Annotated in this window: 59 protein-coding genes (1 of these 59 running past the window's edge); 35 read left to right on the forward strand and 24 right to left on the reverse strand. The window is 62.8% G+C overall.

The window, feature by feature from the left end; genetic code table 11:
- Positions 1-201 precede the first annotated feature (201 nt).
- From PXK07_RS12290 to PXK07_RS12305, 4 genes are all read left to right on the forward strand, one after another.
- On the forward strand, positions 202-813 hold the full coding sequence (locus tag PXK07_RS12290; protein WP_274848613.1) for a calcium-binding protein: 612 nt from the start codon (positions 202-204) through the stop codon (positions 811-813).
- Between the two features lie 163 nt (positions 814-976).
- Positions 977-2,068, forward strand: a complete 1,092-nt coding sequence (hisC, locus tag PXK07_RS12295) for a histidinol-phosphate transaminase (protein ID WP_274848614.1) — start codon at positions 977-979, stop codon at positions 2,066-2,068.
- Positions 2,065-2,985, forward strand: coding sequence for a prephenate/arogenate dehydrogenase family protein (locus tag PXK07_RS12300; RefSeq protein ID WP_274848615.1), 921 nt, complete (start codon positions 2,065-2,067; stop codon positions 2,983-2,985). The genes hisC and PXK07_RS12300 overlap by 4 nt, the downstream gene beginning before the upstream one ends.
- Entirely contained in the window at positions 2,982-3,797 is an 816-nt protein-coding gene (locus PXK07_RS12305; protein ID WP_274848616.1) for an extensin-like domain-containing protein, read from the forward strand. Before PXK07_RS12300 ends, PXK07_RS12305 begins: the two co-directional genes overlap by 4 nt.
- Positions 3,798-4,163: 366 nt before the next feature.
- Here the strand turns inward: PXK07_RS12305 and PXK07_RS12310 are convergent, their stop codons facing one another.
- Positions 4,164-5,162: a DUF2125 domain-containing protein gene (locus tag PXK07_RS12310; RefSeq protein WP_274848617.1), complete on the reverse strand. Its 999-nt coding sequence runs from the start codon at positions 5,160-5,162 to the stop codon at positions 4,164-4,166.
- 69 nt (positions 5,163-5,231) lie between these two features.
- Between PXK07_RS12310 and PXK07_RS12315 the strand changes: the two genes are divergently transcribed.
- From PXK07_RS12315 to PXK07_RS12325, 3 genes are all read left to right on the forward strand, one after another.
- A complete protein-coding gene (locus tag PXK07_RS12315) occupies positions 5,232-5,762 on the forward strand; it encodes a gamma-glutamylcyclotransferase (RefSeq protein ID WP_274848618.1) in 531 nt (176 codons plus the stop codon).
- A gap of 78 nt (positions 5,763-5,840) precedes the next feature.
- Positions 5,841-7,025 (forward strand): biopolymer transporter ExbB, encoded by a 1,185-nt coding sequence (locus PXK07_RS12320; RefSeq protein ID WP_274848619.1) that lies wholly within the window; start codon positions 5,841-5,843, stop codon positions 7,023-7,025.
- Positions 7,026-7,028: 3 nt separating this feature from the next.
- Positions 7,029-9,404, forward strand: a complete 2,376-nt coding sequence (locus PXK07_RS12325; RefSeq protein WP_274848620.1) for a peptidoglycan -binding protein — start codon at positions 7,029-7,031, stop codon at positions 9,402-9,404.
- Between the two features lie 27 nt (positions 9,405-9,431).
- Here the strand turns inward: PXK07_RS12325 and PXK07_RS12330 are convergent, their stop codons facing one another.
- The 3 genes from PXK07_RS12330 to gloB form a co-directional block, all read right to left on the reverse strand.
- Positions 9,432-10,178: a M23 family metallopeptidase gene (locus tag PXK07_RS12330; protein WP_342455874.1), complete on the reverse strand. Its 747-nt coding sequence runs from the start codon at positions 10,176-10,178 to the stop codon at positions 9,432-9,434.
- Positions 10,179-10,398: 220 nt separating this feature from the next.
- Positions 10,399-12,726: an ATP-dependent Clp protease ATP-binding subunit ClpA gene (gene clpA, locus PXK07_RS12335; RefSeq protein ID WP_274848621.1), complete on the reverse strand. Its 2,328-nt coding sequence runs from the start codon at positions 12,724-12,726 to the stop codon at positions 10,399-10,401.
- Positions 12,727-12,905: 179 nt separating this feature from the next.
- A complete protein-coding gene (gene gloB / locus PXK07_RS12340; RefSeq protein WP_274848622.1) occupies positions 12,906-13,679 on the reverse strand; it encodes a hydroxyacylglutathione hydrolase in 774 nt (257 codons plus the stop codon).
- Between the two features lie 55 nt (positions 13,680-13,734).
- On the opposite strand from gloB, the gene PXK07_RS12345 reads away from it, so the two are divergent.
- The 7 genes from PXK07_RS12345 to PXK07_RS12375 all read left to right on the forward strand — a co-directional run bounded on the left by PXK07_RS12345 (position 13,735) and on the right by PXK07_RS12375 (position 20,272).
- On the forward strand, positions 13,735-14,481 hold the full coding sequence (locus PXK07_RS12345) for a class I SAM-dependent methyltransferase (protein WP_274848623.1): 747 nt from the start codon (positions 13,735-13,737) through the stop codon (positions 14,479-14,481).
- Between the two features lie 439 nt (positions 14,482-14,920).
- Positions 14,921-15,481, forward strand: a complete 561-nt coding sequence (locus tag PXK07_RS12350; protein ID WP_274848624.1) for a F0F1 ATP synthase subunit delta — start codon at positions 14,921-14,923, stop codon at positions 15,479-15,481.
- Complete coding sequence (atpA, locus tag PXK07_RS12355) at positions 15,482-17,020, forward strand: F0F1 ATP synthase subunit alpha (RefSeq protein WP_274848625.1); 1,539 nt, start codon at positions 15,482-15,484, stop codon at positions 17,018-17,020.
- A gap of 14 nt (positions 17,021-17,034) precedes the next feature.
- Complete coding sequence (locus tag PXK07_RS12360) at positions 17,035-17,910, forward strand: F0F1 ATP synthase subunit gamma (RefSeq protein ID WP_274848626.1); 876 nt, start codon at positions 17,035-17,037, stop codon at positions 17,908-17,910.
- 22 nt (positions 17,911-17,932) lie between these two features.
- A complete protein-coding gene (gene atpD / locus PXK07_RS12365; RefSeq protein ID WP_274848627.1) occupies positions 17,933-19,357 on the forward strand; it encodes a F0F1 ATP synthase subunit beta in 1,425 nt (474 codons plus the stop codon).
- An 11-nt stretch (positions 19,358-19,368) separates the two neighbouring features.
- Positions 19,369-19,782, forward strand: coding sequence for a F0F1 ATP synthase subunit epsilon (locus tag PXK07_RS12370; protein WP_274848628.1), 414 nt, complete (start codon positions 19,369-19,371; stop codon positions 19,780-19,782).
- A 139-nt stretch (positions 19,783-19,921) separates the two neighbouring features.
- A complete protein-coding gene (locus tag PXK07_RS12375; protein ID WP_274848629.1) occupies positions 19,922-20,272 on the forward strand; it encodes an H-type lectin domain-containing protein in 351 nt (116 codons plus the stop codon).
- A 68-nt stretch (positions 20,273-20,340) separates the two neighbouring features.
- Here PXK07_RS12375 and PXK07_RS12380 read toward each other — a convergent pair whose 3' ends face one another.
- Positions 20,341-21,360, reverse strand: a complete 1,020-nt coding sequence (locus tag PXK07_RS12380; RefSeq protein ID WP_274848630.1) for a ribose-phosphate pyrophosphokinase — start codon at positions 21,358-21,360, stop codon at positions 20,341-20,343.
- Between the two features lie 106 nt (positions 21,361-21,466).
- Between PXK07_RS12380 and PXK07_RS12385 the strand changes: the two genes are divergently transcribed.
- Together PXK07_RS12385 and PXK07_RS12390 are read left to right on the forward strand one after the other, a co-directional pair.
- Positions 21,467-22,063 (forward strand): 2-hydroxychromene-2-carboxylate isomerase, encoded by a 597-nt coding sequence (locus tag PXK07_RS12385; RefSeq protein ID WP_274848631.1) that lies wholly within the window; start codon positions 21,467-21,469, stop codon positions 22,061-22,063.
- Between the two features lie 5 nt (positions 22,064-22,068).
- Positions 22,069-22,881: an alpha/beta fold hydrolase gene (locus PXK07_RS12390; RefSeq protein ID WP_274848632.1), complete on the forward strand. Its 813-nt coding sequence runs from the start codon at positions 22,069-22,071 to the stop codon at positions 22,879-22,881.
- A 52-nt stretch (positions 22,882-22,933) separates the two neighbouring features.
- On the opposite strand, the gene PXK07_RS12395 is transcribed toward PXK07_RS12390, so the two are convergent.
- On the reverse strand, positions 22,934-23,341 hold the full coding sequence (locus tag PXK07_RS12395) for a hypothetical protein (RefSeq protein WP_274848633.1): 408 nt from the start codon (positions 23,339-23,341) through the stop codon (positions 22,934-22,936).
- A 105-nt stretch (positions 23,342-23,446) separates the two neighbouring features.
- Between PXK07_RS12395 and PXK07_RS12400 the strand changes: the two genes are divergently transcribed.
- The gene (locus tag PXK07_RS12400) at positions 23,447-24,265 is read left to right on the forward strand and encodes a LysR family transcriptional regulator (protein WP_274848634.1); all 819 of its coding nucleotides are present in this window, start codon (positions 23,447-23,449) and stop codon (positions 24,263-24,265) included.
- Between the two features lie 35 nt (positions 24,266-24,300).
- Here PXK07_RS12400 and PXK07_RS12405 read toward each other — a convergent pair whose 3' ends face one another.
- The 6 genes from PXK07_RS12405 to PXK07_RS12430 form a co-directional block, all read right to left on the reverse strand.
- The gene (locus PXK07_RS12405) at positions 24,301-25,335 is read right to left on the reverse strand and encodes a threonine aldolase family protein (protein ID WP_274848635.1); all 1,035 of its coding nucleotides are present in this window, start codon (positions 25,333-25,335) and stop codon (positions 24,301-24,303) included.
- Positions 25,335-25,787, reverse strand: coding sequence for a YcgN family cysteine cluster protein (locus PXK07_RS12410; protein WP_274848636.1), 453 nt, complete (start codon positions 25,785-25,787; stop codon positions 25,335-25,337). Before PXK07_RS12410 ends, PXK07_RS12405 begins: the two co-directional genes overlap by 1 nt.
- Positions 25,784-26,716: a bifunctional riboflavin kinase/FAD synthetase gene (locus tag PXK07_RS12415; RefSeq protein WP_274848637.1), complete on the reverse strand. Its 933-nt coding sequence runs from the start codon at positions 26,714-26,716 to the stop codon at positions 25,784-25,786. The genes PXK07_RS12410 and PXK07_RS12415 overlap by 4 nt, the downstream gene beginning before the upstream one ends.
- A gap of 83 nt (positions 26,717-26,799) precedes the next feature.
- Positions 26,800-27,243 carry a MaoC family dehydratase gene (locus PXK07_RS12420; protein WP_192964012.1) on the reverse strand — a complete coding sequence of 148 codons (444 nt, stop codon included), beginning with the start codon at positions 27,241-27,243 and terminating at the stop codon, positions 26,800-26,802.
- Between the two features lie 127 nt (positions 27,244-27,370).
- Positions 27,371-28,246 (reverse strand): TIGR01459 family HAD-type hydrolase, encoded by an 876-nt coding sequence (locus PXK07_RS12425; RefSeq protein WP_274848638.1) that lies wholly within the window; start codon positions 28,244-28,246, stop codon positions 27,371-27,373.
- A 142-nt stretch (positions 28,247-28,388) separates the two neighbouring features.
- Positions 28,389-29,309 carry a manganese-dependent inorganic pyrophosphatase gene (locus tag PXK07_RS12430; RefSeq protein ID WP_274848639.1) on the reverse strand — a complete coding sequence of 307 codons (921 nt, stop codon included), beginning with the start codon at positions 29,307-29,309 and terminating at the stop codon, positions 28,389-28,391.
- A 185-nt stretch (positions 29,310-29,494) separates the two neighbouring features.
- On the opposite strand from PXK07_RS12430, the gene PXK07_RS12435 reads away from it, so the two are divergent.
- From PXK07_RS12435 to PXK07_RS12465, 7 genes are all read left to right on the forward strand, one after another.
- A complete protein-coding gene (locus tag PXK07_RS12435; protein WP_274848640.1) occupies positions 29,495-30,160 on the forward strand; it encodes a DUF2161 domain-containing phosphodiesterase in 666 nt (221 codons plus the stop codon).
- 215 nt (positions 30,161-30,375) lie between these two features.
- Complete coding sequence (locus PXK07_RS12440) at positions 30,376-30,663, forward strand: co-chaperone GroES (protein ID WP_192963993.1); 288 nt, start codon at positions 30,376-30,378, stop codon at positions 30,661-30,663.
- Between the two features lie 67 nt (positions 30,664-30,730).
- Positions 30,731-32,380 carry a chaperonin GroEL gene (groL, locus tag PXK07_RS12445; protein WP_274848641.1) on the forward strand — a complete coding sequence of 550 codons (1,650 nt, stop codon included), beginning with the start codon at positions 30,731-30,733 and terminating at the stop codon, positions 32,378-32,380.
- A gap of 214 nt (positions 32,381-32,594) precedes the next feature.
- Positions 32,595-32,957, forward strand: a complete 363-nt coding sequence (locus PXK07_RS12450; protein WP_274848642.1) for a hypothetical protein — start codon at positions 32,595-32,597, stop codon at positions 32,955-32,957.
- A 34-nt stretch (positions 32,958-32,991) separates the two neighbouring features.
- Positions 32,992-33,873 carry a DMT family transporter gene (locus tag PXK07_RS12455; protein WP_274848643.1) on the forward strand — a complete coding sequence of 294 codons (882 nt, stop codon included), beginning with the start codon at positions 32,992-32,994 and terminating at the stop codon, positions 33,871-33,873.
- Positions 33,874-33,912: 39 nt separating this feature from the next.
- Positions 33,913-34,710, forward strand: coding sequence for an esterase/lipase family protein (locus tag PXK07_RS12460; protein WP_274848644.1), 798 nt, complete (start codon positions 33,913-33,915; stop codon positions 34,708-34,710).
- On the forward strand, positions 34,697-35,848 hold the full coding sequence (locus tag PXK07_RS12465) for an alpha-D-ribose 1-methylphosphonate 5-triphosphate diphosphatase (RefSeq protein ID WP_274848645.1): 1,152 nt from the start codon (positions 34,697-34,699) through the stop codon (positions 35,846-35,848). The genes PXK07_RS12460 and PXK07_RS12465 overlap by 14 nt, the downstream gene beginning before the upstream one ends.
- 121 nt (positions 35,849-35,969) lie before the next feature.
- Here PXK07_RS12465 and PXK07_RS12470 read toward each other — a convergent pair whose 3' ends face one another.
- The 4 genes from PXK07_RS12470 to PXK07_RS12485 form a co-directional block, all read right to left on the reverse strand.
- A complete protein-coding gene (locus PXK07_RS12470; RefSeq protein ID WP_274848646.1) occupies positions 35,970-37,046 on the reverse strand; it encodes a 5-(carboxyamino)imidazole ribonucleotide synthase in 1,077 nt (358 codons plus the stop codon).
- A complete protein-coding gene (gene purE, locus PXK07_RS12475; protein ID WP_274848647.1) occupies positions 37,039-37,539 on the reverse strand; it encodes a 5-(carboxyamino)imidazole ribonucleotide mutase in 501 nt (166 codons plus the stop codon). The genes PXK07_RS12470 and purE overlap by 8 nt, the downstream gene beginning before the upstream one ends.
- Before the next feature lie 332 nt (positions 37,540-37,871).
- Positions 37,872-38,639 (reverse strand): hypothetical protein, encoded by a 768-nt coding sequence (locus PXK07_RS12480; RefSeq protein WP_274848648.1) that lies wholly within the window; start codon positions 38,637-38,639, stop codon positions 37,872-37,874.
- An 87-nt stretch (positions 38,640-38,726) separates the two neighbouring features.
- Positions 38,727-38,951, reverse strand: a complete 225-nt coding sequence (locus PXK07_RS12485; protein WP_274848649.1) for a YdcH family protein — start codon at positions 38,949-38,951, stop codon at positions 38,727-38,729.
- Between the two features lie 178 nt (positions 38,952-39,129).
- Between PXK07_RS12485 and PXK07_RS12490 the strand changes: the two genes are divergently transcribed.
- From PXK07_RS12490 to PXK07_RS12505, 4 genes are all read left to right on the forward strand, one after another.
- Complete coding sequence (locus PXK07_RS12490; protein WP_274848650.1) at positions 39,130-39,543, forward strand: Hsp20 family protein; 414 nt, start codon at positions 39,130-39,132, stop codon at positions 39,541-39,543.
- Between the two features lie 16 nt (positions 39,544-39,559).
- On the forward strand, positions 39,560-39,784 hold the full coding sequence (locus tag PXK07_RS12495) for a DUF1150 family protein (protein WP_274848651.1): 225 nt from the start codon (positions 39,560-39,562) through the stop codon (positions 39,782-39,784).
- 107 nt (positions 39,785-39,891) lie between these two features.
- Positions 39,892-40,776 carry a PhzF family phenazine biosynthesis protein gene (locus tag PXK07_RS12500; protein ID WP_274848652.1) on the forward strand — a complete coding sequence of 295 codons (885 nt, stop codon included), beginning with the start codon at positions 39,892-39,894 and terminating at the stop codon, positions 40,774-40,776.
- A gap of 53 nt (positions 40,777-40,829) precedes the next feature.
- Positions 40,830-41,690 carry a hypothetical protein gene (locus PXK07_RS12505; RefSeq protein WP_274848653.1) on the forward strand — a complete coding sequence of 287 codons (861 nt, stop codon included), beginning with the start codon at positions 40,830-40,832 and terminating at the stop codon, positions 41,688-41,690.
- Between the two features lie 132 nt (positions 41,691-41,822).
- On the opposite strand, the gene PXK07_RS12510 is transcribed toward PXK07_RS12505, so the two are convergent.
- Positions 41,823-43,901, reverse strand: a complete 2,079-nt coding sequence (locus PXK07_RS12510) for a bifunctional sulfate adenylyltransferase/adenylylsulfate kinase (RefSeq protein ID WP_274848654.1) — start codon at positions 43,899-43,901, stop codon at positions 41,823-41,825.
- A gap of 290 nt (positions 43,902-44,191) precedes the next feature.
- A complete protein-coding gene (gene trxB / locus PXK07_RS12515) occupies positions 44,192-45,136 on the reverse strand; it encodes a thioredoxin-disulfide reductase (protein WP_274848655.1) in 945 nt (314 codons plus the stop codon).
- Between the two features lie 223 nt (positions 45,137-45,359).
- Between trxB and PXK07_RS12520 the strand changes: the two genes are divergently transcribed.
- On the forward strand, positions 45,360-45,860 hold the full coding sequence (locus tag PXK07_RS12520) for an Lrp/AsnC family transcriptional regulator (protein ID WP_274848656.1): 501 nt from the start codon (positions 45,360-45,362) through the stop codon (positions 45,858-45,860).
- A 73-nt stretch (positions 45,861-45,933) separates the two neighbouring features.
- Here the strand turns inward: PXK07_RS12520 and PXK07_RS12525 are convergent, their stop codons facing one another.
- The 4 genes from PXK07_RS12525 to lgt all read right to left on the reverse strand — a co-directional run bounded on the left by PXK07_RS12525 (position 45,934) and on the right by lgt (position 49,982).
- Positions 45,934-46,692: a Hint domain-containing protein gene (locus PXK07_RS12525; protein WP_274848657.1), complete on the reverse strand. Its 759-nt coding sequence runs from the start codon at positions 46,690-46,692 to the stop codon at positions 45,934-45,936.
- 574 nt (positions 46,693-47,266) lie between these two features.
- A complete protein-coding gene (pgeF, locus tag PXK07_RS12530) occupies positions 47,267-48,022 on the reverse strand; it encodes a peptidoglycan editing factor PgeF (protein WP_274848658.1) in 756 nt (251 codons plus the stop codon).
- Entirely contained in the window at positions 48,019-49,086 is a 1,068-nt protein-coding gene (locus tag PXK07_RS12535) for a class I SAM-dependent methyltransferase (protein ID WP_274848659.1), read from the reverse strand. Before PXK07_RS12535 ends, pgeF begins: the two co-directional genes overlap by 4 nt.
- Positions 49,083-49,982, reverse strand: a complete 900-nt coding sequence (lgt, locus tag PXK07_RS12540; RefSeq protein WP_274848660.1) for a prolipoprotein diacylglyceryl transferase — start codon at positions 49,980-49,982, stop codon at positions 49,083-49,085. Before lgt ends, PXK07_RS12535 begins: the two co-directional genes overlap by 4 nt.
- A gap of 111 nt (positions 49,983-50,093) precedes the next feature.
- Here lgt and PXK07_RS12545 point away from each other — a divergent pair, with 111 nt between their 5' ends.
- From PXK07_RS12545 to PXK07_RS12565, 5 genes are all read left to right on the forward strand, one after another.
- On the forward strand, positions 50,094-50,342 hold the full coding sequence (locus tag PXK07_RS12545) for an accessory factor UbiK family protein (RefSeq protein ID WP_274848661.1): 249 nt from the start codon (positions 50,094-50,096) through the stop codon (positions 50,340-50,342).
- Between the two features lie 341 nt (positions 50,343-50,683).
- Positions 50,684-51,184 carry a YbjN domain-containing protein gene (locus tag PXK07_RS12550; protein WP_274848662.1) on the forward strand — a complete coding sequence of 167 codons (501 nt, stop codon included), beginning with the start codon at positions 50,684-50,686 and terminating at the stop codon, positions 51,182-51,184.
- Positions 51,185-51,225: 41 nt separating this feature from the next.
- Positions 51,226-52,041 (forward strand): pyrroline-5-carboxylate reductase, encoded by an 816-nt coding sequence (gene proC, locus PXK07_RS12555; RefSeq protein WP_274848663.1) that lies wholly within the window; start codon positions 51,226-51,228, stop codon positions 52,039-52,041.
- Positions 52,034-52,372 carry a tRNA-binding protein gene (locus tag PXK07_RS12560; protein WP_274848664.1) on the forward strand — a complete coding sequence of 113 codons (339 nt, stop codon included), beginning with the start codon at positions 52,034-52,036 and terminating at the stop codon, positions 52,370-52,372. The genes proC and PXK07_RS12560 overlap by 8 nt, the downstream gene beginning before the upstream one ends.
- A 2-nt stretch (positions 52,373-52,374) precedes the next feature.
- Entirely contained in the window at positions 52,375-53,325 is a 951-nt protein-coding gene (locus PXK07_RS12565; protein ID WP_274848665.1) for a 2-hydroxyacid dehydrogenase, read from the forward strand.
- A 34-nt stretch (positions 53,326-53,359) separates the two neighbouring features.
- Here PXK07_RS12565 and PXK07_RS12570 read toward each other — a convergent pair whose 3' ends face one another.
- Positions 53,360-53,950 (reverse strand): thymidine kinase, encoded by a 591-nt coding sequence (locus PXK07_RS12570; protein WP_274848666.1) that lies wholly within the window; start codon positions 53,948-53,950, stop codon positions 53,360-53,362.
- Between the two features lie 465 nt (positions 53,951-54,415).
- Here PXK07_RS12570 and PXK07_RS12575 point away from each other — a divergent pair, with 465 nt between their 5' ends.
- A complete protein-coding gene (locus tag PXK07_RS12575) occupies positions 54,416-54,883 on the forward strand; it encodes a hypothetical protein (protein ID WP_274848667.1) in 468 nt (155 codons plus the stop codon).
- Positions 54,884-54,941: 58 nt separating this feature from the next.
- Here PXK07_RS12575 and PXK07_RS12580 read toward each other — a convergent pair whose 3' ends face one another.
- Positions 54,942-54,998: the 3' end of a beta-ketoacyl-ACP synthase III gene (locus tag PXK07_RS12580; protein ID WP_274848668.1), read on the reverse strand. It continues 1,068 nt past the right edge of the window; 57 of the gene's 1,125 nt are visible here — the last part of the coding sequence; the start codon falls outside the window, past its right edge; it ends in the stop codon at positions 54,942-54,944.

The following is a 54,998-nucleotide window of genomic DNA, read 5'->3' on the forward strand; positions in this document are numbered from 1 at the left end:
TAGATCAGACATGTTACCGCTCGATTTTCGAACCGTGAATCACGCCGCTGGACGGAAATCAATGGGTCCTGACCCTATGCCTATACGGTCGAAGACATATCCGTCAGTGCCATCCAGATCTTCAGCGCTGCATCGACGTCTTCTAGAGCGGATGATTTTGCACTGATCGCCAGGGCCCTGTCGGGGAGCGACTCGATTACAATGTCGTCCGGCTCGGACTATATGCGCGGCTATGGCGGATCGGATGTCCTGCGCGGACTGGGAGGGAACGATAGTCTGATCGGCGATGGGGGCGATGACGTGGTGCTGGGCGGCTCTGGTGCAGACACTCTTGTTGGTAATTCCGGAAATGATCGCCTACTGGGGCAGGCCGGCAATGACGCTCTATTCGGTGGCAGCGGGCATGACGATATGGATGGAGGCACGGCTCGTGATCGGGTCAGCGGTGGCGGAGGACGTGATACCCTCAAGGGTGGCGGCGAGGAGGACCTTCTCTATGGTCAGGGCGGCGGTGACAGGATCCTTGGGCAAGCAGGTCGCGATACCCTTTTCGGAGGCAGGGGAAATGACATTCTCTCTGGTGGAGGCGGGGTGGATGAGTTCGCGTTCTATCGCCGGGATGGGCAAGACACGATCACCGATTTTGATGCGGCCCGAGAGCATATTCTGATTTACAATGGTGCAAGTCGTTTTGGTCAGCTTGATATTCAGCAAACTGGCAACAACGTTGAGATTGGTTTTGCGAATACTACGATTACCGTTCTCGACGCTGAGGTGTCAGATTTTACGGGTGACGTCTTCGATTTCGTGTAACCAGAGCGGAGACAAGGCAGCCGAACGACCGTGAGCCTGCACGGATTGAGGTGGCTGGGAACTGTGGGTGGCAAGGTACTCGAGATGCGTAACAATGCATCTTGCGGCTTTTCGATTGCGGCGCACAGGGTTAAGAACGGGGCGGAACCAAGGAGTCCGTCATATGACCCAGATCACACCGCAGCCCGGTATCATGGACATCGCTCTCTATCAGGGCGGGGCTGCCCATGTGGAGGGGGTGAGCAATACGATCAAGCTCTCCTCCAATGAGAACCCGTTCGGCCCCAGCCCGCGCGCCATCGAGGCAATGCGCGACGCCGCTGCCAAGATGCATCGCTATCCCAGTTCGGATCATGCCGAACTGCGTGCTGCGATCGGAGAGGTTCACGGGCTCAATCCTGCGCAGATCATCTGCGGCGCAGGCAGTGACGAGATCATCGCCTTCCTCTGCCAGGCCTATGTGGGGCCGGGGGACGAGGTGCTTTATACCGAGCACGGCTTTGCCATGTACCGCATCAGCGCGCAGGCAGCGGGGGCAACGCCGGTGGAGGTGCGCGAGCGCGAACGCGTCACCGATGTGGACGCGCTGCTGGCGGGCTGCACGGACCGCACCAAGCTGGTCTTCATCGCCAATCCCAACAACCCCACGGGCACGATGATTGGCGCCGCCGAAGTGGCGCGCCTTGCCGATGGCATCCCGGACGGGGCGCTTTTGGTGCTGGATGGCGCCTATGCCGAATATGTCGAAGGGTTCGATGCAGGCGCCGAGCTGGTAGCAGAGCGAAAAAATGTCTTCATGACCCGCACCTTCTCCAAGATCTACGGGCTGGGTGGGGCGCGCATCGGCTGGGGCTATGGCCCGCAGGAGATCATCGACGTGCTGAACCGGCTGCGCGGCCCCTTCAACGTGTCCTCTACCGCGCTGGCGGGGGCGGAGGCCTCGGTGCGCGATAGCGATTATGTCGCCCATTGCCGGGCCGAGAACGCGAAATGGCGCGGCTGGCTGGCCGATGCACTGGCGGAACTGGGGGTGCCGTCGGATACCTCCTGTACCAATTTCATCCTGGCCCGTTTCGCCAGCCAGGCAGAGGCGGAAGCCTGTGATGATTACCTCAAGGCACGAGGCCTGATCGTGCGTCGGGTGGCGGGCTACAACCTGCCCAATGCCCTGCGCATCACCATCGGGGACGAGGCCGCCTGCCGCGCCGTGGCCGCCGCCGTCAAGGCCTTTAAGGCCGGGGAGGGTGCAGCATGAGCGCACCCGTCTACAACCGCGTTGCGCTGATCGGTCTGGGCCTGATTGCCTCGTCGATGTTCTGGGCGATGAAACGCGCCGGGTTGGCCGGTGAGGTTACCGGCTATGCCCGCAGTTCCGAGACCCGCGAGACCGCGCGCCGGATCGGGCTGTGTGACCGCGTCTGTGACAGTGCCGTCGAGGCGGTCGAGGGCGCCGACCTCGTGGTGCTTTGCGTGCCGGTGGGCGCCATGGGTGCCGTGATGGAAGAGATCTCCGCCGCGCTGATGCCCGGTGCCACGGTTTCGGACGTGGGGTCTGTCAAGCGCCATGTGATCGAGGCGGTGTCACCCCATATCCCCGAAGGCGTGCATTTCGTCCCGGCCCACCCCCTGGCCGGGACCGAGCATTCCGGCCCCGAGGCGGGCTTTGCCGAACTGTTTGACAACCGCTGGAGCCTGTTGGTGCCGGTGGAAGGCACGGATCCCGATGCCGTTGCACGTCTGCGGGCGCTGTGGGAGGGCATGGGCGCCAATGTGGATGAAATGGACGCCGATCACCACGATCTGGTTCTGGCCGTCACCAGCCATGCGCCGCACCTTATCGCCTATACGATGGTGGGTGTTGCGGATGATCTGCGCCGAGTGACCGACAGCGAGGTGATCAAGTATTCGGCTGCCGGTTTCCGCGATTTCACCCGTATCGCGGCCTCGGACCCCACCATGTGGCGCGATGTCTTCCTGACCAACAAGGACGCGACGCTGGAGATCCTGGGCCGGTTCACCGAGGAGCTTTTTGCGCTTCAACGGGCGATCCGCACCGGTGATGGTGAGCATCTGCACCAGTATTTCACCCGCACCCGCGCCATCCGTCGCGGCATCATCCAGGCGGGCCAGGATACGGATGCGCCGGATTTCGGCCGGGCCAAGAAACCATGATCGCGCGGCTGGCAGCCCTTCTCGGCCTCTTGGCTGCCACCTCGGTGGCCGCCCTTGCGCCGGAAACCTCGCTGCGGCCTTCCTTGCGCCCGGTTGCGGAGCAGGGCGTTGCGACGCTTGATACAGAGCCGTTTCGCCCGCAGGGGCGGCCGCTGTCGGATCAGAGGCTTGCCCTGGCCACGATGGGGGAGGCTGCTTTGCAGCCCTCGGCTCTGGGCCAATCGCTGCGCCCGCTGCTGCGTCCAGATGCGGTGCTCGAACAGGCGCTGTTCAAGCGGCGCAAGCTGCGCAAAGGCTCGGTCTGCGGCGATATCGATATTCAAGGAGAACCGGTCGGAGCCGTTTCCGGCACCTTGCCGGGATGCGGCACGCAGTCTGCGGTCCGTGTGCGCTCGATCTCTGGTGTGCGTCTCAGCACACCTTCGGTGATGCATTGTGACCTGGCCAAGGCTCTCAATCGCTGGGTCAGCCGCGACGTGGAAAAGGCCTTTGGTCGCCGCAACAAGGTGGTATCGCTGAGGGTGGCGGCCCATTATGCCTGCCGGACCCGCAACAACCGCCCCGGGGCGCGGATCTCGGAACACGGCAAGGCACGAGCGATCGATATCTCGGGGTTCACGCTTGAGGACGGGCAGACCGTGACCGTGCTGAAGGGCTGGCAAAGCCGCAAGACGAAGAAAAAGCTGAGCAAGATCTGGAAAGCCGCCTGCGGACCTTTCGGCACTGTCTTGGGGCCAGAGGCGGACCGGTATCACAAGGATCACTTCCATCTCGATGTGGCGCGTCACCGCGGCGGGGCCTATTGCCGCTAGCATCTGGGTTTTTCAGAGCGTCTAGAGCTGTCACGCCGGGTCTGTTTTTTCTCAAGTCGTTGCTTTGTAATTCTATTTTTTGGCCTATCTCATGCCCAAACCGCAGTTGCGTCACGTCGGTGGTGCCGTGTGGATGGGTCCTGAATCTAAGGGGGGCGGCGGATCGACGGTGGGGCTCCCGCCACTGAAAGCGCCCCAGCCTTTTGGCTGTGACGATATCCAGTGTTGGGCCGGGCAGCCCGCGATGCGGGCTGCTGCGCCGCGCATCCGCGCGGCGCAGCAGCCCAACGGGCGAGGGATAGTCTTTGACTGTCCCCGAGCCGGGCGGGAGGCTTTGAAACATCTCCAGTCAGCGCGCCCTGATGGTCATGGAAGAAGGAGACGGGGTGCCTTCCCGAGCGGCAGGGGCCCGAGATACATCTGCCCGCGCGTCATCGAAAGGGTTGCCCGCAGATCCTGACCCTCTCCGTTGATGTCAGCCAACAGGCCGAGGATGCGTTCGCTCATGGCTTTGCTGCTTGGCGGTAGCAGTCCCGCCTGCTCGGCCAGCCGCAGCAGTTCGGACCAGTTCCGTGCCGTGAGCGCCACTTGGCCGCTTGGGAGGCCGCTCTCATCCAGCTCGATTGTCCCCGTGGCGTCAAACGCTGCCGCGCCCCATCGGACCTGGGCCAGCGTCAACTCTATCTGGCGTGGTTGCGGGCGACGCAGCTCGATTGCGCGCCGGTCCCATGCGGCGTCAAAGAGAACATCGGCCTCCAACACAAGGTCGATTGGCCTGTTCTCAGTGGATTCGGGTGTCGTCAACGACCGCCCTGCTCGCCCTTGCAATTGCAGCGCCGATGCCGTCCCTGTGACGTGGTAGCGTCTGGCGACATCGCCCTCCAGCAGCTTCAGGATCAGGGAGTGTCCCGTCACGCCCCCCTGATCGGTGTCGGACAGGTGCCATGGCCCGGACTGCAAGGTCAGGTCCGTGACCGACAATGCAGCCCCTGGAATGAGGTCAAGATTGACGGTCATGTCACTGGCCAGCAGGGAGAGGGTTTTGTCGAAGCGAGACAGGCGTTGCGAGCTGGGCGGGAAGGTGATTGCCACTGTTCCCGGAACGAGTGCCGGGCGTTGCAGGCGGATCCAGGCGCCGCTCCAGGCAATGCCGGTTCCCGGATCTGCAAGCACCGGGGTCAACACCCGCGCACCATGATCCAGCGGGAAGCCAAAGCTTTCCATCCCGCCATGTTCTGCCAGCCAGCCCTGCCGGGCCTGCTCTGCAAACCAGGCGCCAATGTCATGCCGCAAGCCCCAGGTGCCCACCGCCCAGTAGAGGGTCCAGATCAGCCCTGCGGTCAGCAGGAATTTCGCCATTCGCATGCCAAAGAGCCTCTTTTGTCTCGGGCGGAATTGCTGTTTACAGACAGGGATCAGAAAGGACCAGTTGCCATGACCATGTGGGTGTTCGGATATGGGTCGTTGTTGTGGAATCCGGGGTTTCCCGTGGCGCGGCGCGAGGTGGCGACGCTGCACGGCTATGCGCGTTCCTTCTGCATGAGCTCGATCCACCATCGCGGCACCGAGGAAAAGCCCGGTCTGGTCCTGGCTCTGGATCAGCTGGACAATACCCGCTGCACCGGATTGGCTCTGGCGGTCGAACGCGGCGCGGAGCAGGATACGCTCGCCTACCTGCGGGAGCGGGAGCTGGTCTCATCGGCCTATCTGGAGCGCACTCTTGAGGTGGAATTGCACAGCGGCGATCTGGTCACCGCGGTGACCTATGTGATCGATCCCGATCATGTGCAGTATTGCGGCGGGATGAGCCTGGAAGACCAGGCGCGTATCATTGCCCATGCCGTGGGCGGGCGCGGCCCGAACACCGAATATCTCTATAATACCGCCAGCCATCTGGCAGAGATCGGCCTCAATGATGAAGATCTGGACTGGCTGGCCGCCCGCGTGCGCCAGATTACAGCATAAAGCCTTGGCCTTGCAGTCTCTTTCCCTATAGGCTGCAGGCGCGAGACGAGCACGACCAAGCGGCAGGAGCCCCTAAAGATGGCGCAGCCAGACGGCAAGATCAGGCCCCAGTTTTCCCAGCCGGTGCGGCAGGTCATATTGATGTTGATCGCGCTGGGGCTTGCGGGCTTTGGCGCCTTCGTGGCCTTGCCGCGGGTGCTGCCGGTATTTCAGGCAAACCCGTGGCTCAACGGCTTTATCCTGGTGGTGTTCATCATCGGGGTTCTGGCCTGTTTCTGGCAGGTGGTGCAGCTGATCGGCTCGGTCCGCTGGATCGAGAGCTTTGCCGCAGGTGGCACCCGGGGCGAAGGGCGTGCGCCCTCGATGCTGGCGCCGCTGGCCTCGCTTCTGCGTTCGCGCGGGGCGCGGATGCAGCTTGGCTCCTCCTCCACCCGCTCGATCCTGGATTCTGTAGCGACGCGGATCGACGAAGATCGTGAGATCACGCGATACATCGTCAACCTGCTGATTTTCCTTGGACTTCTTGGGACGTTCTACGGTCTTGCCACCACCGTGCCTGCGGTGGTCGACACCATTCGCAGCCTGGCCCCGCGCGAGGGGGAGGAAAGCCTTGATATCTTCAACCGCCTGATGACGGGCCTTGAGGCGCAGCTCGGAGGCATGGGCGTGGCCTTTGCGTCCTCCCTTCTGGGTTTGGCTGGATCGCTGATCGTGGGGTTGCTGGAGCTGTTCGCGGGCCATGGACAGAACCGGTTCTATCGCGAGCTGGAGGAATGGCTTTCGACCTTTACCCGTGTCAGCTTTTCTTCTGGCGAAGAAGGGCACGGCGACAGCGGCGTGGTCTCCGAGGTGCTCGACACCATGGCCGAACAGATGGATGCGCTGCAGGGCATGTTCGCCGCCACCGCCCAGGGGCGGGTTGCGGTCGAGGAAAAACTCTCGCAGCTGGTCGATAGTATCAACGACATGAACCGCCGCCAGGAACAGTCCGAGGCGCTCAGTGCCGCCCTGGAACGGGTGGCCGTGGGGCAGGAGACCCTGACCGAGATCATGCGTGCCCATGGCGATGTGGGGCTTGATGCCGAAAGCCGGATGCGCCTGCGCTCGATCGATGTGCAGATGCTGCGGATCCTTGAAGAGATTTCCGCCGGACGCCAGGAGAGCCTGGCCGAGCTGCGCAAGGATATCGACCTGATGGTCAAGGCCTTTGCGCCGCCACGCGGCACGCATCGCACCGTCCCGCCCTCCGGGGACGAGGGCTGATCCATGGCCCTGTCCCGGCGCACAGGACAGCGGTTTCAGGCCTCGATCTGGCCGGGTTTCGTGGATGCGATGACCGGGCTATTGCTGGTGCTGATGTTCGTGCTGACGATCTTCATGATCGTGCAATTCGTCCTGCGCGAAACCATCACCGGTCAGGAAAGCGAACTGGATGAGCTGTCCGCCGAAGTGCAGGCCCTGGCCAATGCGCTGGGGCTGGAAGAGCGGTCAAACAACCTTCTGACCGCCCGCTTGGGGGCGTTGAACGCGACCCTGAACACCACCCAGTCCGATTTGCAGCAGGCGCAGGCACAGCTGACCGAACAGCGGACGCTCATTGCAGCCCTCACAACCGAACGGGACGCGCAGGCCGCGGATCTGGCGGCGGCGCAAAGCCGGATCACCGCATTCGAGGCGCAGGTGGCCGCGATGATCGCCGATCGTGACGCGGCCGCGGCGCGGATTGCCGGGCTCACCGCCGAACGCACCGCTCTGGAAGAGGGCCGCAGCAGGCTCCTGAGCGAACAGGAGGCCTTGAACCTGGCGCTGGCCCAGGCCCGCGATGAGATCGACGCCGGGGTCGAGGCCGCCCGCCTGGCCGCCGCCCGGCGCGAGGCGCTGGAGGCGATGATCGCGCAGCTTGAAAGCGAAGGTGCGGCGCAGGCCGATGCGCTGGCGGATCTGAAGGAGCGCCTCAGCGACGAGGAAACCGCCCGCCTGGCCGAGGCTGCCGCGGCTGAGGCTTTGCGCAAGAAGCTGGAAGATGCCGATGCGGAGCTGACCGCTATGACCCTGTCGCTGGAGGCGCAGCGCAAAAACGCCGAGGAGACGTTGACCCTACTGGCGGCAGCCGATGCAGCCAAGGCCGCACTTGATGCCAAGCTGGAAGAGGCGCTGTCGGCGCTGGAGGCCGCCCGCGCTCAGTCGCAGGAGCGGGACGAGCTGGCCGAGCGCCTGACACGGGTGCTGGCGCAGCTGGAAGTCAGCCAGTCCGAAGCCGAGGCGCGGGTCAGTGCGCTTGAGGCGGAACTCGGCCGGGTGCGCGCCGATGCCGATGCCACCCGCAGCAGGTTGACTGCCGATCTGCAGGCCGCCCGGCAGGAGGCCGCGGGCACACGGGACGAGCTGGAGGCGGAGCTGGCACGTCAGCAGGCGGCCTCGGTGCAGACGCAATCCCAATACAAGGATGAACTGGCCCGGCTGCAGGCGGAACACGCAAGCGCCCGCGCCGCCCTCGAAGAGCAACTGGAACGCATCAGCGCCGCAGCCGAAGAGACGCGCCGCGCCCTGGAGGCGGATCTGGCCCAGCTGCGAACCGATGCGGCCAGCCTGCAGGCGGGGCTTGAGGCGCAGCTGGATCAGGCGCGCGCGGATCTTGCGGCGGCCCGCAGTGCCACCAGTTCAACGGAAGAGGACCGCGCGGCCATCGAACGACGTCTCCTGGCGGCGCTGGAGGCTTTGGAGAACGCGCAGGCCGCAGCCAGCGACAAGGATCTGCTGCAGCAGCGTCTGCTGGCCGCGCTCAATGCCCAAAGGGATGCGGAGACCAGCGCGCAGGAGCAGCTGACCCTGGCCGAGGAACGCGCGGCTTTGCTGGCCCAGGCACGTGCGGCCCTGGCAGAACAGAAGCAACTGTCGACCAAGGCGCAAGCCGAGGCGGCGCTGCTCAACCAGCAGATCGCGGCGCTGCGGGAACAGTTGGGCAGCCTGCAGGCTATTCTGGACGATTATCAGGAACGGGATGCAGCCCAGCAGGTGCAGCTGCAGAACCTGGGTCAGGATCTGAACGCGGCGCTGGCCCGGGCCGCCTCCGAGGAACGCAGGCGCCGGATCCTGGAAGAACAGGAACGCAAGCGGCTGGAGGCCGAAGCCGCTGCCCTGGCCAACAGGGCGCAGGATCTGGAGAACAAGGCGCAGGATCTGGAGCGCTACCGGTCAGAATTCTTTGGCCGTCTGCGCGATGTGCTGGGCAGCCAGGCCGGGGTGCGGATCGAGGGGGACCGGTTCGTCTTTGCCTCCGAGGTTCTGTTTGCACCGGCCAGCGCCGAACTCTCCGAAGCGGGTAAGGCCGAGATCGCCAAGGTGGCGCGGATCCTGCAAAGCGTGGCTGCCGCGATCCCGCCAGAACTCAACTGGATCATCCGGGTTGATGGGCATACCGACAGTACCAAGCTGCTGGGACACCCCAAGTTCAAGGACAATTGGGAGCTGAGCCAGGGCCGTGCCCTGTCGGTGGTGCGCTACATGATCGAGGCGCTTGGCATTCCGCCGGATCGGCTGGCGGCGAATGGATTTGGCGAATACCAGCCGGTGAACCCCGCCAATACCCCCGAGGCGCATTCGCAGAACCGGCGGATCGAGTTGAAGTTCACCGAACGCTAAGAGCGAAGGGAGCAGGGGTGGATTGCCTCAGAACCGAACGGGACGGATGATCCGGTCGATCTCCTTTCCGTCGCGCATCAGCCGCGCGATGCCGGTATAAAGACCCGCAGGCCAGGAGGGCGCGCGCAGCCGCTTTCCCGCTGCCCGGAAGAACTGCGCCTGGTCCTTCTTCAAGTTCACCTTCTGATCGATCACGGCGCCATTCGGCCCCTCGATCATCAGGGAAACGATATCTCCCTCTCGGCCGCCAAAGGCATATATCCAGAATACCAGGGCAGGAGCCTGTGCCGTGACAGCGCCGTGAGCTGCGGTCGCGGCACCGGATTTCACCTCTGCGTAATCGGGAACGTCGGTGCTGAAGCCTGCGCCAATGAAACCGGCGGCGGAATAGGCGACGGGCTGTTTCCACAGCATGGGCGCGTCAGTGGCGCCGCAGGTTGCGTTTGAAACGGGCAGGAAAGGGTCGATGACCTCTCCGTCCTTGCGCACGGACAGGTGCAGGTGGGGGAACTGTGTCTGCCCTGACAGGCCGACCTGGCCCAGGGTGGTGCCCGCAGTAACCTTGTCGCCCTTCTTGACCCGAAGCGAGCCCTTTTTCATGTGGCAATACTGGGTTTCCCAGCCATTCGCATGACGCAGCAGAACACCATTGCCGCATTCGACCCCCTTCAGTTCGGGGGCGTCTTCCTTGCTGGCATATTGGTCAGCCATACCATCCCGCGTGCCTGCAACCACGCCGTCCGCCGCTGCGCGCACGCGCACGCCACGATGCATGTCGCTGAGATAGGGCAGGGCGATGTCGGTGCCCTTATGGCCGTCATAGCTGAGGTCGTTGCACGTGAAGTCCTGCGCGCCGGGGCCCGGGTCGCGATCGACATATTGCTGGATATGGCAGGTCTCGCCGAGGGTGCAGTCGATGGCCAGGAGAGAACGAAATCGCCCGCCGCAACAGGTGCGGCGAGCGACGAAAACAGCGCAAGGAGCGTGCGATACATCAGTCTGCGGTCAAGAGCGGCGGCTTGTCACCCGAGATACGGGGCTTGCCGGGACCTTCGAGGCGCAGATCGATCTCGCCATCCTTGATGCCGACCTTGACGAGACCGCCCTTGGTGAGCTTGCCAAAGAGCAGTTCCTCGGCGAGGGGTTTCTTGATGTGCTCCTGAATGACCCGGCCCAGGGGACGGGCGCCCATCTTGTCGTCATAGCCCTTGTCGGCCAGCCATTCGGCGGCCTTGCGGGTCAGCTCGATGGTGACATTGCGGTCCATCAGCTGGGCCTCAAGCTGCAGCACGAATTTCTCGACCACCTGCAGGATGACCTCTTTCGGCAGCGGTGCGAAGGAGATCACCGCATCCAGACGGTTGCGGAATTCGGGTGTGAAGGTGCGCTCGATGGCGGCGGTGTCCTCGCCCTCGCGGCGGTCGCGGCCAAAGCCGATGGCGGCCTTTGCCATATCCGATGCGCCTGCGTTGGAGGTCATGATCAGGACCACGTTGCGGAAGTTCACGGTGCGACCGTTGTGATCGGTGAGCTGCCCGTTGTCCATCACCTGAAGCAGGATGTTGAAGACATCGGGGTGGGCCTTTTCGATCTCGTCCAGCAGCAGCACGCAGTGGGGGTGCTGGTCGACGCCATCGGTCAGAAGACCGCCCTGATCAAAGCCGACATAGCCCGGAGGCGCACCGATCAGACGCGAGACCGCGTGTTTCTCCATATATTCCGACATGTCGAAACGCAGAAGTTCCACGCCCAGGGTATCGGCCAGCTGTTTGGCGACCTCGGTCTTGCCCACCCCGGTGGGGCCGGCGAAGAGATAGTTGCCGATGGGTTTTTCCGGCTCGCGCAGGCCGGCCCGCGCCAGTTTGATGGCGCTGGACAGGGCATCGATGGCATCGTCCTGACCGAAGACCACCCGTTTGAGCGATTTCTCCAGATCCTTCAGCACCTCTGCATCGTCCTTGGAGACGCTTTTGGGCGGGATGCGGGCGATCTTGGCGACGACCGCCTCGACCTCCTTGACGCCGATGGTCTTGCGGCGCTTGCTTTCCGGCACCAGATGCTGCGCGGCGCCGGCTTCATCGATCACGTCGATGGCCTTGTCCGGCAGCTTGCGGTCGTTGATGTAGCGCGCCGACAGTTCTACCGCCGATTTCACCGCATCGGTGGTGAATTTCACGCTGTGATGCTCTTCGAAATAGGGTTTCAGCCCTTTCAGGATGGCAATTGCATCCTCGACGGTGGGTTCGTTCACGTCGATCTTCTGGAACCGGCGCGACAGGGCACGGTCCTTTTCGAAATGCTGACGGAATTCCTTGTAGGTGGTCGACCCCATGGTGCGCAGCTTGCCGCCCTGAAGCGCAGGCTTCAGAAGGTTGGAGGCATCCATGGCGCCGCCGGATGTGGCGCCGGCGCCGATCACCGTGTGGATCTCGTCGATGAACAGGACCGCGTCGGGGTGCGCTTCGAGCTCGGTCACAACGGCCTTCAGGCGTTCCTCGAAATCGCCGCGATAGCGGGTACCTGCCAGCAGCGCGCCCATATCGAGCGAATAGATCGTGGTTTCCGACAGAACTTCGGGCACTTCGCCTTGCACGATCTTGCGGGCCAGCCCTTCGGCGATGGCGGTCTTGCCGACGCCGGGATCGCCGACCAGCAGCGGGTTGTTCTTGCGACGGCGGCACAGCACCTGGATGCAGCGCTCGACCTCATGGCTGCGGCCGATCAGCGGGTCGATATCGCCTTCGCGGGACTTGGCATTGAGGTCGACGCAGTATTTCGCCAGCGCGCTTTCCTTCTTTTCGCCCTCGCTTGCGGCCTGCGCCTGAGGCTCTTCCTCGGCCTCATGGGCGCCGGTGACCGGGCGCGGTTCGCCAAAGGCGGGATCCTTTGCCACGCCATGGGCGATGAAATTCACCGCGTCATAGCGGGTCATGTCCTGATCCTGCAGGAAGTAGGCGGCATCGCTTTCGCGTTCGGCAAAGATCGCGACCAGCACATTGGCGCCCGTGACTTCGGTACGGCCTGAGCTTTGGACATGGATGGCGGCGCGCTGGATCACCCGCTGGAAGGCGGCGGTGGGCACGGCCTCGCTGCCATCGATATCGGTGACCAGGTTCGACAGGTCCTCATCCACGAAGGTCACCAGGGAGGAGCGCAGCTCATCCAGGTCAACGCTGCAGGCGCGCATCACGCGGGCGGCGTCCGGTTCGTCGAGCAGCGCCAGCAGCAGATGTTCCAGCGTTGCGAATTCGTGTCGCCTTTCATTCGCCAGCGCCAGCGCTGCGTGAATGGCTTGTTCCAATGTGCTCGAGAATGAAGGCACGGGCGTGCTCCTCTGTCTTGGGTTGAGGGGGCGGGGCGGTCCGTTAACCATCCTTCCCCTACCTCAACCATGGCCTCATAGTGTTAGAGTTTGGTTGATAGAGCCCGGTCTTCAAGCGGTTTCTTTCATTTTTCAGTCACATTTATTTCGGGCCGGGTAGAAATCACGCAGGTGCCGGCTCAGAAGTTGTCCTTGCGCTTGCGGATTTCCGCAAAAACATCAACGGCTTCTGCCCCTTCCATACCGATGGAGGCCTGAACTTCGGGCAGATGGGCGCGCAGAAAGGGATTTGTGTCAATTTCCAGCCGCAGCGACGAGGGCACCGTGGGCTGACCGGCGGCGCGGGCGGCCTCGATTTCGGCCACACGGGATTTCAGGGCAGGGTTCTGCGGCTCGATGGTGATCGCGAAGGCGGCATTGGACTGGGTGTATTCGTGGCCCGAGTAGACGATGGTCTGCTCAGGTAGGGCGGCTAGTTTCGAAAGGCTCTGCCACATCTGCTGAGGCGTGCCTTCAAACAGCCGGCCGCAGCCCAGGGCCATCAGGCTGTCGGCGGTAAAGACGGCGTGGCTGTCCGGGATATGAAAGGCGATATGCCCGACGGTATGGCCAGAGACATCCAGCACCGCGACCGCATGGCCGAACAGATCGAAGCTTTCGCCATCTGCAACCGCCCGGTCCAGGGGCGGCAGCCGGTGGGCATCGGCGCTGGCGCCGGTCACCGTGGCGCCAAAGGCGCTGCGCAGCTCCTCAGTGCCGTCGATATGGTCCCAGTGGTGGTGGGTCAGCAGGATCTCGTCCAGGCCCCAGCCACGCTCTGCCAGGGCGGCCTTGATGGCTGCGGGTTCAGGGGCATCGACCAGCGCGGTCTTTCCGCTGGCGTGGTCGTGCAACAGGAAGGCGTAGTTGTCGGACAAGCAGGGAACGGTGACGATTTCAAGGGGCATGGTCATTCGCTTTTTCATTGCTAAACTGCCCCCAGAGTGACGCAAGCAGCAGGCGCCCGCAATGCATCTTGATGTGCAGGATCTGAGGAATTTCTACTATCGCAGCACCCTTGGGCGGGCCGCACAGGCCTCGGTCCGTGCGCGGTTGTTGCAGATGTGGCCCGAGGCGGCGGGGCAGACCGTGGCGGGGTTCGGCTTTGCCGCTCCCCTGTTGCGCCCCTATCTGGCCGAGGCGCGGCGGGTATTGGCCTTGATGCCGGGACCGCAGGGCGTGATGCAATGGCCTGCGGGGATGCCCAATGTGTCGGTCCTGTGCGAGGAAACCCGCTGGCCGATCGATACGGGCCGGGTGGACCGGCTGGTGATGTTGCACGGGCTTGAGACCTCGGAGCGTCCCTCTCACCTGCTGGAAGAGGCCTGGCGGGTGTTGGGGCCCGGGGGGCGCGCGATCTTCATCGTGCCGAACCGGGCAGGGTTCTGGGCGCGCTCTGATCGCACCCCCTTTGGTTATGGGCGCCCCTATACGCTGATCCAGCTGGAGAACCAGCTGCGGCTGCATCAATTCACCATCGAGCGGCACACGGCGGCGCTGTACCGCTTGCCCAGCTCCCGCCGCTTCTGGCTGAAGTCCGGCGCATTGATGGAGCGCATGGGGGAACGGCTGCCCGCGATGCTGGCCGCAGGAGTCTTCATGGTCGAGGTCAGCAAGCAGACCCATCAGCAGCGCGGTCTGATGACGCGGGTCAAGCGGTCCAACCCGATCCGGGTGCTGGAGGGGCTGTCCAACCCGATTGGCGAACCGGCTTGACGGTCGCTGCCGGTACCGGTTGATCCCAGCCGCAGCGATGTACTGCCACGCGGGCAAAGCCAGCTTGATCGGGCTGATTCCCACTCCGTTACTCACGCCGCACGCGTTCCGAAAGACGGGGTGCGGATGGCGCAAATGCTGCACGAAGGGGGAACAAATCTCGTTTTGGGACGTTCAGGAATCGCAAATTAATGAACGAAACGTCTATTTTTTGACACCAGTTGCACGGGCAAAGGGCCGCAGTTTTGCTAAGGTATTGAAAATACTTAATTCAGTCATTTTGCCGTTACCGTTATAGGCAGTTGATAGGAGGGGATCGCTCTGCTACATCCACGCTGATTTCGATGACCTGCCGTAACGGTGGGCTGACTCACACCCCCGGGTGCTGCCTGTTTCCAGGTGCGCAGACCGGGGCCAAAATAATATCGGAAGGGTGGACGTGTCCGAACCAGCTTCGATTTCTGCAGGCATCGCCGCGCGCTATGCCACAGCGGTCTTTGAGATCGCTGAAGAGAACAAGGCGCTCGATAGCCTTGAGACCAGCATCAACGACCTGGCAGCTGCGCTGGCTGACAGTGAAGACCTTCAAAATCTGATCAGCTCGCCCCTGGTGACGCGTGAAGAGCAGGCCGCAGCGATCACCGCTGTTGCAGCAAAGATGGGGCTTGATCCCGTCCTGGGCAATACCCTGTCGCTGATGGCCGCCAAGCGCCGTCTGTTCGTGGTGCCCGCGCTGATCGAGGCGCTGCGCGCCAGCCTGGCCGAGGCCCGCGGTGAAGTCACCGCAGAGGTGACCTCTGCCAAGGCGCTGACCAAGACCCAGAGCGACAAGCTGGCCAAGACCCTGGCCGCGCGCGTGGGCAAGAAAGTTACCATCAATGCAACCGTCGATGAAAGCATCATTGGCGGTCTCGTCGTTAAAGTGGGCTCGAAGATGATCGACAGCTCGATCCGCTCCAAGCTCAACTCCCTACAGAACGCAATGAAAGAGGTCGGATAAATGGGTATCCAAGCAGCAGAGATTTCTGCGATCCTGAAAGACCAGATCAAGAATTTTGGTCAAGAAGCAGAGGTGGCCGAGATCGGTCGCGTGCTGAGCGTTGGTGACGGTATCGCCCGCGTCTACGGCCTCGACAACGTTCAGGCCGGCGAAATGGTCGAGTTCCCCGGCGGCATCATGGGCATGGCGCTGAACCTCGAAGCCGACAACGTCGGTATCGTGATCTTCGGCTCGGACCGCGACATTAAAGAAGGTGACGTGGTCAAGCGCACCAACTCGATCGTGGACGTTCCGGTTGGCCCCGAACTGCTGGGTCGCGTTGTGGACGGTCTGGGCAACCCGCTGGACGGCAAGGGCCCCATCGAATCCAAGGAACGCGGCATCGCCGACTCCAAGGCGCCGGGCATCATCCCGCGTAAATCGGTGCACGAGCCGATGGCAACCGGCCTCAAGTCCGTGGACGCGATGATCCCGATCGGCCGTGGCCAGCGTGAACTTATCATTGGCGACCGTCAGACCGGTAAAACCGCCGTTGCTCTGGACGCCATCCTGAACCAGAAGGTCTACAACGACGCCGCAGGCGACGATGAGTCCAAGAAACTGTACTGCGTCTACGTTGCTGTCGGCCAGAAGCGTTCCACCGTTGCCCAGCTGGTGAAGAAGCTGGAAGAAAACGGCGCGATGGACTACTCGATCGTGGTTGCCGCAACCGCGTCCGACCCGGCACCGCTGCAGTTCCTGGCACCCTATGCCGCAACCGCGATGGCCGAATACTTCCGTGACAACGGCAAGCACGCGCTGATCATCTATGATGACCTGTCCAAGCAGGCCGTTGCATATCGCCAGATGTCCCTGCTGCTGCGCCGCCCGCCGGGCCGTGAAGCCTATCCGGGTGACGTTTTCTACCTGCACTCCCGCCTGCTGGAACGTTCGGCCAAGCTGAACGAAGACTTCGGCGCCGGTTCGCTGACCGCTCTGCCCGTCATCGAAACCCAGGGCGGCGACGTGTCGGCCTTTATTCCGACCAACGTGATCTCGATCACCGACGGCCAGATCTTCCTGGAAACTGAACTGTTCTACCAGGGCATCCGTCCCGCCGTGAACACCGGTCTGTCGGTTTCGCGTGTGGGCTCCTCGGCCCAGACCAACGCGATGAAATCCGTTGCCGGTCCGGTGAAACTGGAACTGGCTCAGTACCGCGAAATGGCGGCCTTCGCCCAGTTCGGGTCCGACCTCGACGCCGCGACCCAGCAGCTGCTGAACCGTGGTGCGCGTCTGACCGAGCTGATGAAGCAGCCCCAGTACGCACCGCTGACCAACGCTGAAATCGTCTGCGTGATCTTCGCGGGCACCACCGGCTACCTCGACAAGATCGCCGTCAAGGACGTGGGTCGTTACGAGGCAGGCATGCTGGCGCACCTGCGTGGCAAGCACCAGGATCTGCTGGATTGGATCACCAACGAAGATCCCAAGATCAAGGGCGATGCCGCCGACAAGATCAAAGCCGCGCTGGACGAATTCGCAGCTGACTTCGCTTAAGGGGGGACGAGGCAATGCCGAGTCTTAAGGACCTTAAAAACAGGATCGAGTCGGTCAAATCGACCCGCAAGATCACAAAAGCCATGCAAATGGTGGCCGCGGCGAAACTTCGCCGCGCCCAGGAAGCTGCCGAAGACAGCCGTCCCTATGCCAAGCGGTTCAACGCCGTGATGGCCTCTCTGGCGGCTTCGGTCGGTGACAGCGACGCAGCGCCCAAGCTGCTGCGCGGCACCGGAAGCGATCAGGTGCAGCTCTTGGTCGTGATGACGGCCGAGCGTGGTCTGTGTGGCGGTTTCAACGCCAACATCGCCAAGCTGGCCCGTCAGAAGGCGACAGAGCTGAAAGCCGCCGGCAAGACGGTCAAGATCCTGACCGTCGGCAAGAAAGGCCGCGACGCCCTGCGCCGCGACTTTGCTGCCGATTTTGTCGGTCACGTGGACCTGAGCGAAGTCAAGCGCATCGGCTATGCCAATGCGCAGGGCGTCGCGAAGGACATCCTGACCCGTTTCGACGCTGGTGAATTCGATGTTGCCACGATCTTCTACGCGGAGTTCGTCAACGTTGTGACCCAGGTGCCGACGGCGCAGCAGATCATCCCGGCCTCCTACGAGGGCGGCGAAGCCGAAGAGAGCTCGGCGGTATACGATTACGAGCCCAGCGAAGAGGCGATCCTCGCCGACCTGCTGCCTCGTGGCGTTTCCACCCAGATCTTTGCGGCGCTGCTGGAAAATGGCGCATCCGAACAGGGTGCCCGGATGAGCGCGATGGACAATGCGACCCGCAACGCGGGCGATATGATCGACAAGCTGACCATCGAGTTCAACCGTTCCCGCCAGGCCGTGATCACCAACGAGCTGATTGAAATTATTTCGGGCGCCGAGGCGCTCTAAGAGACAACCGGAGACCAATCACATGGCAAATGCAAAAGGCAAGGTGGTTCAGATCATCGGCGCCGTTGTCGACGTCCAGTTTGACGACGAGCTGCCCGCGATCCTGAACGCCCTCAACACCGACAACAACGGTAAGAATCTGGTTCTGGAAGTTGCGCAGCACCTGGGCGAAAACACCGTCCGTACCATCGCAATGGACGCAACCGAAGGTCTGGTTCGTGGCCAGGAAGTGACCGACACCGGCGCGCCGATCTCGATCCCGGTTGGCAACGCCACCCTGGGCCGCATCCTGAACGTCGTCGGCGAGCCCGTTGACGAGCAGGGCCCGGTCGAAGCGGAAGAAACCCGCCCGATCCACGCCGCAGCACCCGAGTTCAACGACCAGTCGACCGAGTCGGAAATCCTGGTGACCGGCATCAAGGTGATCGACCTGCTCGCACCCTACTCCAAGGGTGGTAAGATCGGCCTGTTCGGCGGCGCCGGCGTGGGCAAGACCGTTCTCATCATGGAACTGATCAACAACATCGCAAAGGTGCACTCGGGCTTCTCCGTGTTCGCCGGTGTTGGTGAACGGACCCGTGAAGGTAACGACCTCTACCACGAGATGATCGAATCCAACGTGATCAAGCCCGACAACCTGTCGGAATCGCAGGTTGCGCTGGTTTACGGTCAGATGAACGAGCCTCCGGGTGCCCGTGCCCGTGTTGCGCTGACCGGTCTGACCCTGGCCGAACAGTTCCGCGACCAGTCCGGTACCGACGTTCTGTTCTTCGTGGACAACATCTTCCGCTTTACCCAGGCGGGTTCCGAGGTGTCGGCTCTGCTCGGCCGTATTCCTTCGGCGGTGGGCTACCAGCCGACCCTGGCAACCGACATGGGCGCCATGCAGGAACGCATCACCTCCACCAAGAACGGCTCGATCACCTCGATCCAGGCTGTGTACGTTCCCGCGGATGACCTTACCGACCCTGCACCTGCAACCACCTTTGCGCACCTTGACGCAACCACGGTTCTGAGCCGTGCGATCTCCGAGCTGGGCATCTACCCGGCCGTTGACCCGCTCGACTCCACCTCGCGTCTGATGGATCCCTCGATCGTTGGCGAAGAGCACTACAAAGTGGCTTCTGACGTTCAGCAGATCCTCCAGCGCTACAAGTCGCTGCAGGACATCATCGCCATTCTCGGCATGGACGAACTGTCCGAAGAGGATAAGCTGACCGTGGCCCGTGCCCGTAAGATCCAGCGTTTCCTCTCGCAGCCGTTCGACGTTGCGAAGGTCTTCACCGGTTCTGACGGCGTTCAGGTTCCGCTGGAAGACACCATTTCCTCGTTCAAGGCAGTTGTGGCTGGCGAATACGACCACCTGCCCGAAGGCGCCTTCTACATGGTTGGCGGTATCGAAGAGGTGAAGGCAAAAGCCGAGAAAATGGCTGCTGAGGCGGCCTAAGGAGGGCCCTGATGGCTGATACCATGCAATTCGACCTCGTGAGCCCGGAGCGGAGCCTTGCTTCGCTTCAGGTGAGCGCGGTTCAGATCCCCGGCGCGGAAGGCGACATGACGGCTATGCCGATGCATGCGCCGACCATCACCACCATGCGCCCGGGTGTCCTGCGGGTCGAAAGCCCCCAAGGCACTTCGGAGTATGTGGTCACCGGCGGCTTTGCCGAAATCGGCTCCGAGGCTCTCTCGGTTCTGGCCGAAAAGGCAATCCCGATGGATGAAATGACCCGTGCGCACCTGGATGAGCTGATCGAGGAAGCGCGCGAGACCTACCGGACCGCAAAGGAAGAAGAGCAGCCCCACGACATCGTCGAGGAAGCCGCGAAGCTCCTGGCGGACATGGAGGCCCTTGGCACCCACATGAGCCTGTAACGGGTTCTGCGCCAAGGCGGATAACACATTGTAAACCGGTCCCTTCTGGGGCCGGTTTTCTTTTGCGTGCCAGGGTGATTTTATGCTGAGTTGAAAATACGACTTTAGAACAATCAAAAGCAGTAGGACGTTCGCCAGCATGAAGAGACTGCGCAATCCCCGCACTGGGATCGATCAGGGGGATGTCCTGGTCTTTTCCGAGTTTGACAGCGGCGGCACCATGTGGACGGGGCAGGGCAACCGCGAGCGGCGCCAGTCGGTGCGCTTTGCCCAAAGCTATGCCAGCCCGCCTGCGGTGCATGTGTCGCTGTCAATGTGGGATATGGATACCGAAGCGGCGGTGCGTGCGGATCTATCGGCCGAAAACATCACCGAGACCGGGTTCGAGATCGTTTTTCGCACCTGGTCCGACAGCCGTATTGCCCGTGTGCGGGCCGCCTGGATGGCGATTGGCGATCTGCCCTTCGAAGATGATTGGGATGTCGATTAGGGGGCAATGAAAAGGCCCCGCGCAGAGGTTTGCGCAGGGCCTTGCGGTTTCGTTCCGGGCAGCCGCGATCACACGTGGCTGTAAAGCGACTCGTAGATCGGGATCAGGGTCTTGTCTTCAAACAGGGAAGAGACCGAGGTACCGTGCCAGATGTTCAGGATCGCCTGGGTGAACAGGGGCGCGGTGGGCAGGATACGGATATTGGGGGCGCCCAGGACCGCTTCGGTCGGCTGGATGGTATCGGTCAGCACCAGGGACTTCATCACCGAGTTGGTCACACGTTCCACCGCGGGGCCGCTCATCACGCCATGGGTGATATAGGCGTGGACTTCCTTGGCGCCGTTGTCCAGCAGCACCTGCGCCGCCTTGCAAAGCGTGCCGGCGGTGTCGCACATGTCGTCCACGATCAGGCAGATCTTGTCGGTGACATCGCCGATCACGGTCATCTCGGCCACTTCACCGGGTTTCTCGCGGCGCTTGTCCACGATCGACAGCGGAGCGTTGATCCGCTTGGCCAGCTCACGGGCGCGGGCCACGCCGCCCACGTCGGGGGAGACGACCATCAGATCGGCCATGTTGTCCTTGAACTGATGCCGCACGTCCAGCGCGAAGATGGGCGAGGCATAGAGGTTGTCCACGGGAATGTCGAAGAAGCCCTGGATCTGCGCGGCGTGCAGATCCATGGTCAGGATCCGCTCGATCCCGGCGCCGGTCAGCATATTGGCGACCAGCTTGGCCGAGATCGGCGTGCGGGCCTTGGTGCGGCGGTCCTGGCGGGCGTAGCCGAAATAGGGGATCACAGCGGTGGTGCGGCGTGCAGAGGAACGGCGCAGCGCATCGGAGATGATCAAGAGCTCCATCAGGTTGTCATTGGCCGGGTTCGAGGTCGGCTGGACGATGAACATGTCCTCGCCGCGCACGTTCTCGTAGACCTCGACGAAGATCTCGCCGTCGTTGAACCGCTCGACACGGGCATCGACCAGACCCTGATCGACCCCGCGATGCAGGCTCATCCGGCGGGCAATGGAATTGGCAAGAGGAAGGTTGGCGTTCCCAGCGATAAGCTTGGGTTCGTTCATGGTCGGCATTGGCTGATATCCCCGGGCAGCAAGGCAATGTGACAGATTCGTGATATTGAACCCCGCTTAACATGTGCCTAGGGTCCAGCCTAGTTCTAAGCCGGAGAAAACCGACATGGCAGCCATCGATTTCTACTTCTCGACCCTTTCTCCCTATGCCTATCTTGCCGGAAACAGGCTGGAAAAGCTGGCAGAGCGGCATGCTGCCCAAATTACATACAAACCCTTCGATATCATGGCGCTGTTTCCGCGCACCGGGGGCACCCCTCCGAAAGACCGTCATCCTGCCCGCCAGGAGTACCGCCTGATCGAGCTTGAACGACAGGCCAGGAAGCTGGGGATGCCGATGAACCTCAAGCCTGCTCATTGGCCGACCAATGCGGCGCCATCGTCCTATGCGATCATTGCCGCCCAGAAGGCGGGTGGCGGTGATCTTGGCGCCCTGGTTCAGGGCGTGCTGCGGGCCTGCTGGGCCGAGGAGAAGGATATCGCCGAGGATGTCGTGATCCGCGACTGCCTGACCGCAGCCGGGTTTGATCCCGCGCTGGCGGACAGCGGCCTTCTGGTCGGGGCAGAGACGTATGGTCAGAACCTGGAAGATGCGGTTTCCGCTGGTGTTTTCGGCGCTCCTTTCTATATCACCGAAGACGGCGCCAAGTTCTGGGGCCAGGATCGGCTGGATGATCTGGACCGGCATCTATCGGAGCAGTAACCCATATGAGTGATCTGGTGCAGACCCTGCCGCAGCCCGTTTTCAGCCGTAGCTTCGGGAGTGGTCCGCGACAGATGCTGGCGGTGCATTGCTCGCTGGCGCATTCGGGCACCTGGCGCGGGTTTACAGAGGCGATGGAGGGTGCGGTAACCGTCAGCGCCTTCGATCTCCTGTCGCATGGGCGCAGTCCGGATTGGGACGGAGAGGGCGACTACCAGGACCGCAATACCGAGGCGGGGCTGTCGCTCATGCCCGATGAACCTGTCGATCTGATCGGTCACTCCTTTGGCGCGACCGTGGTTTTGCGCATGGCGCTGGCGCGCCCTGAAAAGGTGCGCAGCCTGATCCTGATCGAACCGGTGCTGTTCCGGGTGGCTCTGGAAGATGACCCCGAGGTGGCACAGCGCACTCGGGACGACAGCAAGCCTTTCATGGAGGCGTTTGCCGCCGGGGATGCCGCACTTGCAGCACGGCTGTTCAACCGCGCTTGGAGCTCCGGCGCGCCGCGCTGGCCGGACCTGCCCGAGGCGACGCGGGACGCGATGACACGGGCGATCCATATCGTTCCCGCCTGCGATGCGGCGGTCTATCAGGATCGGCCGGGCGTGTTGCGCCCCGGCGTGCTGCAGGGGCTGGATGTGCCGGTGCTGCTGCTGCGCGGCAGCGAGACGCAGCCGGTGATTGCCGTGGTCAACGAAGGCCTGGCACAGCGTCTGCCCGACGCCCGCTCCGAGGTGATCGCGGGTGCAGGGCATATGGTATCGATCACCCACCCGGCGGAAACCGCTGCCGCGGTTCGCGCCTTCTGGGGCGACTGAGACCAGCCGACATATCCCGGACGGCAGGGTTGTGCCCTCCGGGGACGGGCGGTCAGATGGTATCGATCGTGGTAACGGTTTCCCGGAAGTAGTCGATCTGTCCGGCCTCTTCATGGGTGATGATATAGGTGACGCTGTTCACCATTCCGTTCCGCCTTGGATAGAAGAACTCCTGTTCCATCCGCGTCACGGCCCAACCATCGCAGAGCGTTTTCGTGGTGAGATCCCGAATGCGTGTGCCTTGCGGAAAGATCTCTTGACCCAGCCGTTGCAGGACCGGCCCGAAGGCGCCCATGCCCCGCGCCTGCTGCCAGGCGGTGTCCGCATCGTCTTTGTAGTGATCGATGCGAAAGTCGATATCTTCCGCCAAAAGGGTGAGGATCGCAGGATCTCCGGCTTCGAACAGGCGCAAGACCTGTTCGATCAGAGGGGCTTGGGTGACAGATGCCGCAGGTTGCATGAAGGGCTCCTTGAATGAGTGCAGTGGATTTCGTGCCCCTTGTTTGGCATGGATGAGATGTATAGGTAATTGCTGCATCAGTTATGGTAGCTATAGGGAAAGTCTATGCTTGATCTCGCGCCTCTCAGGTACTTTCAGTCCGCCTATGAAACCGGGACCTTCAGTGCTGCGGCACGTCTCAACGAGGTGCGCCAACCGTCGGTTTCAGCGGCGATTGCCCGGCTTGAGACCCATTATGGCGGCCCGCTGTTTCAACGTGGTCCCGCCGGGCTGGTCCCCACCGATCTGGGGCGCGAGCTATACGCACAATGCGGCGTGATCCTGTCACAGCTGCAGCAGATGGAGGACCGCCTGAAACAGCGCGTGCGTCCTCAGTTGCGGGTACACTGCTGCCCCGATGTGCTGATGGAGCCGTTTCAGGCCGGGTTTCATCGCCTTGCGAGAGAAAAGGACGGCGTGGTCTTCCAGTTCACCGATACGCCCGAACTGGCTGATGTGGTGCTCTGCTCCGAGGCCTGTACACCTGATGGGATGGGGTTTGTCGGGCTATGGGACGAAGGCTATGGGGTGGCGCTGCCGGTGGGGCATCCCCTTAGCCTTCGTGCCGAGTTGACCTTGCAGGATCTGGCACAGATGCAGATGATTTCACGCCCCTATTGCCCCTCCGCAGATCTGTTCCGCGCGGCAGGGGAGGGCAGGCTGATGATCTCGGCGCAGGCGCTTCACGATGCGCAGCTATTGGACCTGGTTGCCGCAGGCCTGGGCGTGGCTCTGGTTCCGCTCTCCTATGCGCAAGCCTCCGACCGGATCACCATCTGCACCCTGCGCGAGGCGGCCGACGTCAGCCGCCGCGTGGGGATTGCCCATCGCAAGACCAGTGTCGCGGCCTCTGCCGCCAAAACCCTTGCGGGGGCAGTGTCCTGAATATGCGCGTGGCCAGCGCCCCTGCGTCTTTGAGATCAGAGCAGGTTCAAGAACGCCGCGATCTCATCGCGGCTGATCGACCAGTCGCAGACGAAACGCGCGGTGACCTCTTCATCATCCGGCCCTTCCAGCGGGCCATCCCACAGGTGATAGACGGCCCCGGCCTCCATCAGGCGCTTGTGGGTGCTGCGGGGCAGGGCGGCGAAAACCATGTTCGCATCCGGTTCCGACAGGAATGTGGCCCCGGCTTTGCGCAGCCCCTCGACCAGGACAGCGCAGGAGTCATTGGCGGCCTTGGCGCTGGACAGCCACAGGTCGTTGTCCAGATAGGCCAGCATCTGCGCCGACAGGTAGCGATGCTTGGAGAACAGATGCGCGCCGCGCTTGCGCCGCAGTTCGAATTCCCAGGCGTGTTTGGGATCGAAGAAGATCACCGCCTCAACCCCCATCAAACCGTTCTTGGTGCCGCCAAAGGAGACCGCATCCACGCCCGCCTTCCAGGTCATGTCCGCCGGAGAGCAGTTCAGCGCCACCAGCGCATTGGTGAAGCGCGCGCCATCCAGATGCACGGGCAGACCGTAGTCCTTGGCGACGGCGCAAAGGGCCGTCAGCTCGTCCAGGGAGTAGACCGACCCGCGTTCGGTGACCTGGGTGATCGAGACCGGCCCGCGCTGGGGCCCATGGACGCCGCGGGTCTCTTCGCCCGCGATGCTGTTGCGCAGCGCTTCGGGTGTCATCTTGTCGCCGCCGGGCACCAGCGTCAGTTTGGCGCCGCCCGTGTAGAACTCGGGGGCGTTGCATTCATCCTCGTGGATATGGGCCACGGGGCTGCAAAACACGGTCTGGAAAGGCTCGCAGAGGGTGGCCAGCGCCAGGGCGTTGGCGGCGGTGCCGGTGGCCACCAGGTAGATCGCCGCTTCGGGCGCCTCGAAGATGTCGCGCAGGCGCTGGCGCACGGCGTCCATCTGGGCATCTGCGCCATAACCCATGGCATAGCCCGTGTTGGCCGCGCTCAGCGCGTCCAGAACTTCGGGGTGGACGGGGCCGGAATTGTCAGAGGCAAAGAACATCAGATGGGCTCCTCAATGATGTAATCTTCCCAGTCTTCTTCTGGGGTGTCGAATTCGGAGACGGTCATGCCCTGCACCGAAACCCCCGCGTCATGCACCGAATCCGGATTGCCGGTGATCAGCGGGTGCCAGCCGGGCAGGGGCTTGCCCTGCCACAAGAGCCGATAGGCGCAGGTCTGCGGCATCCAATAGGCGTGGGTGTCCAGATTCTCGGGCTTCAGCACGATGCATTCGGGGATGAACTGGTGGCGGTTCTCATAGTGGGCGCAGCGGCAGGTCTGATCATCCAGCAGGCGGCAGGCCACGCGGGTGAGGGCAACCTCGCCCGTGTCCTCATCCTCCAGCTTGTTGAGGCAGCATTTGCCACAGCCATCACAAAGCGCCTCCCACTCGGCCGCGGACAGCTTGTCGAGCGGCTTCTTCTCCCAGAACCGGGGGGCAAGCCTGCTCATACGGCGGCCAGGATTTCGCGCGCCTTGGCGCAATCCGCATCCATCTGCGCAATCAGCCCCTCCAGCCCGTCGAACTTCATCTCCGGGCGCAGGTAGTCCACCAGCCCGACCGAGAGGGTCGCGCCATATAGGTCGCCGGTGAAATCGAACAGGAAGGTTTCGATATTGGGGTGATCACCGTTGAACATCGGCCGCACCCCGACAGAGGCGGCACCGTGGTAGCTGCCCTTGTGAGGGCCATCGAGCACGTCGACCAGCACCGCATAGACGCCGAATGCAGGCGGATGCAGCCCGTCGATGGACATGTTTGCGGTGGGAAAACCAAGGTCCCGCCCGCGCTGCTCTCCGCCCACGACAGTGCCTTCGATCCGGTGCCAATGGCCCAGCATGGCAGCGGCGTCGCGCGGGCGGCCATCGCTCAGCGCCTGGCGGATCGCGGTCGAAGAGACGGTATGTTCGGTGTATTCCATCAAGGGGGCGATGGTGACGCCAAAGCGCATGTCCCGGCCAAAGCGTATCAGATCCTCAGCGGTGCCCGCGCGCCCCTTGCCGAAACAGAAATCGGCGCCCACCACCACATGTTTGAGACCTAGGCCCTTGGCAAGAACCTTGCTTGCAAACTCTTCCGGCGTCAGCCCTGACAGGGCGGCGTTGAAGTTCAGCTGATAGAGCTTTTCCACCCCCAGCTTGCCCAGCCGCGAGGCCCGCGCAGCGGCGGACATCAGGCGAAAGGGCGGTGCGGCAGGGGCAAAGAATTCGCGCGGATGCGGCTCGAAGGTCACCACGCCAAGGGGGGCGTCCGGGGCGGCCTGGCGCGCCAGATCGATCACCGACCGATGGCCGCGGTGAACGCCATCGAAATTGCCGATCGCGACGCTGGCGCCGCGGTCCTGGCCTTCAACAAACTGGTAGTCACGAATGATGCGCATGGCGCCTGCCTAGCGCCCCGTGACGGGGCATGCAAGCGTGCCGTTGCGCATCATTGCGGCTGTGTCGGGGGCGGGAATGCGCCTTAGTCGAACTTGCGCGAGGGGGCCATGACCATGGCCTCGCCCACCAGGACCTTCTTACCATCGACCATGCAGCGGCAATCGAGCCGGACGCGGCGCTTGTCGATCTGGATGTCGGTCACTTCGACCTCGGCCAGAACCATGTCGCCGGGGCGCACCGGGGCAAGGAACTTCAAGGACTGGCTCATGTAGATGGTGCCATGGCCCGGCAGCTGTTCGCCGATCACGGCAGAGATCAGGCCGGCGGTCAGCATCCCATGGGCGATACGGCCTTCAAAGATGGTGTCACGGGCGTAATCGTCATCCATATGCACCGGGTTGTGGTCGGTGGAGACATCGGCGAACTTCTGGATGTCCTCATCCGTCACCACCTTGCGCAGGTAGCGGACCATGCCCATTTCAATGTCTTCGATGCAGATGGTTCCGCGTGGCAGATTGTCCAACATGCGCCCCTCCGGGTTTTCAGGCATCCGTGGATCCCCTTTGAAATTTTAGAGCGCCATGGCCCTTGGTTCTGCAACTTTATTACTTTGCAGGTGCAGAAAATCAAGGGCTTTCTGTTAGAATTACGCCTTAGCGCAGGCGGCCGATGGTGAAGGTCGGGGCGCTGTTTTCCCTTGCCAGGTAGTCTGTTAGGGCATCCGGATCTGGCTGGTGCGACGTTTTGGTTTCAGCTGCCGCAAGGCCACCGGAAATGAAAAGGGAATCGATTCCCTCGCCCATGGCGCCTGAAATATCGGTGTGCGGCCCGTCCCCGATCGCCAGAATGTCGCCATCGGCAATATCCTGACCCAATTCCGCCAGGCGGCGGCGGGCAAGATCGTAGATCGGCGGGTGCGGCTTGCCGAAGTAGAGGCTCTCGCCGCCCATTTCGGTATAGAGTCGGCCCAGGGCGCCGGCGCACCATTCGCGGGTCTCGCCGCGGTCCACCACGATATCGGGATTGGCACAGAGGAGTTTCATGCCCTTTTGCTTGGCATAGAGGAAGTCCGCCCGGTTCACATCCGGATCGGCCATCGGATCAAACGGGCCGCAGCAGACGATGCCGGTGGCCTCCTGCAGGGGCACGCGGGTGATCTCAACCGGCTTGTCGATCACATGCAGCGGTTCAAAGAAGCCCGCATCGCGCTGCCATTCGCCCATGAAATAGACCTTGTCACCCACCGCGCCGGTGAACATGGCGGCGCGGGCGGAATCGCCCGAGGTGGCGATGGTGTCATAGGCATCCTGCGGCACGCCGAACTGTTTCAACTGCTCGGCCACGCCTGCGCGCGGTTTCGGCGAGTTGGTCACCAGAACCACGATCCCACCGCGCTGACGATAGGTCTGCAGGGCGGCAACGGCCTCGGGGTAGGCGGTGATCCCGTTATGGACACAGCCCCAGAGATCGACAAAGAGCGCGCGATAGGGGGCAGAGACCTCGGCAAGGTTTTCGATGATGCGGGTCATGGGTTTGGCCTTTCCTGAGGGGGGCTGAGGGCTGCGCGGCAAGATATGACCGAGACGGGCGGTCTGTGCCACCGGGAATACCTGCCCGAATAGAAAAAGGCGCCGTGCGGGGCGCCTTTTCCATTGCTTCGAAGATCCAAGATCAGACCTTGAGGTTCGGGATGATCTGCTTCTTGCGGCTCATCACGCCGGGCAGGACAACGGTGTCGCCTGTGGCATCGGCATCAAAGCTTTTCTTGGCGACGGTTTTGACCAGGTCGTTGGGCACCAGCAGGGTGGCTTCCTCGTTCAGGATGTCCACCACGAAGAGCAGCACCTGATCGACGCCATCCTCGGACGCAACGGTGGTCATGCTTTCGATCAGCGAGGCCTTGCGGTCCAGCACGACGCCCGGCGCGGTGGTTTCCAGAACCGAGACGCGGAACTTGGTGCCGTCGACCTCGTATTCCTTCGAATCCATGCGGATCAGCTCGGCATCCGAGAAGGAGGAAACATCGGATTTCGCGGCAAACATTTCGGCTGCGTATTCGGCGATGTCGATGCCCAGTTCCGCGGCCAGTTTCTCGGCCACGGCACGGTCATGGTCGGTGGTGGTGGGCGAGCGGAACTCCAGCGTGTCGGACAGGATGCAGGTCAGCGCGGCGCCCTTGATGGGTTCCGGCATCTTCGCCATGTCGTCACCGATCAGGTCGTTCATGATGGTGGCGGTGCAGGCCAGCGGGCGGATGGTGATATCGATCGGACCCTTGGTTTCCAGGCCGCCAACCAGCTTGTGGTGGTCGATGATCGCCTGCACGTCGGCGCCATTGATATTGGCGGGCAGCTCGGCCGGGTTGTTGGTGTCCACGATCACCACGGGCTGGTCGTCGGCCACATCGGCGATGATCTCGGGCTTTTCCAGGCCCCAGCGCTCCAGCATGAAGGCGGCTTCGGTGTTGGGTTCACCCAGCAGTTTGGGCGCAGCCGCGATGCCTTTCACCTCATTCAGGTACCAGGCCCAGACGATGGGGGAGCCGGTGGAATCGGTGTCGGGGGATTTGTGGCCGAAAACGAGCGTGGTCATGATGCAATCCTGTAGATACGGGAGAATTTGCGCGCCTTATAGCAGGGCCGGGGCGTTTGTCACCCCATCACCGCCGCGCTGCGGCGCTTGGCCCATCGTAAGAATAGCTCGGGGCGAGAAAAGAGCGCCGACACCTTCTAACCTCTTGGCTTGTTTTGCCCCGCTCAAACTGTCAATCAATTCCTATGACACGCGAAGCAGATCTCTATCCCCCGATCAAGGCGCTCCTGGAGCGCCAAGGCTATGAGGTGAAAGGGGAGGTCGGCGCGGCGGATGTGGTGGCGCGGCGCGGCGATGAGGATCCGGTGATCGTGGAGCTGAAGCTACGGTTTTCCCTGTCGCTGTTCCATCAGGCGGTCACCCGGCAGGCGATCACCGATCTGGTCTACATTGCCGTGCCCAAGCCCAAGGGCAAGCAGGCGCGGCGGATGCTGAAGGACAATCTCTCTCTGTGTCGCCGACTTGGCCTCGGTCTGATCACGGTGCTGGCCGATGGCCGGGTCGAGGTCCAGTGCGATCCCGGCCCCTATGCGCCGCGCAAATCCAAGATCCGCAAGCAGCGGCTGCTGCGGGAGTTCGAGCGCCTGCGCGGAGATCCCAACGCGGGCGGCGCCACGCGCTATGGCATTGTCACCGCCTACCGGCAGGATGCGCTCGCCTGTGCGCAGCATCTGGCAGAGCACGGCGCCTGCAAGGGAGCGGATGTGGCCAAGGCCACCGGCGTCGGGCGGGCCACGACGCTGATGCGGGACAATCATTACGGCTGGTTCGAAAAGGTGGAAAAGGGCATCTACGCCCTCAGCGATCAGGGCCGCACCGGCTTAGCGGACTGGGATCACAGTCTTTCTTGACCCCAGTCCCGATCTGTCCGGGCAGTGCTGCAAAGCAGCATGCTGATTTCCGGGCAAGGCGGGTCAATTTTCTTGCATCTAACCTGTTGACTCGCTCCCGGGTGCTGCCTAGCTATTGCTCCGTTAGCACTCACCCGGTGTGAGTGATAACGCCTCTGCGGGGAGCAGGGGCTGACCAGAAAAACAACCTTTGAGCCTATTAAGGAGCTGCAAAGATGGCATTGAAACCGCTTCATGACCGCGTGCTGGTACGCCGCACCGAAAGCGAAGAGAAAACCGCTGGCGGGCTGATCATCCCCGATAGCGCCAAGGAAAAGCCCTCGGAAGGCGTTGTTGTCGCCACCGGCGAAGGCGCGCGCAAGGACAGCGGCGAGCTGATCGCCATGGCCGTGAAGGCCGGTGACAAGATCCTGTTCGGAAAATGGTCCGGCACCGAGGTCACCGTCGACGGCGAAGAGCTGCTGATGATGAAGGAAAGCGACATCATGGGCATCATCGAGTAAGCCCGCAGGCTTCTCTGATCCCATCATAATCGCTGACAAACACAGATTTTCTCTAGGAGAGTGAAACATGGCTGCTAAGGACGTCAAATTCGACACCGATGCCCGCAACAAGATGCTGAAGGGTGTGAACATCCTCGCAGATGCCGTCAAGGTGACCCTGGGCCCCAAAGGCCGCAACGTGGTTCTGGATAAATCCTTCGGCGCGCCGCGCATCACCAAGGACGGTGTGTCGGTTGCCAAGGAAATCGAACTGGAAGACAAGTTCGAGAACATGGGCGCCCAGATGGTGAAGGAAGTCGCTTCCCGCACCAACGACGAAGCCGGTGACGGCACCACCACCGCGACCGTTCTGGCCCAGGCGATCGTCAAGGAAGGCCTGAAGCAGGTCGCTGCCGGTCTGAACCCGATGGACCTGAAGCGCGGCATCGACATGGCCACCTCCAAGGTCGTCGAAGCGATCAAGGAAATGGCGCGTCCGGTGAACGACTCTGCTGAAGTTGCGCAGGTCGGCACCATCTCCGCCAACGGCGAAGCCGAGATCGGCCAGCAGATCGCAGACGCGATGCAGAAGGTCGGCAACGAAGGTGTCATCACCGTCGAAGAGAACAAAGGCATGGAAACCGAGACCGACGTGGTCGAAGGCATGCAGTTCGACCGTGGCTACCTGTCGCCCTACTTCGTCACCAACCCCGACAAGATGATCGCAGATCTTGATGACTGCATGATCCTGCTGCACGAGAAGAAACTCTCTTCCCTGCAGCCGATGGTTCCGCTGCTCGAGCAGGTGATCCAGTCCCAGAAGCCGCTGCTGATCATCGCCGAAGACGTCGAAGGCGAAGCGCTGGCAACCCTGGTTGTGAACAAACTGCGTGGCGGTCTGAAAATCGCAGCCGTCAAGGCACCGGGCTTCGGCGATCGCCGCAAGGCCATGCTGCAGGACATCGCGATCCTGACCGGCGGTCAGGTCATCTCCGAAGATCTGGGCATGAAACTCGAGTCCGTCACCATGGACATGCTGGGCACCGCCAAGAAGGTCGAGATCACCAAGGACGAGACCACCATCGTTGATGGCGCAGGCGAGAAGGCCGAGATCGAAGCACGTGTTGCCCAGATCCGCACCCAGATCGAAGAGACCTCTTCCGATTACGACCGTGAGAAGCTGCAGGAACGCGTTGCCAAACTGGCAGGTGGTGTTGCCGTGATCCGCGTCGGCGGCATGACCGAAGTGGAAGTGAAAGAGCGCAAAGACCGTGTGGACGATGCTCTGAACGCGACCCGCGCAGCCGTGCAGGAAGGCGTGATCGTCGGCGGTGGTGTTGCTCTGGTTCAGGCGGGCAAAGGCCTTGAAGGTCTGACCGGTGCCAACGCAGACCAGAACGCCGGTATCGCCATCGTGCGCCGCGCGATCGAAGCTCCGCTGCGCCAGATCGCCGAAAACGCAGGTGTTGACGGTGCGGTTGTCGCGGGCAAGGTCCGCGAATCCACTGACAAGAACTTCGGCTACAACGCTCAGACCGATGAATATGGCGACATGTTCAAGTTCGGCGTGATCGACCCGGCGAAAGTGACCCGTACCGCTCTGGAAGACGCGGCATCGGTTGCAGGCCTGCTGATCACCACCGAAGCCATGGTTGCTGACAAGCCCGCCAAAGAAGGCGCGGCAGGCGGCGGCATGCCCGACATGGGCGGCATGGGCGGCATGGGCGGCATGATGTAAGTCACGCCATCCAGCTGGATGAATTAGGGGTCGCCTTCGGGCGGCCCCTTTTTCATGGGGCTCAAAATGCTGGGTAGCATTTTGAGCCCGATTTCAATGTCTGAGAAGTCTGCCGTATTTGAGAAATTGAAAACGGGCCAATAATCGCTTGGTCGCCTGGGGTATCGTCCCTTACGCTTTGCGTGTTTAACGATACGATTGCAGGGGGGAAATCATGAAGGTATTGAGAAACATGGCCGCGATTGCGGGTTTGTTGACGGTTGCAGGGGCCGTCAGCGCCGACAGTCTGAGATGGACCATTCGCAGCGACTATCCGCATATCGTCAGCCTCGAATTCTACAGTCAGGACTACAACCGGGCCTGGCCGGGGAATGGGAAGGTCTACATTCTGGATGACTACAATCCGCAAGAGTATGTGCTCAGCTGCGAGACAGGCGAAACCATCTGTTATGGCGCCTGGGTGCGCGGCAATGAAACCCAGTACTGGGGTGTTGGCCTCAACAACTCGCAACGCTGCAATGACTGTTGCTACACCTGCGGATACGGTGATACCGACCTGCGTATTCTAAACCGATAGGCGCGGTATTCCGGCCTGACTTGGAGGCCGGATTTTGAAACTTGTAAGCCTTGTTCTGCTGGTCCTGATCGCCTTTGCCGCCAATTCCGTCCTGGGCCGCATGGCGATCGGATGGGGCCATATGGATGCCTTGGGGTTTGGGCTCTTGCGTCTTGCCTCCGGTGCGGGTGCGCTTGTTCTGCTGCTTTGGCTACAGGTCTTGCGGTCCGGGCGCCTGCAGGGGGGCGGGTTGCTGACGGGCGGCGCCACGACGGTGTGGGAGGCCCTGAAGGGTGGCGCGGCGCTGACGCTCTATATGATCGGCTTTTGCCTGGCATACAAAGGGCTGGATGCGGGGCTGGGGGCACTGATCCTGTTCGGGGTGGTGCAGATTTCCATGTTCGGATGGGGTGCCTTGCGGGGCAGCCGGACCACCACAGGGCAGGTGCTGGGGGCTGCTCTGGCCTTTGCCGGTCTTGCCTTCGTGGTCTGGCCCAGCGGTCCGGTGCAGGTGCCGCTGGGGGCGTCACTGCTGATGGCCGCCAGCGGAGTGGGCTGGGCGGCCTATACCCTGTTGGGGCGCGGTGCGGGCGATCCCCTGCGCGCGACGGCAACGAATTTCCTTGTGGCGACAGCAATGATGCTGCCCGTCGTCGCGGTGCTGTTCGCGCAGCTGCACGTCACCGCAACCGGACTTGCCCTTGCGGTGCTGTCCGGGGCGGTCACCTCCGGTCTGGGCTATGCGCTGTGGTACCGGGTCCTGCCGCAGCTGCAGCCTGCCGTGGCCGCCACCATCCAGCTGAGCGTTCCGGTCCTGGCCATCCTGGGCGGTGCGCTCGTCCTGGCTGAACCCGTCGGTCTGCGCCTTATCCTGGGCACCACGGCGGTTCTGGGCGGCATTGCCCTGGTGATCTGGGCGGCTCCAAAACGGGCATAGGGGCTTTCGGCGAGATCTGGAACATCCTATCTGAACGGCATGAAATCACTGCTTTCCTCCCTGTTGATGGGCCTTTCGGGGCTGTTGCCGATACCGGCCATGGCCGATTGCGTGATCCTGCTGCATGGGCTTGCCCGCAGCGAAGCGTCGTTTGCGGTGATGGAGGATGTGTTGATCGGGCGCGGCATGGATGTGGTGCGCCCGGGCTATGCCTCCACGAAGCTGCCGGTTGCCGATCTGGCGGAGCAGGTGCTGCCAGAGGCCTTTGCCACATGCGGTGCGCAGCCGGTGCATCTGGTCACCCACTCCATGGGCGGGATCCTGCTGCGCCATTGGCTGCAGCACAATCACCCGGATAGCCTGGCTCGTGTCGTCATGCTTGGCCCGCCCAACCAAGGCAGTGAACTGGTGGATGAACTGGGCGACTGGGAGGTTTTTGGCCTGATCAACGGTCCTGCGGGCCTGCAGCTGGGCACGGCTCCGGACAGCCTGCCGAACCGGCTGCCGCCCGTCGATTTCCCCCTGGGCGTGATCGCGGGGAATGTCTCGCTCAACCCGGTGTTTTCAAACCTCATTCCCGGGCCGGATGATGGCAAGGTCTCGGTCGAGCGCACCCGGGTTGCAGGCATGGCGGATCATATCGTGCTGCCCGTGACCCATACCTTCATGATGAACAACCCGCTGGTGATCGCGCAGACCCTGCATTTCCTGGGGCATGGGCGGTTTGACCCCGAGATGGGCTTTCTGGATGCGCTGCTTGGCATGCCCGAAGGCTTGTGCGATGACGACGCCTGTAGCGGTGCGGCAGCAGAGGATCAGGCGCGTGAAGACCCTTGAGATGACCCTGCAGGGCGGTGATGTCCTGCTGCCCGAGGGGCTGGCCCAAGGCGGCGTGCTCAGCATTGCCGATGGGGCGGTTGTATCCGAACCCGCAGGGCGCACAGTAGACCTGTCGGGTTATCTCGTGCTGCCGGGCATCATCGACCTCCATGGCGATGGGTTCGAGCGCCACCTGGCGCCCCGGCGCGGCGCCATGAAGCAGATGGACGAAGGCGTGATCGCTACCGAGGCAGAGCTGGCCGCAAACGGGATCACCACCGCCGTTCTGGCACAGTTTCACAGCTGGGAAGGGGGCCTCAGATCGCCGGACTATGCCGATCAGGTCTTTGCTGCCATTGCCGCCGTGCGGGACCGCCTGGTGACGGATATCCTGCCGCAGCTGCGGTTCGAGACCCATATGCTGGACGACTACGCAGACCTGCCTGCGCGCCTTGCGGCAAGCGGCGTGAATTATGTCGTCTTCAACGATCACCTGCCGCACGACCGGCTGGCGGCGGGCAAGAAGCCTGCGCGTCTGGTCGGGCAGGCGCTGAAGGCGGGGCGCAACCCGGATGTGCATTGGCAGATGTTGCAGGACATGCACGCGCGGAGCGATGAGGTTCCGGCCGCCCTCGACGCGATCTGCGCGGAGTTGTCGGCCATGGGGCTGCGTCTGGGCAGTCATGACGATCACAGCGCCGCGGTACGGGCCGAATGGCGCGCGCGCGGCGTGCGGATCAGCGAATTTCCCGAAACGCTGGAGGCGGCAGAGGCCGCGCGGGCGGCGGGCGATCATATCATCCTCGGCTCTCCGAATGTGGTGCGGGGCGGATCGCACAAGGGCAATGTCTCGGCCATCGAGTTGATTGCCATGGGGCTGTGCGATGCCATTGCCTCGGATTACCACTACCCGAGCCCGCGCCGTGCCGCATTGTTGCTGGCGCGCTCCGGGGTGATGGATCTGGCGGGCGCCTGGGCGCTGGTCTCCTCGGGGCCTGCCGCCGTGCTGGGGCTCAAGGATCGCGGCGTTCTGGCGCCGGGCCAGCGCGCCGATGTGCTGATCCTGGAGAAGGACAGCCAGCGGGTTGCGGCGACGCTATCGGCTGGACGGGTCAGCTACATGAGCGGCGATATCGCCGCGCGGTTCTTCGGGTAAGGCCATTCGGGCCGGGTTCGGGCCGGGGGAGCGCAGCGCATCACGCCCGGCAGGCGGGCCCTCTTTGCTGCGCCCGAAACCCGCCGCTGGCGGGTTTCGGAGGCGTGTCGCCAGCGGGCGGTTACTTCTGGGGGCGAAGGACCCGGTTGAAGTGACCCATTTTGCGGCCCGGCTTGGCTTCGGCCTTGCCATAAAGGTGGATGGCGCAGTCGCGCGCGCGCGCGAGGTCCGGAATGCGATCCACATCCGCGCCGATCAGGTTCTCCATCACGACATCGCTGTGACGCTGCCCATCGCCCAAGGGCCAGCCGACAACGGCCCGGATGTGCTGTTCGAACTGGTCCACGGCGCAGCCGTTCTGGGTCCAATGGCCGGAGTTATGAACGCGCGGGGCGATCTCATTGACCACCAGACCGCCGCCGGTGACAAAGAGTTCCACCCCCATCACGCCCACATAGTCGAGTGCATTCAGGATCTTGGCGGCGATCAGCACCGCATCCATGCGCTGGCTCTGGCTGAGGCGGGCGGGCACCGTGGTGGTGTGCAGGATGCCGTCGCGGTGCACGTTCTCGCCGGGATCGAAACAGGCGACCTCGCCACTGGGGCTGCGGGCGGCAATGACCGAAACCTCGTGGGAGAAGTCGACAAAGCCTTCAAGGATGGCCGGTGCCCCCGCGAGGGAGGCGAGGGCCGCTGCGGCATCGTCGGTGGTCCTGATGCGGGCCTGTCCCTTGCCGTCATAGCCGAAGCGCCGCGTTTTCAGGATGGCCGGGGCGCCGATCCGTTCCAGTGCCGCGTCAAGATCGGCCTGACCGGTGATATCGGCAAAGGGCGCGGTCTGCAGGCCAAGCTCCTGGAGGAATGTCTTCTCGGTCAGCCGGTCCTGCGACACCCGCAGCGCCTCGCGCCCGGGGCGGATCGGGCGATGCCGCTCCAGCACATCCAGGGCTGCGGTGGGGATGTTCTCGAACTCATAGGTGATGACATCGACGGAGGCGGCAAACGCGGCAAGGGCGGCTTCATCCTCGTAAGGGGCGGTTGTCACCTGGTGGGCCACATCGCCAGCGGGCGGGTTGGCGCCGGGCTCGAAGATGTGCGTTTTGAAGCCAAGGCGGGAGGCTGCGACGGAGAGCATCCGCCCCAGCTGGCCGCCGCCAAGGATGCCGATGGTGGCACCCGGCTGCAAGGGATCAGTCATCGCTCGGCTCCTCCGGGATGGATGCAGACAGTGCGGCGCGCCAGTCGTCCAGCCGCTGCGCCAGGGCCGGATCCTGCAAGGCGAGGATCCCTGCGGCCATGAGACCTGCATTGGCTGCCCCTGCGGCGCCGATGGCCATGGTGGCGACCGGGAAGCCTTTTGGCATCTGGACGATGGAATAGAGCGAATCCACCCCCGACAGGGCGCGGGTCTGGACCGGCACGCCAACCACCGGCACACGGGTCTTGGAGGCCACCATGCCCGGCAGATGCGCCGCGCCTCCGGCACCGGCGATGATCACCTGCAGGCCGCGCTCGGCTGCGGTCTTGCCATAGGTCCAGAGCCGATCCGGGGTGCGATGGGCCGAGACGATCTTGGCCTCGTAGGGCACGCCCAGCTCATCCAGGATGGTGGCGGCTTCTTTCATCGTGGGCCAATCCGACTGGCTGCCCATGATGATGCCCACTTTGATGTCAGCGGTGGTATCTGGCATGTGATCCGGTCCTGTCATGCCGCAGGCCGTGCAGGGCCTGCTCGGGTGGAAGGAGCGCGCACTATAGTCGAAGTCGCCTGCGGTGCAATGCGGCAATGAGGGCAAGGGGCGGTTCAATCCGCAGAGACATCATGCGGCACAGGGAAGCGATGCTGTCTGTCGATACCGCAGCGCGCGCAGGCGCGCTGCCGGGCCCAAGGCTTTTGCCTGCGGCAGCGCAGCTGCCGATCTGCAATAGGCGCGGGAGCTTCCGCGCCTCTACCAAGGAAATCTGTGGATGTGAGAGGTATAAAGCCTGAAAACTCGCTCCGGCTGACCGGCCAAGCTATGCGTCAGATCTGGAGGTGAATGTGATCGTCATGACGGGCCGCGCGGCATCCCTGGAAGCGGATCTTGCTATTCGTCAGGTCAAGGCGGGAAGCCAGATGCGGTTCGATGAACAGCTTTTTCACTCTGGGGTCGGCCACCAGTATTTCGACGACGCGCTTGGTTCTGGCATCATCCAGCGGCCAGTCGGGCCATAGTGGCTGCAACCAGTGCAGATCCCACCGCAGTGATGGCCAGGCCTTGGGGCAATGGGTCGGCCCATCCTCAAAGGCGAAATACCCGATCGGGCTTTTGCTGGTTTCGCGGCGATTGCCGTTCCCGTCTTTGTAGAAAAGGGCGATATCGACCTTGCCGCCATCATCATGTGACAGATGCGGCAAGAGCGGGAAGCCATCCAGAAACGGGAAATTTGCATCGAGCACCTGAATGTTTGAACCGGGAAATTCAGCTTCGAACCTGCCCGAAGCCGTCTTCAAGGCATCCAGAAGCTCGGGGGCCATGTAGTTGCGGTTGGCGGCGCAGAACACCCAGGCCTTCATCTGCAGCCCGCCTTGATTCCAACAGTGCAGCGGGACGCGGTTGCCGAGCGGAGCAAGGCCGATGGCAGCGCCCCAAAGCGCCAGATAGGCTAATGCAAACACCAGGGCGCGCCGACGAAACAAAAGCGCGATCAGCCAGGCGATGCCGCCCAACTGCGTCAGGACCGTCAATAAGGCGAAAATGCAGCCATGTACTAAAACGCGCTTCATCGCCTCTACCCTGTCATCGGACATGCTGCATTGCAACGCTACCGGGGCCAGCCCATGCCATGCTTCGACCTACCGCTACAACACGAAGGAAATGTGCCTTTCGGGAGGGGGTCAGGCGATAATATCGGGGGTCAGGCGGTCTTCGATCAGGGCGATCTTGTCTTTCAGGACCAGCTTCTGCTTCTTCAGCCGCCGGAGGGTCAACTGATCCGCCGTACCACGCTCCTGCAGGGCGGCGATCGCCTCGTCCAGATCGCGGTGCTGCCTGCGAAATACCTCAAGTTCAACCTTCAACACATCGTCGGTCTTCATCGAGATATCGGTAGGGGCGTTCATTGGCGACTCAGGAGCTGATGAAAGATGCGAGGATCAAGATACTTCGTTAACGGCTTTTCGGCTAGTCCTATGCGTCCACGCTCTTGAGAAATCAGCAGAACTTACCATATCCTGTAAGAGCGGTGCCCGGATCGGGGCCGCAAGACTATCCGTCGCTTTCGAACAAAGGACGTAACACGTGTCGAAACTTACCTTGGGCTCTTACCCGCATATGCTGGGGTTCGAGCAGCTTGAACGCCTCCTGGAACGCTCGGCCAAATCCGGCAACGAGGGCTATCCTCCCTATAATATCGAGCAGACCTCGGATCATTCCTATCGCATCACCCTGGCCGTGGCCGGGTTTGCCGAGGAGGATCTCGCCATCACAGTGGAAGACCGGCAACTGGTGATCCGGGGCCGTCAGCGCGATGACAGCGACGGCCGGGTCTTCCTGCACCGGGGCATCGCCGCGCGCCAGTTTCAGCGCATGTTCGTCCTCGCCGATGGGGTCGAAGTGGGCGAGGCGCTGATGGAAAACGGGTTGCTGCACGTGGATCTGACCCGTGCCCGCCCGGAAACCGTCGTTCAGACCATCAACATTCGCAAAGGCTAAGGGAAAGGGGTAAGAGATGCATACACCGTTCGATTTCAACGAGACCGGCAAGCGGATCGTTTACGTGAAGGCCGTGGATGTGGCAGACCTGCCGGCCGATGTTCAGGCCGGGGCCCATGGGCGCAAGCAGCTTTATGCGGTGCATGACGCCGAAGGCGAGCAGCTGGCGCTGGTCGCCGACCGCCGCATGGCCTTTGTGCTGGCGCGCCAGAACGATCTGTCGCCCGTTACGGTTCACTGAGCCAGAAGGGCCCGGCGTTTATCCCGGCCATCTGATGACGCTGGCACATGTGCCGTCGCGCCGCTAGTCTTGCGGCGCGACACGAGGAATTTAACGGGGCGCGGGATATGACGTCTTTTCCATTTGATTGGGTCGATGCGTTTTCGGATCGCCCCTTTGGCGGCAATGGCTGCGCGGTGGTCCACGGCGGCGCGGTCTTGCCTGAAGAGGTCTGCACCGGTTTCGTGCGCGAGACCTCCCTGGTCGAATGCACCTTCACCGGTCCTTCGGATGTGGCGGACGTCAAGGTGCGCTATTTCCTGGCCAGCCGGGAAATTCCCTTTGCCGGTCATCCGACCCTGGCGACTGTCGCAGCGCTGAAGGATCGCGGGCTGATCACCGGTCCTTCGGTCACGCTTGAGACCGGCGCGGGCATCGTGCCGGTGCAGATCAAGGATGATCTGATCGAGATGACGCAGGTCGCGCCGCAGTTTGGCTCAACGGCGGATCCTGCACTGGTGGCCGCGGCCGTTTCACTGCCGGTAGAGGCCATCGTGGGCGTGCCGCAAAAGGTCTCCACGGGGTTGCCCTTCTGCATCACCGTTCTGAAGGATCGCGCGGCGCTGGATGCGGCCCGGTTGGATGTGGCGGCCCTGGCGCGCCTGACCAAGTCCCTGGGCGCTGCGGGCACCGACATGATGGAGCCCTTCCTGGTCACCCTCGATGGAGCAACGGCGCAAGGGGACACCTATTCCCGCCTGCTGATGGCACCGCCCAGCCCGCCGGAGGATCCTTTCACCGGATCGGCCACCGGTGCGATGGCCGCCTATCTGTGGAAGCATGGGCTGATGGAGAAGGACAGTTTTGTCGCCGAACAGGGGCATGGACTTGGCCGCCCCGGACAGGCGTGGGTCAGCCGGATTGGCGCCGCGCAGGCGCCGGACGGGGTGCGCGTCGCGGGCAAGGGCTTTGTGCTGATGCGCGGGACTGTCGACCTTCCGTCGCAGGCTTGACGCACCCTGCGCGCCGTGCGCATGTGCCGCCTGTCACTGGAAGGCCCGCGATCATGATTGAACCTGCAATTGCCGTTCTGCCCTATGGGGGCAAGCTGGGCCGGGGGCTGGCCGCGCGGCCTTTGGCAGATCTGCAGTGGCCGCTGGGATGCCCGGCGAGGCTTGAAGGTGGTGTCGTGGGGGATCTGTCCCCGGATGACCATCTGATCGTTTACGCCAAGACCGCGATGCACATTCAGCCGAATTGGAATTGCCGCGCGCATGTCTCTTTGATGGTGATGGAGCCCAAGGCCATCTCGCATTTCCATCATCGCATGCTGCGGATCACGCATCGGCGGTTCTTTCGCGTGTTTACCCATGATCCGGATCTGTTGCAGCGCCTGCCCAATGCGCTGTTCCTGCCCTTTGGTACCACCTGGGTTCCCGATTGGCAGGACCGTCGCCTTGAAAAGTCCGAAGATCTCTCGTTGATCGCCTCGGCCAAGCGCGATCTGGAGGGGCACCAGCTACGCCACCAGATGGTGGAGTTCCTGCGCCAGGAACGGCCCGATGCCAGGATCCTGGGACGGGGCTATACGCCGTTTGAGGTCAAGGCAGACGGGTTGGCGCCTTTCCGCTACTCCGTGGTGATCGAGAATGTGCAGGAGCCGAACTACTTCAGCGAGAAGCTGATCGATGCCATTCTCTGTGAAACGGTGCCGATCTATTGGGGCTGCCCGAATATCGAGACCTTCTTTGATACCCAGGGCATCATCTGCTGTAGTGGGCTGGCGGATCTGAAGGCTGCCGTCCGCAGCATCAGCGAAGAGGATTACCAGCGCCGCCTGCCTGCGCTGCGCGCCATCAAGTCGCTGGCTGCGGATCTTGGCGATTTGCCGCGGCGCGCGGCTGAGTCCCTGCGGGATAGTCTGTAGGGCGCGGCGGGGTCGGGGGCGTCACTTCCTTTTCGCGTGTCTCCGCTTGCAGGCGGCTAAACCGTCCGGCCATAGGTCCCAAACGACTTCGGCCCGCCAGGGGCGGGCCGAAGTACGATCTAGGCAGCAGGATCAGGCGCTGATCAGCCCCATGCTTTCCAGCTTCAGCAGAACCTGATGGGCGCAGTTGTCGACCTCGACATTCTCGGTCTCGACGCTCAGCTCGGGGTTCACGGGCACATCATAGGGATCGGAGATGCCGGTGAATTCCTTGATCTTGCCTTCGCGCGCCAGCTTGTAAAGGCCCTTGCGGTCACGACGTTCGCATTCTTCGATCGTGGTGGCGACGTGAACCTCGACGAAGGCGCCGAACTGTTCGATGTCCTCGCGCACCGCGCGGCGGGTGCTGGCATAGGGGGCGATCGGAGCACAGATGGCGATGCCGCCGTTCTTGGTGATTTCCGAGGCCACATAGCCGATGCGGCGGATGTTGAGGTCGCGGTGCTCTTTCGAGAAGCCCAGTTCCGAAGACAGGTTCTTGCGCACGATGTCGCCATCCAGAAGCGTCACCGGACGACCGCCCATCTCCATCAGCTTGACCATCAGCGCGTTGGCGATGGTGGATTTGCCGGAACCGGAGAAGCCGGTGAAGAAGACGGTGAAGCCCTGCTTGCTGCGCGGCGGCTTGGTGCGGCGCAACTCCTTCACCACCTCGGGGAAGGAGAACCACTCGGGGATTTCCAGGCCTTCGGCCAGACGGCGACGCAGCTCGGTGCCCGAGATGTTCAGGATGGTCACGTCATCCTTGTCGGCGATCTCGTCGGCGGGTTCGTACTGGGCGCGCTCCTGCACATAGACCATGTGCTTGAAGTCGACCATTTCGCAGCCGATTTCCGACTGGTGCGCACGGTAGAGTTCCTGCGCGTCATAGGGGCCGTAGAAGTCTTCACCGGCAGAGTTCTTGCCGGGGCCGGCGTGGTCGCGGCCAACGATGAAGTGGGTGCAGCCGTGGTTGGCGCGGATCAGCCCGTGCCAGACCGCCTCGCGCGGGCCGGCCATGCGCATGGCCAGGTTCAGCAGCGACATGGTGGTGGTGGACTGGGGGTATTTGTCCAGAACCGCCTCGTAGCAGCGCACGCGGGTGAAGTGATCCACGTCGCCCGGCTTGGTCATGCCGACCACCGGGTGGATCAGCAGGTTGGCCTGCGCTTCTTTCGCGGCGCGGAAGGTCAGCTCCTGGTGCGCACGGTGCAGCGGGTTGCGGGTCTGGAAGGCAACCACTTTGCGCCAGCCCAGCTTGCGGAAATAGGCGCGCAGCTCGTTCGGGGTGTCGCGGCGACCACGGAAGTCATAGTGGACGGGCTGCTGGATGCCGGTCACGGGACCGCCCAGGTAGATCTTGCCCGCGGTGTTGTGCAGGTAGTTCACCGCCGGGTGCGCGTCGTCATCGGCGCCAAAGACCTTTTCCGCCTCGCGGGATTTGTTCGGCTCCCACTTGTCGGTGACGGTCATGGTTGCCAGGATCACGCCTTCCTGGTCACGCAGGGCGATGTCCTGACCCAGTTCGACCGAGGAGGCAAAGTCTTCGGAGACATCCAGGGTGATCGGCATCGGCCACAGCGTGCCATCGGTCAGGCGCATGTTCTCGACGACGCTGTCGTAGTCTTTTTCGCCCAGGAAGCCCTTCAGCGGGTTGAAGCCGCCGTTCATCAGCAGTTCCAGGTCGCAGATCTGGCGCGGGGACAGATCATGGCTGGTGAGGTCTGCGGCCTCGACCTTCAATTTCTGGGCGCTGTCGTAGGAGACATATAGCTCGGGGATGGGAGCAAGGTTGTTTTGCATCAATTTGGTCCTGTGCTTGAAAGGTTCGAGGCCGCTTGTCGTGCCGGTGAGCTCCGCGTGCAGAGCGTCATACTCGGCAAATTTACGGATCAGGAAGTTATCTCTGAGTCGGATCTGTTCCGCCGCGCCACGGGTGGTGATCTCATAGGCGAAGCGCTGGCGCCGGTCGGGGCCGTCACGTTCGGTGATTTTCACCAGTCCCGCCTCTGCCGCCGCCCGAAGGGCAGCGTTCAGACGCCCCAGGGATACGCCAACAGCCTGGGCCGTCGCGCGCTGAGAGGCGTCCGGTGCAGCTTCCAGCTGGCGCAGCATGCGGAACAGGAGATCTTCCTCTTCCGGCGTGCCGGGTTTTTCGGCGGTGATTGGCATTTGCGACTCAAAGTGTGTTCACGGGTGAACGCATTGCATATCTTGCACCTGCAGCAAAGCGCAATTTATCCACAATGCGGCGAAAAAGACCGGCGTTTCCCAATTGCAACGATATTGGAACGCCGTGACCGCAGATCCCGGTGCAGCGGAACGCAGCGGCAGATCCTGAAACGGGAGTGGGCCTGAAGCAAACAAAAGGGCGCCGTAGCAATAACGACGCCCTTGCTGGTGTTCAAAAGCCCGGGGCGGGAGACCCATGTGATCTGCGCCCCGGCCAGTGCCTGATGGCCCTAGTCTTCCTGTTCGGCCAGGAACCGCTCGGCGTCCAGGGCGGCCATGCAGCCCATGCCGGCCGAGGTCACCGCCTGGCGGTACTTGTGATCGGTCAGATCACCCGCGGCAAAGACACCCGGCACCGAGGTCTCGGTGGAGCCGGGCTTGACCTTGACGTAGCCGCCGTTGTGCAGCTCCAGCACGTCCTTGACCAGTTCGGTCGCCGGGGCATGGCCAATGGCCACAAAGACGCCCTTGCAGGGGATCTCCGAGATCTCGCCGGTCTCGACGTGTTTGACCTTGACGCCTTCGACGCCCAGCGGGCTGTCGGTGCCGATGACTTCCTCCAGCTGGTGGAACCACAGCGGTTCGATCTTGGGGTTCTTCATCAGGCGATCCTGCAGGATCTTTTCGGCGCGCAGCTCGTCACGGCGGTGGATCAGCGTGACCTTGGAGGCAAAGTTGGTCAGGAACAGCGCCTCTTCGACGGCGGTGTTGCCGCCGCCGATCACCACGATCTCCTGGCCGCGATAGAAGAAGCCGTCACAGGTGGCGCAGGCCGAGACGCCAAAGCCCTTGAATTTCTCCTCCGAGGGTAGGCCCAGCCATTTGGCGCGGGCGCCGGTCGCCAGGATCACCGCATCGGCGGTATAGGTGGTGCCGCTGTCGCCCTTGGCGGTGAAGGGGCGCTGGCTGACATCCAGATCGGTGATGATATCGCCGATGATCTCGCAGCCCATCGCCTTGGCATGGTCCTGCATCCGTACCATCAGATCCGGGCCCTGAACCTCGGTATCGCCGGGCCAGTTTTCCACCTCGGTGGTGGTGGTCAGCTGGCCGCCGGGTTCGATGCCCTGCACCAGAATGGGTTCCAGCATCGCGCGGGAGGCATAGACCCCCGCCGTATATCCGGCCGGGCCGGACCCGATGATCAATACCTTGGTGTGGCGAGTCTCGCTCATCTCAATTTCCCCAGATCCGTGTTTGGCGGGCAGCCCGCCGTCAGGAGATGGATATAACGGCACTGGAAGGCCGCTTAAACCCCCGGCATCGTCTTCGTGACTTCGCCGTCATTCTGGGCAGCTTGATCTTGTCGCCAGCAAAGAATATTTCCCGCCAGTGAAATAATATTGCGCGCTGCAACGGCGCTGATATAAGAAACGCAAACTGACGGGAGCTTCCACAATGGTCACAACACGCCTTGATCCGATCGATCGCAAGATTTTGTCGGAACTGCAGGCCGACGGGCGCATGACCAATGTGGAACTGGCCAAGCGGGTGGGCATTTCGGCACCGCCTTGCCTGCGCCGCGTGCGCGCCCTGGAAGAGGCCGGTCTGATCCGCGGCTACCACGCCGAGGTCAATAGCCGAGAATTGGGCTTTGAGGTCCAGGTCTTTGCCATGGTGGGGCTGGAAAGCCAGGCCGAGGCGGAACTCAGCGCCTTTGAGGAGAAATGCCGCAGCTGGCCCCTGGTGCGGGAGTGTCACATGCTGAACGGCGAGGTGGATTTCATCCTGAAATGCGTCTCTCCCGATCTCAGCACCTTTCAGAGCTTCCTGACCGGTGAGCTGTTGACCACGCCGAATGTGGCCAGCGTCAAGACGTCATTGGTGATCCGCGGCGCCAAGGATGAACCGGGCGTGCCCTTTGATGTGCTGGAAGATCGCCTGTCACGGGAAGCCTGATCCGATCACCGACTGCTCTGATGCGCGGGCCTGATACGCCGTTCCGATACTTGGCCCTGCTCCCTTGTCCGGGTCAGATTTCGGCGCGTTTGAAGGCCAGCGGGCCAAAATCCGAAACGCTGTCGGCATGGCTGAACAGGTTCAGGAACAGGGTCTTGATGGCGTAGCTGACCATCTTCAGCGCGTCCGGCCCTGGGTGGTAGGTCTCGAACTCCAGCCCTCCGACCTGGATCACCGCATGGCGGGGCAGGCAGAGGTGATACATCTCCACCACCGTCGGCGGCGAGGTCTCAAAGATATTCATGCCGTCCTGAAAGGCCTGCACAGGGGTCAGAAGCTTTTGCTCTTCGGTGCCGTTGCGCATATGGGGCGGCGTGCACAGGAGCCGGGCCGCAGGGCCTGCCACAACGCAGGACATCGGTTTTTGCATGCCGAAACTGTCGGCCATGAAGCTGGTCAGCGGGTGCCGCTGCCCTTTTGAGTCGGCGCGGGCGGGAACCAGGCTGGTGGAACCTTTCCACACCAGCGGCTGACAGCCGCCATCCTGGGTGACAATCCTGTCGCCGGGCCAGAGATCCTCGATGGCGACCGGACCATGCTCGGTCTGCACCAGCGAGCCGCGGGTAAAGGCGCAAAAGGCGTTTTCAAACAGCGGCAGCGCCGGAGCGATGTGACGGGTTTGTGCAACCGTGCCGTTTGTCAGAAGCGCGCTGACTTCGAACCGTCGCAACTGCGGCTTGTTGGCCATGCGCAGGGCGGCCGGATCCTGCAGCAGTGCAGAGGCCTCGGCGGCCGTGGCGGCGGCGTGGTGCAACGATTGAGGCGTATTCATCACGTCAGGCCTTTCTCAAATCGGTTCCAATTCGCGCTCCGATAGAGACCGATCAGAGCATAGCGGGCTGTGGTTTCGCGCAGAGAACCCGGACTCTTCAAAATGCTGCGGGTCCAAGTGTTTCAGCGCTTTAAAGCAGGTCTTCCTGAAGAAACTCCTACAAGGCGGGTAACCGGGCGCAAAACCGTGGTCCTGTCGCTCTGATTTGTCGGAGGTCTTTCGCAGGATTGATGGTCTTTTGCCGTGTTCCTCCGCCTCAGGCCTGTTTGCGAAGCCGGACGCCCGCATGACGCCGTTCAACAATGCTCCGCCGTCGCCGTCCCCGGTGCCAGGGCATTCTGCAGCTTTCGGCTTTGGCCGTCGCAATGATCGATGCGATAAAGCGGTTTCGGGCTTTCATGGGCTACTCCTGCCGGCTCCGTTCTGGATCAAACCATCTGAGAGGCTTTTTCGGTAATCAATGCGTCGGCAATAAGGCGCAGGCATGGAAAAGCCCCGGCAGCGCCCGAATAGGCCTGCCATATTCCGCGTTGAACGCCCGTGCTGCAGGGGGAATGGGGAGCTGGGCCTGAGCCTAAAGCCTGATGCAGGAAATCAACCGGCCGTAGTCGGCTTCCTTGTCATGGGTGGTGCGGCGGTAGGAGTAAAAGCGCGCGGGATCGCTATAGGTACAATGGCGGGTCCATTCCGCCTCTGCGATGCCAAGGCTGCGCAGCTTGTGCAGCCCAAGACCGGGCAGGTCAAACAGGAAGCGATCGCCGGTCCCATTTGCAAAGAAACGCGCGTTGTCCGGGTTTTCGGCCATGAAACTGTCGAAGAACTCAGGCCCCACCTCATAGGCGCGCTGTGAAATCGTCGGGCCGATGACGGCCTTGATCCGCGTGCGGGATGCGCCAAGGTCCACCATCGCGTCGACGGTGGCCTCCAGCACGCCGTCCAGCGCCCCGCGCCAGCCGGCATGGGCGGCGCCGATCACCCCGGCATCGCTATCGGCAAACAGCACCGGCTGACAGTCGGCGGTCAGGATCGACAGGGCAATTCCCGGTCTGCGTGTCACCATCGCATCCGCCGAGGCCTGCGTGTCTCCCACCTCTTCGATCACGACCACATCCGGGGAATGGACCTGATGGACCCGGGCCAGGTCGGCGGGCGCGACCTCCATCGCCGCGGCGACCCGGGCGCGGTTCATTTCCACAGCCTCGCGTTGATCAGAAGAGCCGAGCCCGCAATTCAACCCTTCGAAAATCCCGGAAGAGGCGCCGCCGCGACGGGTAAAGAACCCGTGGCGCAGCGGAGACAGCAGATCCGATGTGAGAATTTCCAGCGTCATGACTGAAGCCCCGGTGGTGGAGTCGCCGTGGTGGGGTAAAGGCCCAGCACCTTGAACAGGTTTCCCATTTCCTCGGGGTGCGTCAACCGCCGATGTGCGGCGATCAGGCTTTCGAGCGCTTCGCCTTGCAGGGGGGCGGCCAGGGCGCGGGCGCGCTCGGTCACGCCGAGGCGTTCCAGAAACACGCCTTGGGGCGTCAGCCGGGTTGCGGCGCATCCCGCCGCACGACCCGCCTCGGTCAGGGGTTCGAAATCCACATGGGTGGTGAGATCCGCCGTGCCCGGTGCCTCCAGCGGATCTGAGGGGGCGTGATCGCGCAGCGCCTGCAGCGTGTCGCCCAGCGAGCGCCAGTCGCCATAGTCGATAATCAGCGCCGCGCCGCCATGAGTGGCGATGCGGGCCGCAATGGCGGCGGTGATCGGGGCTGCCGCTTCGCAGAGTTCAACCAGATCGCCATCGCGGGTGTCTTCCAGCCGGTGCGCCAGTGCGCTCTGATCTGCCACGGGACCCAGCCCGAAGGTCAGGCAGCCTTCGGCGCGGCCAATGCGTTTCTCCCGCCAGCCGGACCCGTCGCGCAGGAATTGGCGCACGGGCAGGGCGTCGAAAAACTCGTTGGCGACCAGGAACAGCGGCTGTCGCGGCAGGTCGTCGATCACGTCGTGCCAGATCGGAGCGTAGCCCTTCAGCGTCTCGGCCTGGGTCTTGCGCAGGGTGGGGGAGGCCTCGACCAGGTGCAGCTGCATGGCGTCGTGAAAGCCCGGTACGGCGCGGGTGGCGCGCAGAAGGTCGGCCATCAAGGTGCCGCGCCCCGGGCCCAGTTCTGCCAGCGTGAACGGCGCGGGCGATCCTTGATCCAGCCAGGTCTGCGCCAGGCACAGGCCCAGCAGCTCGCCGAACATCTGGCTGATCTCGGGCGCCGTGGTGAAATCGCCAGAAGCCCCCAAGGGATCGCGGGTGGTGTAATAGCCGTATTGCGGGTTGAGCAGGCATTCGGCCATGTAATCGGCCAGGCTCAGCGGGCCGTCGATGTCGATGCGGGCGATAAGGTGGTCGCGCAGGCTCATGGCGCGGCCCTTTTGTGGCGCAGGGATTTGAGCACAAAGACCAGCCCCAGCGCGATCATCGGCAGCGACAGCATCTGCCCCATGGTCAGCCCGTAGCCGCCGATATGCCAGGCAAGCCCCAGGGGGTTGCCGGGCGATACGAATTGCGCGTCGGGTTGGCGGACGAATTCAACCAGGAACCGCGCCGTGCCATATCCGGCCAGAAAGGTTCCAAGGACTAGACCTGGGGTAAGGAATGCCGTCTTGCGGAGGGTCAGCCACAACAGCACAGCCCCCAGGATCAACCCCTCCAGAGCGGCCTCATATAGCTGCGACGGGTGGCGCGCACAGATCTCTCCCAGCGCCTGGCCGCAGTCCTGTGCAGCCTGTCCCGGAAAGGCGACGCCCCAGGGCAGGTCGGTCGCGCGCCCCCAAAGCTCGGCGTTGATGAAATTCGCCAGCCGTCCCAGCATCAGCCCCCAGGGCACGGTAAAGGCCACCAGATCCGCCATCTGTAGCTTTGGAATGCCCTGGCGCGCCGCATAGATCCAGGAGGCCAGCACCACCCCGATCAGACCTCCATGAAAGGCCATGCCGCCCTCCCAGATGCGCAGGATCTGCGAGGGGTTCGAAAGGTAATAGCCGGGCTGGTAGAACAGCACGAAACCGAGCCGCCCGCCGAGGATGACGCCAAGGATGATCCAGGTCAGCAGATCCTCGACCTGTGCGGGGCGCATCGGCGCCTGCTGCCCGGGCCACAGCATGGGGCGCTTCAAGGCCATCACCGCAAGACGCCAGGCGATCACAATGCCGACGATATAGGCCAGCGCGTACCAGCGCAGGGCGAACTCCATTCCGAACAGGGGGATGGAGAAGATCTCGGGCGATAGGTCGGGGAATTTGATCAGGGCGTGCATATGCGACTGAATGCCTTTGCCGGGGAATGGAAGTCAACGGGGCGCAGGCAATGGCTTGCCCATGGCCCTTTGGTTGCCCATATAGGGCATAAGCCTGAAACGGAGAAGACGATGCAGAGCCGCAACAAGATCCTGGACGACATTTCCCAGCTGATGACCAATGCGATGGGCGTTGCCCACGGTGCGCGCGAAGAGGCCGAGACGGCGATGAAGGGCATGATCGACCGCTGGCTGGCGGATCGTGATTTTGTCACGCGAGAGGAATTCGACGCTGTACGCGCCATGGCTCAGAAGGCCCGCGAAGAGAATGAAGCGCTGAAAGCCCGCCTTGATGCGCTGGAAGCCACGACCAAGGGCTAAGCCCTGATTGGCAGCGGGCGCGGTCTGCCCTGAAATGCGGATCGCGTCCCGCACGGGCCGGGGTGCGCGTCGCCAAGCGCCTGTCTGCGTCCGGCATCCCGCCTCAGCACAAGCCGTGCCGCTAGAAGCGATGCCAAGATAGGTCATGCCGATATTTTGGGTGGCTTTTCACTTCATCCACAACTTATTGCAGATATCCCCAAATAAAGGGTTGCCAGCGCCGGCCTGCGCCGCCACCATATCTGGTATGGGAGCGGGGATGCCTCCCCGTTCTTTTGAGCGCAAAGCTAGCTTTTGTAGGCACGCAGAGGTCTCGGGCTAGGTACCAGGGAGGTGGCATCATGGCCCTATCCGAGCATCATCTGGAAGACGATATCCACCCTATCGACATCGTTGAAAACATCGCCTCCCACCACGACTGGGATTTCGATCGCATCGGTGACGATCAGATCGCCATGGCGGTCGAGGGGCAGTGGCGCACCTACTCGGTCACCCTGGCCTGGTCTGGCTATGAGGAAACCCTGCGCCTGGTCTGCAGTTTTGAAATGGAACCGCCCGAGGACAAGCTGCCGCAGCTTTACGAGCTGTTGAACCTGATCAACGACCAATGCTGGGCGGGCTCCTTTACCTATTGGGCCGAGCACAAGCTGATGCTCTATCGCTATGGGTTGCTCCTGTCGGGCGGGCAGGCGGCCAGCCCCAGCCAGATCGATGCGATGATCCAGGCGGCGGTCAGCAACTGTGAGCGGTATTACCCGGCGGTGCAGCTGACCACCTGGGCCGGGCATGCGCCGAAGGAGTCGTTGCAGGTCGCCATTGCAGAGGCCTACGGGCGCGCGTAAACCTTTGCCCCGAGACTGACAGATCAAATGGGGCAGGGACAATGGATATGACGGAAATCGCGGATCGCGGGCTGGTTCTTCTGGGCTGCGGCAAGATGGGATCGGCGATGCTGGCGGGCTGGCTGGAGGGCGGATTGCCTGCCGCCTCGGTCTGGGTGCTGGATCCCTATCCGTCGGATTGGCTGAAATCCACCGGCGTTGCCATCAACCAGGGCCTGCCCCAAAATCCGGCCATCGTGCTGATCGCGGTGAAGCCGCAGATGATGGGCGATGCGCTGCCGGGCCTGCAGGCGCTGGGCAATGGGGATACGCTGTTCATCTCCGTGGCGGCAGGGATTTCCTGCGCCAGTTACGAGGCGATGTTGGGCGACAAGACCCCCATCGTGCGCGCCATGCCCAACACACCTGCCGCCATCGGGCGCGGGATCACCGCCCTGATCGGCAACAGCCAGAGCGGGGCGCAGCATATGGACATGGCAGAGGCGCTCTTGTCTGCCATCGGTCAGACGGTGCGCCTGCAGTCCGAGGATCAGATGGATGCGGTGACCGGCGTCAGCGGCTCTGGTCCGGCCTATGTCTTTCACCTGATCGAGACGCTGGCTGCCGCGGGAGAGGCGCAGGGCCTGCCCGCAGATCTGGCGATGCAGCTGGCCAAGGCCACGGTGGCGGGCGCCGGTGCCCTGGCCGAAGCGGCGGATGAGAGCCCCGAACAGCTGCGCATCAATGTGACCAGCCCCAATGGCACCACCCAGGCGGCGCTTGAGGTGCTGATGGACAAGGAAAGCGGCTTCCCCAGCCTGCTGAACCGCGCAGTCGCGGCGGCGGCCAACCGATCCAAGGAGCTGTCCGGTGGCTGAGATTTCCTTTGATGACTTCCTAAAAGTCGACATCCGCGTCGGCCAGGTGGTACGGGCCGAACCCTATCCGGAGGCGCGCAAACCGGCGATCAAGATGTGGATCGATTTCGGTGATGAGATCGGCGAGAAAAAGACCTCGGCCCAGGTGACGGCGCATTACACGCCGGAGAGCCTTGTGGGCAAACAGGTGCTGGCCGTGGTGAATTTCCCGCCGCGCCAGATTGGTAAGTTCATGTCCGAGGTGCTGGTGCTGGGCCTGCCGGATGAGGCGGGCGAAGTCTGCCTGATCGGCCCCGACGCCCCGGTTCCGCTTGGTGGAAGGATGCATTGACCATGAAGCTTTGGATCACACGGCCGATGACGGCGGCGGTCGAGGCGCGCGCGCGTGCCGAATTCGATGTGGACATCCGCCCGGATACGGGCGTGCTCAGCCGCCAGGAGATGCAGCGGGCACTGCGCGACTATGACGTTGTGGTGCCAACGCTGGGCGACCTTTTCTCCGCCGATGTCTTTGCTGCCGTACCCGATCCGCGCTGCCGCCTGCTGGCGAATTTCGGTGTCGGCTACAACCACATCGATGTGCAGGCGGCTCAGGCTGCCGGTGTGGCCGTGACGAACACGCCGGGGGCGGTCACAGATGCCACCGCCGATATCGCCATGACCCTGATCCTGATGTCGGCGCGCCGCGCGGGCGAGGGGGAGCGGCTGGTGCGCTCGGGCACCTGGGAGGGCTGGCACCCGACCCAGATGCTGGGCCAGCATGTGACCGGCAAGACGGTTGGCATCGTGGGTCTGGGCCGGATTGGCGCGGCCATCGGGCGGCGCTGTCATTTCGGCTTTGGCATGACCGTGCTCTACACCGCGCGCAGCGACAAGGATCCGGGCTTTCCGGTCAGCCGCAGCACTGACCTGGCCGCGATGGCGGCTGAGGTGGATTTCCTGGTGGTGGCCGTGCCCGGCGGCGCTGAAACGCGGCATCTGGTGGATGAGGAGATCCTTGCCGCCATGCAGCCCCATGCGCATCTGATCAATATCGCCCGGGGAGAGATCGTGAAGGAGGCGGCCCTGATCGCGGCCCTGAACGAAGGCCGGATCGCGGGCGCGGGCCTTGATGTCTACGAGTTCGAACCCAAGGTGCCAGAGGCGCTCTGCGCGCTTGATACAGTGACCCTGTTGCCGCATCTGGGCACCGCCACCGAAGAGGTGCGCAGCAACATGGGGCAGATGGCGCTGGACAATGTGGCGGCCTTCCTGGCCGGAAAGGCGCTGCCGAACCCGGTCTGAGGCGCAGGATCCTTGGGGCTGAGCCTGAGTGGGCTCAGACCGCGCTGCGGTCCCCCATCGCCTCGCGCCAGTGGCGGCGGCACAGCGGAACATAGGTCTCATTGCCGCCGATTTGAACCTGGTCGCCGGTCGTGATCGCGTCGCCGTTTTCGTCCTGGCGGATCACCATGGTGGCCTTCTTTCCGCAGTGGCAGATGGTGCGCACCTCGCGCATCTCGTCGGCGAGCGCCAGAAGCGTGGCGGAGCCGGGAAACAGCTTGCCCTGAAAATCCACCCGCAGCCCATAGCACAGCACCGGCACGCGCAGATCATCCACCACCCGCGCCAGCTGCCAGACCTGATCGTCAGAGAGGAACTGTGCCTCATCGACAAAGATGCAGGCCACCGGCCCCTGGGCCAGCCGCGATGTGATCTTGGCAAAAAGGTCTTCGTCCGGGGCAAAGACATCGGCGGTTGCACTGATTCCGATCCGCGAGGCGATCCGCCCCTCTCCGGCGCGATCATCGATCTGCGCGGTCAGCAGATAGGTCTCCATATTGTTTTCGCGGTAGTTGTGCGAAGCCTGCAGCAGCACCGTCGACTTGCCCGCGTTCATGGTGGAGTAGTGAAAATAGAGCTTTGCCATGAGCGGCGGTTTATCCTTTGGCCGGGTCATTTGGAACCGTAAATCGCCACCGTTTACGCCCTATGCCCCGGCGCAGGGTGCGCAGGGTTCGCCTGCAGGGCGATGGGGGTGATGGTCGGGGCAGGGAAGGGAGAAATTGCGCCCTGACGTGGCAGGCTGATCGATCCGGGCCGCAGCAGGCCCCAAGGGTGGATCTGAACAGAAACCGCCGCGCAGGGCGCAGACCAAAAACAGGAGGCTCCTCAGCCAGAAACCTGGCCGGGGAACAGTCCCAAACACAGAAGCCAACCCCACTCACGAAAGTCTGCTTCACCCCAAAATGATGCAAAATGGCATCTGGGACACTCACTAAATCCCTGAAAACCAGAGGGATGGATCAAGTATTGCAATTCGTCTAAAAGAGATTCATGGGAAATTAATAATTTCATTCCCCGCCTGGCAAGGCGGCATACTGAGTGAGACTACATGGCAGATATCGGCACCTACCTGAAGAAGCACACGGAAGCCCTGGTCAAGGACGTCGGTATCGAGGCGGCCTGTCAGATCACCGGCAAATCCAAGGCGACGCTGGGGCGCTATTACTCCGACAATGCCGAACATGCGGAACGGTTCATGCCGGTGGATTCCGTAGCCAAACTGGAAGGTGCTGCCTCATTCCCCCATGTGACGGCCGCGCTGGCAGATCTGAAGAACATCACGCTCTCCTATAACCAGTCAGAAGAGAGCGCGGCGGGCGGGCGTAACTCCGGCGGTGTGAACGCGGATGTGATCGCGTTGAGCCAGCGCTTTGCGACACTGATGAGCGAGTATCAGGAAGCCATTGCCGACGGGATCATCACCGTGAACGAAGCCAAGCGCCTGTTGCGTGAAACGGTTCTGTTGCAGCAGGTCCTGCTGGAGATGAAACTGCACCTGGAAGAAGAAAGCGCCTGACGCGTTTTCTCAGGCTTGTTTGCCCTTGATGCATGAGATCAGCCCCGCAGGGCGCCGCTCACGCGTGGCGGCGCAACAGGGCTGATCCCACCGAGTATCCTGCTCCGAAGGAACA

The organism is Phaeobacter sp. QD34_24 (assembly GCF_028890115.1).
Classification (GTDB): Bacteria; Pseudomonadota; Alphaproteobacteria; order Rhodobacterales; family Rhodobacteraceae; genus Phycobacter.

Coding starts and splice junctions, on each gene's coding strand:
- hisC (WP_274848614.1), top strand. CDS start 977: ATGACCCAGATCACACCGCAGCCCGGTATCATGGACATCGCTCTCTAT.
- PXK07_RS12500 (WP_274848652.1), top strand. CDS start 39,892: ATGACGTCTTTTCCATTTGATTGGGTCGATGCGTTTTCGGATCGCCCC.
- proC (WP_274848663.1), top strand. CDS start 51,226: ATGGATATGACGGAAATCGCGGATCGCGGGCTGGTTCTTCTGGGCTGC.
- PXK07_RS12300 (WP_274848615.1), top strand. CDS start 2,065: ATGAGCGCACCCGTCTACAACCGCGTTGCGCTGATCGGTCTGGGCCTG.
- PXK07_RS12380 (WP_274848630.1), bottom strand. CDS start 21,360: ATGCCGACCATGAACGAACCCAAGCTTATCGCTGGGAACGCCAACCTT.
- gloB (WP_274848622.1), bottom strand. CDS start 13,679: ATGACCATGCCCCTTGAAATCGTCACCGTTCCCTGCTTGTCCGACAAC.
- PXK07_RS12565 (WP_274848665.1), top strand. CDS start 52,375: ATGAAGCTTTGGATCACACGGCCGATGACGGCGGCGGTCGAGGCGCGC.
- PXK07_RS12360 (WP_274848626.1), top strand. CDS start 17,035: ATGCCGAGTCTTAAGGACCTTAAAAACAGGATCGAGTCGGTCAAATCG.
- PXK07_RS12505 (WP_274848653.1), top strand. CDS start 40,830: ATGATTGAACCTGCAATTGCCGTTCTGCCCTATGGGGGCAAGCTGGGC.
- PXK07_RS12415 (WP_274848637.1), bottom strand. CDS start 26,716: ATGCGCATCATTCGTGACTACCAGTTTGTTGAAGGCCAGGACCGCGGC.
- PXK07_RS12430 (WP_274848639.1), bottom strand. CDS start 29,309: ATGACCACGCTCGTTTTCGGCCACAAATCCCCCGACACCGATTCCACC.
- PXK07_RS12440 (WP_192963993.1), top strand. CDS start 30,376: ATGGCATTGAAACCGCTTCATGACCGCGTGCTGGTACGCCGCACCGAA.
- PXK07_RS12375 (WP_274848629.1), top strand. CDS start 19,922: ATGAAGAGACTGCGCAATCCCCGCACTGGGATCGATCAGGGGGATGTC.
- PXK07_RS12385 (WP_274848631.1), top strand. CDS start 21,467: ATGGCAGCCATCGATTTCTACTTCTCGACCCTTTCTCCCTATGCCTAT.
- atpD (WP_274848627.1), top strand. CDS start 17,933: ATGGCAAATGCAAAAGGCAAGGTGGTTCAGATCATCGGCGCCGTTGTC.
- PXK07_RS12395 (WP_274848633.1), bottom strand. CDS start 23,341: ATGCAACCTGCGGCATCTGTCACCCAAGCCCCTCTGATCGAACAGGTC.
- PXK07_RS12460 (WP_274848644.1), top strand. CDS start 33,913: ATGAAATCACTGCTTTCCTCCCTGTTGATGGGCCTTTCGGGGCTGTTG.
- PXK07_RS12420 (WP_192964012.1), bottom strand. CDS start 27,243: ATGTTGGACAATCTGCCACGCGGAACCATCTGCATCGAAGACATTGAA.
- PXK07_RS12410 (WP_274848636.1), bottom strand. CDS start 25,787: ATGAGCAGGCTTGCCCCCCGGTTCTGGGAGAAGAAGCCGCTCGACAAG.
- PXK07_RS12470 (WP_274848646.1), bottom strand. CDS start 37,046: ATGACTGATCCCTTGCAGCCGGGTGCCACCATCGGCATCCTTGGCGGC.
- PXK07_RS12520 (WP_274848656.1), top strand. CDS start 45,360: ATGGTCACAACACGCCTTGATCCGATCGATCGCAAGATTTTGTCGGAA.
- PXK07_RS12345 (WP_274848623.1), top strand. CDS start 13,735: ATGCATCTTGATGTGCAGGATCTGAGGAATTTCTACTATCGCAGCACC.
- PXK07_RS12485 (WP_274848649.1), bottom strand. CDS start 38,951: ATGAACGCCCCTACCGATATCTCGATGAAGACCGACGATGTGTTGAAG.
- PXK07_RS12545 (WP_274848661.1), top strand. CDS start 50,094: ATGCAGAGCCGCAACAAGATCCTGGACGACATTTCCCAGCTGATGACC.
- PXK07_RS12290 (WP_274848613.1), top strand. CDS start 202: ATGTCGTCCGGCTCGGACTATATGCGCGGCTATGGCGGATCGGATGTC.
- pgeF (WP_274848658.1), bottom strand. CDS start 48,022: ATGACGCTGGAAATTCTCACATCGGATCTGCTGTCTCCGCTGCGCCAC.
- PXK07_RS12480 (WP_274848648.1), bottom strand. CDS start 38,639: ATGTCCGATGACAGGGTAGAGGCGATGAAGCGCGTTTTAGTACATGGC.
- PXK07_RS12535 (WP_274848659.1), bottom strand. CDS start 49,086: ATGAGCCTGCGCGACCACCTTATCGCCCGCATCGACATCGACGGCCCG.
- PXK07_RS12495 (WP_274848651.1), top strand. CDS start 39,560: ATGCATACACCGTTCGATTTCAACGAGACCGGCAAGCGGATCGTTTAC.
- PXK07_RS12525 (WP_274848657.1), bottom strand. CDS start 46,692: ATGAATACGCCTCAATCGTTGCACCACGCCGCCGCCACGGCCGCCGAG.
- lgt (WP_274848660.1), bottom strand. CDS start 49,982: ATGCACGCCCTGATCAAATTCCCCGACCTATCGCCCGAGATCTTCTCC.
- PXK07_RS12405 (WP_274848635.1), bottom strand. CDS start 25,335: ATGTTCTTTGCCTCTGACAATTCCGGCCCCGTCCACCCCGAAGTTCTG.
- PXK07_RS12315 (WP_274848618.1), top strand. CDS start 5,232: ATGACCATGTGGGTGTTCGGATATGGGTCGTTGTTGTGGAATCCGGGG.
- PXK07_RS12510 (WP_274848654.1), bottom strand. CDS start 43,901: ATGCCAATCACCGCCGAAAAACCCGGCACGCCGGAAGAGGAAGATCTC.
- PXK07_RS12450 (WP_274848642.1), top strand. CDS start 32,595: ATGAAGGTATTGAGAAACATGGCCGCGATTGCGGGTTTGTTGACGGTT.
- PXK07_RS12305 (WP_274848616.1), top strand. CDS start 2,982: ATGATCGCGCGGCTGGCAGCCCTTCTCGGCCTCTTGGCTGCCACCTCG.
- PXK07_RS12320 (WP_274848619.1), top strand. CDS start 5,841: ATGGCGCAGCCAGACGGCAAGATCAGGCCCCAGTTTTCCCAGCCGGTG.
- groL (WP_274848641.1), top strand. CDS start 30,731: ATGGCTGCTAAGGACGTCAAATTCGACACCGATGCCCGCAACAAGATG.
- trxB (WP_274848655.1), bottom strand. CDS start 45,136: ATGAGCGAGACTCGCCACACCAAGGTATTGATCATCGGGTCCGGCCCG.
- PXK07_RS12575 (WP_274848667.1), top strand. CDS start 54,416: ATGGCAGATATCGGCACCTACCTGAAGAAGCACACGGAAGCCCTGGTC.
- PXK07_RS12550 (WP_274848662.1), top strand. CDS start 50,684: ATGGCCCTATCCGAGCATCATCTGGAAGACGATATCCACCCTATCGAC.
- PXK07_RS12330 (WP_342455874.1), bottom strand. CDS start 10,178: ATGCATCGTGGCGTGCGCGTGCGCGCAGCGGCGGACGGCGTGGTTGCA.
- PXK07_RS12325 (WP_274848620.1), top strand. CDS start 7,029: ATGGCCCTGTCCCGGCGCACAGGACAGCGGTTTCAGGCCTCGATCTGG.
- PXK07_RS12425 (WP_274848638.1), bottom strand. CDS start 28,246: ATGACCCGCATCATCGAAAACCTTGCCGAGGTCTCTGCCCCCTATCGC.
- PXK07_RS12570 (WP_274848666.1), bottom strand. CDS start 53,950: ATGGCAAAGCTCTATTTTCACTACTCCACCATGAACGCGGGCAAGTCG.
- PXK07_RS12435 (WP_274848640.1), top strand. CDS start 29,495: ATGACACGCGAAGCAGATCTCTATCCCCCGATCAAGGCGCTCCTGGAG.
- PXK07_RS12390 (WP_274848632.1), top strand. CDS start 22,069: ATGAGTGATCTGGTGCAGACCCTGCCGCAGCCCGTTTTCAGCCGTAGC.
- atpA (WP_274848625.1), top strand. CDS start 15,482: ATGGGTATCCAAGCAGCAGAGATTTCTGCGATCCTGAAAGACCAGATC.
- PXK07_RS12400 (WP_274848634.1), top strand. CDS start 23,447: ATGCTTGATCTCGCGCCTCTCAGGTACTTTCAGTCCGCCTATGAAACC.
- PXK07_RS12310 (WP_274848617.1), bottom strand. CDS start 5,162: ATGCGAATGGCGAAATTCCTGCTGACCGCAGGGCTGATCTGGACCCTC.
- PXK07_RS12370 (WP_274848628.1), top strand. CDS start 19,369: ATGGCTGATACCATGCAATTCGACCTCGTGAGCCCGGAGCGGAGCCTT.
- purE (WP_274848647.1), bottom strand. CDS start 37,539: ATGCCAGATACCACCGCTGACATCAAAGTGGGCATCATCATGGGCAGC.